The organism is Saccharibacillus sp. WB 17, from assembly GCF_008634075.2.
In the GTDB taxonomy this organism is placed as follows: Bacteria; Bacillota; Bacilli; order Paenibacillales; family Paenibacillaceae; genus Saccharibacillus; species Saccharibacillus brassicae.
Genome location: NZ_VPFK02000018.1, coordinates 1 through 57,671, shown reverse-complemented (window position 1 = coordinate 57,671; position 57,671 = coordinate 1). Strand labels below are relative to the sequence as shown.

Here is a 57,671-nt window from a genome sequence, read left to right as displayed (position 1 = left end):
GTACAAAACAAAAGCTCAATGAACTTGTCCAGCAGGAGAGTGAAGAATATAAATCGCCAATTGTATTTTATGGTGCTGGAAATGTTATGCAGACTCTTTTTGCCAAACAAGATCGTTTCGAAAGCGAAAGAGATATAGAAGAAGCCCTGACAAGGCTACGAGCAGAACTGTTAGCTAAATTATCGGAAGGGACCATTGTTAGAGAACGTTAATGGTATAGGAGACAGCTATATGGAGCGACAAATTCAGGCACTTCAAGAGCTGCTTTCCCTTGAAGTTGCTTCTAAAAAAAGGGCAATTATTACTTGGATTGAACCCGATGGGGAATGGGAAGTTGAAACTCTACAGCAACTGTTAGGAGATTCCGTCCAAGTACGAGAGCTGAACGAACAATCTATTTTGCAATTGAAACGGGAGGTTGAAAGAGAATCCAGACATGCTTCTTTTGTGCTGTATACTTCTCGGGCAGTAGATTCGTCTGTACTTGATGCTCTTCATTCCGTTATTGGATGTGGAACGATTTTTAAGAGTGATGATGTATCGGTTTTAGCTAGCAAGTGGAACACCGACGAAATGTCATTACGGCGTTTAAAAATGAGTTATCCGAAATTCTTTAATGCTGCTCGGCGCGTGTCGAATTTAGAAAAGATACTAAAGCAAACTCCCGGAATAATTTCAGAAATTCACTTATTGGCGGTATTAACAAATAGTACGCCTGATATAAAAGCAATATTACAAGCTCTACTTCAAAAATGGCATAATCATGATTATGCTGTGTTGATAGATATTGAAAAGATGGAATTTACCCATTCACTGATTACAGGAATAAAAGATTATTTAGCTGTCGAACACTTAACGGAAGACTTTATGGATAGCGTAACAGATATTATCATAACCAGTGCTTTTCTGCATGAGGGTGGTTTATTGACGCCGTCATTGGTGCCTCTCAAGTCACATAAGATTAACCAATTAGCGGACTTACATCATCAAATGCTGGAAGATAAATCAATGCAACTTGTATGGTTGTCGGCGACAAAAAAATGGGCTGAACGATATCAAATCCATGATGATTTGCGTGCATATGCTTTAAAAGAATTACTACGCTTTCAAACTTTCGTAGTAGTTGATGAGGTACTACTGGAGCGAATACGACAAGATATTCTACAAACTGAATTTCCAGAAAGCTTAGAACATTGGAGGGCTGCGCTCGAACAACGCGAGCTTGTGGAATCTGTATATTACACAAAGCAGATACGCAATCAGTACAGCTATCTTCTCGTGTATTTAGAACTGCGAAATTTGTTAAATGAGATACTGCATATACTTCCTATAGAGCCGAGTTCTTTACAGGACTTGTATGAGAATTATGTACAGGTCGAATATAAAATTGATCAGCTTTATCGACACTTATCTATCTCTGTAGAAGGATTGGATGATGAAGTTTTCCTTGAAAGTTATGAGTCCATTCAACATAGTTATGAGCAGAATTACTTGTTGACTCGTGCTGCACAAGCAGTACGTTTAGTTGATCAAGTTCGCGATTCATCCAATATACCGGTGCAAACTTCTTTTTACGAAAAGTATGTCCAGGTACCAAGGTTGATGACAAAAGCAAAGCAATACGTCATCATATCCGATGCACTACGTTATGAAGCAGGTGTAGAGCTTGCAGAGAGGCTGCAAAGTAATGTGAGGGCAAGTGTAACTTGCCAGGCTATGCAAGCATCAATTCCTACATTCACCAAGTTAGATATGGCGAGCCTGCTACCGCAAAGTGGCAAGATGACATTTCAGAACAACATCGTTTATATAGGAGGAAAGCCCACATCAGGACTTCAAGATCGTGAGAAAGTTTTGCAGCAAGAGAGTACAGCCATAGCCTACAACTTGGCAGATTTTATGAGACTTCGTGTAAGTGAACGAAATATTGTTGTTCGTGGCAAAGAGGTGGTGTATTTATATCACAATATCATTGATGCTTTAGGTGATAAGGCTGTCACAGAACATAAAGCATTCGCTGCAACAACAGACGCGATTTTTGAGATTGAAACAGCAGTAAGGGCTCTTATTGCAATGGAGGCTAAGCGAATCGTAGTAACAGCTGATCATGGTTATCTGTTCTTAAGTGAAAAAGCAACTACGTATACCCATGCAATAGCAGATCGAGTAGAAGCTGTAGAAGGAAATAATCGGTTTCTTCTATATACAGAAACAAGTAATCCTAGTATTGAATATGGTGCCACGCAAGTACCGCAGGAACATACTCCACTATCAAAGATGAAAGTAATCTTGGCTGATGGTTTAAATCGCTTTCGACGTGGAAATGGGACTAAATTTATGCACGGAGGAATTACAGCTCAGGAGCGTATTACTCCGGTTATTGTTGTTGAGGCTGCAGGGAGTGGAAATAAGCAAGTTGCTGTCAGCTTGCTCGATAGCAATCGATTGATTACTACTCGGAATCCTAAGTTTGTTTTCTATCAGACGGATGTAATCCAACCGGGAATTCAGGAGCGCTTAGTAAGGATTAGTCTACAGCAGAACAAGCAGCGTGTCTCAAATGTGGTTCGATGTATATTTGATGCCAAAAAGCGAAGTGAACTAGAATATCGAATTGAATTGAAGCTCTTTGAATTAGATTATCCTCTTCAGAGCGAGGTACAGCTTATCATTGAATCACCTGATGGTAATGGAAATTGGTTGCCTTATCAGTCTTATTCTTATTTCATTAACATTTTGCCACATCGATAACACAGGCCAAACTAAAATGAAGGAGCACATGGATGAATAAACGAGCGCTAGAAAGGTTTGCACCAAAAGAGCGAGTAAATCTGCGTAATGCCGTAGAAAAACGGCTACAACGCTTAGGTCTGGACGCTCTTACTCTTCCAGAGTTCTCAACTTGGTTTAACCAAGCAGGCAGTACTATTACCGTTAATGGACAAGTTTATCTCGATTACAATAAGCAAGCTTTTCAATCTTTGTATCAAGAACGTATAAAGGTTGGCTATGAACAGTTGATTGAAGAGTTAGCCTACACATGGTTTAACCGTCTTATTGCAATCCGTTATATGGAAGTCAAAAGATTGCTACCGGATTACGTTAAAATTATTGAGCATGATTCACTTACCCGTCGTCCAGAAATTATGGACAATTATGGTCACTTATCTGTAAATAGAATAGAAATCGAAGATTTGAAGCTACGGAATGAAGAAGAATCTGCTTATCGAAAGCTATTCTTAGCTTCTGCCAATAAACTTGGTGAAGTTATGCCGTTTCTTTTTGAGCCACTTCAGGATTGGACAGAATTGGTGCTTCCGGACAAGATGCTTGAACCTGGCGGTATTATCGAACGAATTTTGAATGCGGAAGGGTTGGCAGAGAGTTTTGAAGATGGGGTAGAAGCAATTGGGTGGTTGTATCAATTTTACATCTCAGAAGCTAAAGACGCTGCAATGAGATTGAAGAAAGTTCCTCATGAGCACTTACCAGCCAGAACTCAATTGTTTACGCCCAAATGGATTGTTCGTTATATGATCGAAAATTCACTCGGACAATTATTATTGGAATCCTATCCAGATATTAATCTGAACACTGAGTGGAAATATTATGTAGAGCCAGTAGAACAAAGCGTAGATGTGCAGTCAGCATTAGATCAGATTCGTTATAAAAATATTATGTTGGAAGACGTTAGTTTGCTAGATCCTGCTTGTGGATCAGGACATATTCTCACTTATGCGTTTGATTTGTTGTTCGCAACCTATATAAAACAAGGTTATTCGAAGCGAGAAAGTGCTCAGCTTATTCTTAAATACAATCTATTTGGCATGGACGTTGACCGTCGTGCCGCTCAACTCACAGCGTTCACATTAATGATGAAGGCAGTAGAGGCAAGTGGGTCTAGCTTCTGGCGGTCAAGAATTATTCCTAATGTTATTTCTATTGAATCATCAAACGAATTAGACATGGGATACTTAGAATTAACATTTCAGGGCAAAGATTTAGAAGCAATACAAGTACTTTTGAACAATTATGAAGATGCAAGGGAGTATGGATCACTGCTTCAACCACCATTTGTAGATGTTGCTCGACTGAATTCTTTATTTCGTCAATCTGATAAAGAAAATGAAAAGCAAGGGTCTTTGTTTGAGCCAACCACCGATGGGAATAGTCAGCTTCGTTTAATTTGGCAGCTTATGACTCAACAAGAATACTTGACTCGGCAATACGATGTAGTGGTAACAAACCCACCTTATATGAGTGGGTCAACGATGAGTACAAAGCTGTCAACATTTGCAAATAAAAACTATTCGTTATCAAAGGCAGACTTGTTTGCAATGTTTATGGAACGTAACAAGTTGTACACTAAGCAGTACGGGTTTAATGCGATGATTAATCAGCATTCATGGATGTTTCTTATGACTTATGAAAAATTAAGAATAAAGTTATTAAGAGAAACGACCATTACTTCAATGCTGCATTTAGGACCTCGTGCGTTTGAGGATATTGGAGGAGAAGTGGTACAGAGTACTGCTTATGTATTGCGTGAGTGGCAAGGACCTCACTATAGAGGAAAGTTCTATCGCTTGGTCGATGCTTCTACAGCAGTTGCAAAAGAAATGGTGATGTTAAAAGCTGATTCCAAGTTAATATATACACCGAAAATTCAAGATTTTTCGGATATTCCGGGTACTCCAATCGCTTATTGGGCTAGTGCAATTGAACGCGAGATATTCTTGAAAAATCCGTCATTAAATCAAGTAGCCGATGTTCGGCAAGGCTTAGCAACAGCGGACGATAATCGATTTCTCCGTTATTGGTGGGAGATCGACTATACGAAGATTGGCTTCAATATGAAAAATAGAGAAGAAGCACAAACAAGCGCATACAAATGGTTTCCTTTTAATAAAGGAGGAAGCTACTTGAAATGGTATGGGAATTTAGAGTACGTGATCAATTGGGAAAATGATGGAGAAGAACTTAAAAGGTTTACGAAGTCTGTACTCAGGAATCCTGGTTATCACTTTAAGGAAGGAATCACGTGGTCTTTAATTTCCTCAGGAAAACCTAGCTTCAGACACTTACCGGCTGGAATGATTGCCAGTCACAAGGGACCTGCCATTTATCTTAATACAGACAAGAGTAAAGATCTATGGAGATTGTTAGGAGTATTGAATTCTAATTCTGTACGAGAGTTTCTTAAGATTTTATCTCCAACTATCGGCTTTGAAATCGGACATATAAAAAGCATTCCTCTTCCTTTGGATTATCAAACTAGCAATATAGGTGAACTAACTAAACAAAATGTACAAATAGCTAAAGTGTTGTGGGATCGTTCTGAAACGTCGTGGGAATTTAAACAAATGGCTCTGGTACATGAAAATTATACTTTTTCTAAGCTTGCTGAGGCCGACGAAAAAGATAATAAGAACATGAACAGTCAATTGTTACAACTCCAAGATAATGAAGAAAAGCTTGATCAGATGGTAGAACGATTTTATGAAACGGGATTTTATAAAGAAGAAAATTTATCAAGTAATACAGATAGAAGTAATTCTAAGGAAAAAGCAAAAGGTTTACTCTCATACTTTATAGGGTGTTTAGTTGGGCGATATTCTATAGATCATAAAGGTCTGATTTTTGCAGGTGGCAATTGGGACATGTCATATTACGATTCTTTTCTACCAGCAGAAGATGGAATTGTTGGCTTAACGGATGAGCATGTATTTAGCGACTCTAAGGATATTTATTTACGCCTAAAAGAATTCTTAATAAATATCTACGGAGTACAAACTCTTGAGGTAAATCTTAAATGGATTGCTGAACAAATTGGTGAGAAATCGAAAGAGACTGTTGAACAAACCATTCGAAACTACTTTGTAAAAGATTTTATTAAAGATCATATTCAAATTTATAAAAAACGCCCTATTTATTGGTTGATTAGCAGTGGGAAGCACAAAGGTATGCAAGCTTTAATTTATATGCATCGCTACACACCTAGCACGTTAGGGTTGGCAATGCAAAATTATTTTGTCATTTTATTAAACCAATGGCGTTCTCTTTCAAAAGTAACGCAAGAGGAATTAGATTCTGGTACGCTGAGCCCTGTGGCGAAAAGAGAAAAAACTAAACAATTGAAGGTTTATCAACAGCGAGTGGCAGAGCTTGAAGCATTCCAAGATAAGTTAGATAGTTACGCTCGTCAACAAATTGCTATTGATTTAGATGATGGCGTGAAAGTGAACTATCAAAAGTTTAATGGAATCTTAACCAAGGTCGATTTCTAAGATGAGGTGCTTCTATGTATGAGAAAGGAACAATAATCCGCGGGCCGAAGTGGGCTGAACCAATCGAAGTCATCAGCTTTACGGAAGAAGCAGGCATTGGATATTTAGCGCAAGTAAAAGGACGCCGCACCAACCGATTCTATGAAGACTATATTCTTACGGAAGAATTGGATCAGTTAATAGTGTCTGATGTTATTCAAGATCAATTGGACAATGATACTATCGTTGATCTACTGCAGTATTATCTAATTAAACAAGACATGTCGTACGCTGATCACCAGTCGCGAGGCAATCAAAATGTGATGCCACTTCCTCACCAGATAGAAGCGGTTTACTCCAAAATGATGCGGACGCCAAGCGTCCGTTTTCTGCTGGCTGATGATCCGGGAGCTGGAAAAACGATTATGAGCGGTATGCTGGTCAGTGAACTATTGGCTCGAGCAACGGCAAAAAGAATTTTGGTTCTTGTGCCTCCGCTTGTATTGACCCAGTGGCAGGCAGAGCTGCAATCTAAATTTGGCGAGCCATTTACTATTGTAAATAAAGCATTATTATCCATCTCCAGCGGAAATCCTTTTGAAACACATGATAAAATCATTTGCTCGCTTTATTGGGCGATGCGAGATGAGATCAAGTCATCGATTCTTGCAACGGAATTCGATCTTGTTATTGTAGACGAAGCTCACAAGATGGCTGCCTATACGCAGTCTTCCAAGAAAAAGCGTTCGATTCGAAAAACAAAACTTTTTCGGTTAGGTGAGGAGGTAGCGCAAAAGACTGAGCATCTTTTATTACTAACCGCTACGCCTCATAAAGGCGATCGTGAGAATTACCGCCATCTTCTCAGTCTCTTAGACGAAGATTTGTTTAATCCTTATGTAGGAGCAAATGAACTTGAAGCAACGGCACGTCCATTTGTAATCCGACGATTGAAAGAATCCATGGTGCAGTTCGACGGAACCCCATTGTTTCCAAAACGCACGACTCATACGTTAGCATTTAATTTATCCGGAGCTGAAATTGAGCTGTATAACGCAGTTACAGATTATGTTCGTGAGCATTTTAATCGGGCGAAGCGTGAAGAAAATCGGTCTACGACCTTTGCGATGATGCTTTTACAGCGTCGCTTATCTTCCTCCATCGAAGCAATCTACTTATCGCTCTTACGTAGACGTGATCGTCTGCGTACCATAGCGGAAGCAGAAGCAAAACGGTTGGAGCAAAGTTTTGTTGATGAAGATGAGCTATCTTTGGAAGAAGCAGAGCGTATGGAAGAAGAAATGCTGGGAGCAAGTACTTCTTATGATCCTTATGAATTGCAGGTGGAGATCGATCAGCTCTCTCAATTGATCGAGCTTACCGAGCGAATTCGAGCAGATGATATTGAGTACAAATACGCAGAACTGGAACGAACTTTATTTGGGCCGAATGGACTGATCGCAGGTGGAGAAAAGCTGCTGATCTTTACAGAGTCGAAAGATACTCTGAATTATTTGCAGCGCCGACTTACAGAACGAATTGGTGTCATTGCTATTATTGAAGGTTCTATGAATATGGAAAAGCGTGCGCAAGCGGTAGAGTTGTTTCGCAATGAGGTACCAGTCATGATTGCTACTGATGCCGGTGGCGAATCAATCAACTTGCAGTTCTGTAATCAAATGATTAATTACGACATACCTTGGAATCCGAACCGGCTGGAACAACGCATGGGACGTATTCACCGGATTGGTCAGAAAAATGAAGTGTTCGTTTTCAACTTAGTGGCCGTTAATACCCGAGAAGGGGTTGTGCTGGACAAGCTTCTTGGGAAGCTAGAGGCTATGCGTACTGACTTAGGAAGTGATTTGGTATACAACTTTCTAGGAGATGTTCTGGAAGCCTATGATCTACGTTTGGAAGATTTGATGGCGGAATCTATCGAGAATCGGGAGCATTTGGACGAGGTCATTGCTAAGATGGACAAGGTATTATCTGAAGAACATGCTGAGCTTATTGAGCTTGCCAAGCAGGAGCGCGTAGCGGACAAAGTCGATTTACCTGGAGTCCGCAAATCATTCAATGATATGCAGCTGCGTGCGCTGCCTCAACGGGCGTACAGTCGATTTCTACGCCGCGAGTTGGAAAAGGAAGGCATGTCGCCTACTGAGAGAATTAAGCAAGTGTTTCGGATTAGCTATGTGCCAAGAAGCGTAACGCAGAAGGCAAAATCGCTGGGACTACATCTTCCTAAACAAGATGAATGGCTGTTAACGACAGATCGTAAGCGTGCAACTAGTGAAATAGCATTGATTACGGCTGGGCATCCGCTTGTTACATTGTTATTAACTAAGGCCGAAGAAGAGCGTTTAGCGAATAGGTTTACATCATATTCTGTTAACTTGCAGACGCCTGAACCGCTTGAGGTAATTGTATTTAGCTATGGATTGCGCGATGGAAATGACCGTGTTGTATCTAATCAACTAAAGGTGCTTGGATTACGACAGAGTGGAGAAACTGTAGAATTATCCGCTCATTGGTTATATAGCATAGACCTAGAATTCACAGAGAGCCCGCCGCTACCAGAACGCTTATTGCAGGAAGCTAAAAAATTTGCTATTAATGAACAGCGAGATCTGCGTCGTACCCGAGAGCTGCAGGCGATTGAGAAGGAAGAAAGACTGAACCAAGCATTCGAAGTGAGGCTTAAAGAGCTGAAAAGTCGATTACAAGAGTTTATTGATGAAGGGGATGCTGCTCGAAATAGCGCTAATATTAACCGATATGAGAGCAATATCCGGGAGCAAGAAGTACGGCGTGAACGTCGTTTGGAGCAAGTTCAGCGCGAAGGTGCGATTAGTTTGCAAAAAATTGAGACCGTGATCGAGTTTCGGGCAAAGCAAACTGATTCATGGCGGTGCTTTCCTAGCGATATTGCATCAGTCATTTCTTACTATGAAGAACAAGAAGGCCGTCTGGCTCGTGTGCAGCCTGCTTTCGGCTTAGTGGATTTTGTGAGTGAAGGAGAAGAGTACCAACGATTTATTTTGGTCGTAAGTAAGTTGCCGAAGTCTTTTACAAACCTAGAAGATTATATGGATATTATTGAAGAAACATATATTTATGTGGTTAACGGTTACTTAATTGAGCAGGTTGTAAAACTTAAAGAATATATGAAGTAGAATCTGGGTTCTTCAAGAAATACTGAAGACGCGCACTACAATTTCAAAAAAAGAACCAGTCAGTAGCGCTGGTTCTTTTTATTTACTATCTACTATCTTCGCGTTTATCATTTTTATCTACTTGATCTGAATGAAGTTCTAAAACCGATTCAAATTTGTCTGCAGCCGATTGATCCGCCGCTCGTAAAACATGACCATACACATTCATAGTAGTCCCTATATTGCCGTGTCCTAGCCTTTCAGAGATAACCTTAGCATGTATGCCTTGATTGATCAGTAGCGTAGCTGAAGTGTGTCGCAGATCGTGAAACCGAATATAACGAAGACCTTTTTTCTTTAGGAAATCACGAAACCAAAGGTAAGGTCTTTCCTGGTGAAAAGCACTGCCATCCGGATGACTGAAAACGAAGTAACGCCCATTCCCTTGCCAGCGATCCCCGATCTTTTCAAACTCGTCCATCTTATACGAACGGTACTCTTTAAGTTCTCTGAGCATAGCAAGGGGTATAGCTACCTTACGCCTTGAGCCTTTGGTTTTGAGTTCTTTGACATGCGCTTCACCACCAGGGGAGAGAGTTACACTTTGTTCTACAGAAATAACTCCTGTTTTCCAGTCGATGTGATGCCACTCTAAACCCAATAATTCGCCTCTACGCAAGCCGGTTATCAGTGCCAGAGTTATCATGATTCTCCAGTGAATAGGAGCCTGCTGAAGCGTGATTAAAAGAAGTTTTATTTCCTGTTCATCGTATGGGCGTACCTCTTTATGTTTGACTCGTGGTTTCTTTATCTTGGCTACAGGATTTTCCTTTAAGAGTTTCCACTCTACTGCGCGTGTAAATATATTTTTTAATACTCTATGAACGACTTCAATAGTTCCGGACGATATCTTACCTTTGCGAAAGCCCATTCGATTTCCGCTACGTGATAGGGTTTCTAAAAATTCTAAAATGTGAAGAGGCTTGATCTGATCCAGGCGCATATGACCAAACTGTGGAAGGATTCGATTTTTGAAATGTGACTCGTAGAGAATTAGGTTTTTTTCGGCTAAGTGTCGCTCCGCATATTTGGTCCTCCATTCTTGGACAAAAGCTGCAAAAGTCATTTTTTCAGGAGCAATATATTCACCGGCTTCTACTTCGATTTTGAATTTCAAAAGCTCATCGTTTAGGAATTCTTTAAGCCGCTTTGTCGTTCTCAAAAGGGCAGGATCATCACCTTTTTTTCACCGCGAAAAGATTCGAACCAAAAGCGTTTCGTCAAACGATCGATCCCTGTCGAAGTATCGTCTATCATGGAGATATCCGACAAATCGCACGCCGCACAGAAGGAGAGGGAACGAATGAACATTCAACTGATTCGCAACGCTACGCTGATCGTCCGGTATGCGGGCAAGAAATTCCTGATCGATCCGTTTCTGTCCGAGCAGGGCACGCTTCCTGCTTTTCCCAATGCCGCAAGAACCGATCAGAACAATCCGCTCGTTGGCCTGCCGGCTTTGAACAGGTCGAAGTGCTGGACGAGAACACGGTTTTTGAAGGCATTCGATTGATCAAAACGCTAGGCGAGCACGGACGCGGAGACATTCTGCAAATGGCGGGTCACGTGTGCGGCGTCGTATTCAAGCATGACAGCGAACAGACGCTGTACGTCGCCGGCGATACGGTCTGGTACGACGCCGTGCGGCGGACGATCGAGACGCATCAGCCGGAAGTGATCGTCGTTAACGGCGGAGATAACCAGTTCCTGCAGGGCGGTTCGCTCGTCATGAACGCGGAAGACATCCATAATGTCCACCAGGCCGCGCCGAACGCCCGCATCCTCTCGGTCCATATGGAAGCCGTCAACCACTGGAATCTGTCGCGGACGGAACTGAGGGATTTTGCGGCTCAAAAAGGGATCTCTGACCACATTCTCGTGCCGGACGACGGAGATTCTTATACTTTCTGAACAACTTTTTTGAAAAGCAACCGTAAAACAAGCCGAACCTCATATAGAACGTAAACGAAAAAAAAGAGGCGCTTTCGAGCGGCTCTTTTTTTCGTTTGGATTGAAATCTGTTAAAACCTATTATGAGATCCTTCTATATTTTTATTTAAATAGTAATTAATAGACTTAAGTACCTGTTTAAATCTCCATCTCCATTTAAGCTCATACTTTAGAACCTATTATATACAAAAAGTTATATTTTAGGATTTTTCGTGTTAAGTTTAAGAAGTAAATAAGTTCAAATTGATTTTGGGATTGTCAAAATTCTTTTTAAGAAGGAGACTTTTGGAGATGAAAAAAAGCTTGATTGCAATTAGTGCCGGTCTTTTGGTTTTAAGCGCTTCTGCTGCTCCGGTTTCTGCTAGAACGTTAGCGCAAGAGAATTCCAATATTAGTTCCATCCAGAACCGTCCAATGATTTCTTTTGGTGAGACGGATCAAGATCAGAAATTACTTGCAGGAGCCGTTGCGATCAACGAGTACATTGCAATAGGCTCCGACGGATTTTTACATATTGCGGAAGAAGGTAAAACCAAAGTAAGCAGCGAAGTCTATCGCGTAATTGAACGGGGAGTAAATACAATTAATGCTGAAATTCAATCAGGGGCACTTATTGTAAATGGGAATACTGCAACTCTCGGTAGAATAGCACCTATGATTGAAGCTCCTGGCCCTGGCGAATTCACGACAAATGCCTTTAGCAATGCGTATTGGTGGGGTGTGGCTATAACGTTTAACGACCAAGAAACCCAAAATCAGATTTATACGCTGACACAAACCGGAGTGATTTGGGGACTTGTTGCGACAGTAGCAGGAGTAAGCGGAGCTCATGCGGCTACAATTGCAGCGGCGCTAGTCTCGGCAGGCGCATTTATGATAGCCAATTCAATGTCTGCACACAATATGGGGAAAGGTGTTACACTTAATATACATTGGCTGCCTGCTCCGTACTTTGAGTCTACAACCAATAGATAAGGAAGCCGTACAGTTCGTTCAAATGTGAAGGAGGAGATTCACATCGTTGTGACTATCCTAATTTCAATCGTGGCATTTCTTTTGCTCTTTACGGCGGTAAAGTTCATGGCTACGAGGCTCAAGAGTCCGCATCAAAGAAAATGGCTTTATCTCGGGCTTATGTTCTTGGCCTTGATCTCTCAGACTATACCGCTTCTCAAAGGAAACATGTCGGCACTGCCTGTTTTTCTTTTGTTGATAGTAGCTGCTGTATGTTTGGGAAGGCATTTGAACGAAAGTTCCAAAAGAAAGCATTATTGAAGAGTTTTAAGCCGTTCGTACTGGCGCATACCGAAAGGATAGGAGTGCAACTGCATTCCTATCCTTTTTTTCGGCTGATTGACCCTAGCCTCACAAACGGTCTGCAAAAATGCACTTTTACGTCCCATTCCCGCCAACCTTCTTTTTTTTGCGCAAAAGTCCATTGAATGAAGTCCTTCCGCTCCTTATGATAAGTCAGTGAGAATAACTATCATTTGGGGATTGGAAAGATGAGACAAATCGGATATGCCGATAAAAAAGCTGGGCACGCCGGGGGACGAAGCTTGCGCTGATCCTGGCATTAACAGGGGGGCTTGCGGCAGCCGAAGCTCCGGCGAAGGACACGCGCACCGTAGAGCATGTGCTCGGCAAGATCGACATTCCCGTACATCCCCAGCGGGTGATCGGAAGGCGACGCTTATGGCGGCCCAAGAGGCAACGACGGCGATGATCCGGGTCCACGCCAGCGAAGAACTGCGGTTATACGGCGGGCCGGGAGGGCAGGTCGCGACGATCCCGTGGATGGGCTGCAGGCGGCGGATCAAGCCCCCTATCCATGCCGGTGAGACGGTAGACCTGATTCGGATCGAAGGCGGCGAACTGTTCGTGCTCGGCGACCGCAACGTGGGCGACGTGATGTACCGCTATCTTTTACGCGTACTGTCGCTGTCCGGCCAACTGGACGAAGGGGTAGAGCTCTATTTGTCCGCCCCGTACGCGAGCAGCTCCTTCAACCGTTCGTCGATAAACCGGTTATCCGGTTCATGAATTCCCCGCCCCGCAAAATGTCCCCAGACCGACGGGATCGGCTGTAATACGGCATTCGGCATGCGCCGCACTTCGTACGCATTGTCGTCCGCCGAGCAGAACAGGTCCGTGCTGCCCGGCATGACGCAGGCCCGGGCGGTAATGCTCGCAAGCGCCCGGTCGAAATCGCCGCCGTACGCCGGATTGTCGCTGATGTCGGCATGCTGCCCGGTGCGGAGCATGGACAGCACATTGTGCGGGTCCATCTGCATGAAGCTGTTCTCCCAGACGCCGGCCGTGAACTCTTCCAGCGAATCGAAGCCCATCTCCCGGTAAAGTTCGGCCCGGTAGAACGCTTGCGACAAGCCCCAGCCCGCATATACCCGCCCGACGGCCCGCATATCCGCGGACGTCAGCCGATCCAGCGAAGCCTCGTTGAAGCGCACAGCGGACAGCAGCGCGGCCCGGAGACTGTCCAGCACGACGAACGTGTGGGGCCAGGGCTTGGCGATACCGGCCACAGGCGCGATCCGTTCGACCATCTCCGGGTAACTTGTGCCCCATTGGAACGCCTGAATACCTCCGAGCGACCAGCCGACGACGAGCGCGATCCGGCGAATGCCGAATCGCTCGTGCAGCAGCCGACGTTGGAACACGACGTTGTCGTAGACGGTCACCTGCGGAAAACGGGCCCGGTCAAACGGAGGCGGTGTGTTGCTCGGCGACGAAGACAGTCCGTTGCCGAGCAGGTTCGGCACGACGATGAAATAGCGCTCCGGGTCGAGCGCCTGGCCCGGTCCGATCAGCCATTCGTTCTGCGTATGCGTGTCGCCGAACGCGGTCGGATAGACGATCACATTGTCCCGGCGTTCGTTCAGGGTGCCGTACGTCCGATAAGCCAGAAAAGCGTCCGGCAGCGTCGTTCCCGATTGCAGCAGGACGTCGCCCAAATCAAAAATTTCGTAATCCATGTTGGAATCTCTCTCCCTTCGGTATCGAACCGCGCGTGTTGGCGCCGGTTCTTGTGCTCAGTATAGGACCGTGCTACGCTCAATAAAAGTGAAGGGAATTCATCATGGTCTTCAAAAATATTGAAAGTTCGAAGGAGAGAGGAACATGGAACTGCGGCAGCTGAACACTTTTCACACGGTCGCGTCGACCCTGAATTTTACCCGGGCGGCGGAAGCGCTGAATTACGTGCCGTCCAACGTCACGATGCAGATCAAAGCGCTGGAACAGGAGCTGGGCGTGCCCCTGTTCGACCGATTGGGCAAGCAGCTCGTGCTCACGACAGCCGGCAAACGCTTTTTGATCCATGCCCGGGACGTGCTGGACAAGCTTGCCGAAGCCCGCAGCGACCTGCATGACGACGGACAGCTCAGCGGCACGCTGACGATCGGCGCGAACGAAGTCGTCTGCGCGTATCGGCTGCCGGCGGTATTCCGGAAGTTCCGCTCCCGGTATCCGGGCGTGCGTCTGATCTTTCGCTCGGTGCCGAATCAGGGGCTGAAGCCGGCGCTGCTGGAAGGAACGGCGGATCTCGTCTACGTGCTGGACGAACCGGTTCGCTCCGGCGTCTTCTGCGCGGAGCCGCTGGCGGACGAACATTTTCGCCTGTTCGCCGCTCCGGATTATCCGCTCGCCCGGCAGGAAGTGCTGCGTCCGGCAGATTTTAACGGGGAAGTGCTGCTGACGAATGAGAAAGGCTGCCCGTACCGCACGATGTTCGATCGTTCGTTCGAGCAGGCGGGCATCGACGGACTGACGCATCTGGAATTTCAGAGTGCTGAAGCGATCAAGCAGTGCGCCCTGTCGGGAATCGGCGCAGCCTTTCTGCCCGAGATCGTGGTCAGGGCCGAGCTGGAGCGGGGCGAACTGATCGCTCTGCCGTGGTCCATGCCGGATCTGCGCGTGCAGACGCAGATGCTGTGGCACAAAGACAAGTGGCTGTCGCCGATCCTGACGTCTTTTATGGATACGGCCCGGGAAGTGTTCGCCTAGATCCGGCGTGCGTCAGACTTCCTTTTGGATCAGACTCCATTTTCTATCAAAGCCCAGATCCGCTCGAACCGTTCTTCATAGTCCGGCAGCTTCCAGGTGTCTTTGAAGGACGGAAGACTGAATACCGCGAACGCGGACAGGATCGCTTCGGCGCGTTCGAAATGGGGATCGCCGTAGCCCATCATTTCGTCGACGATGCGGTACGCCTGCTGGAGAACCTCGCGCAGTACGAGCGGATGGTTGTCCACATACTGCGTGTTTAGCGCGAACATCTTCGGATTTTCGTGATAGGCGCGCTTTTTGGCATGGGCAAAAGCCCGCAGCCAATCGTGGAGCCGTTCTTTCGGATCGGCCGGATTAACGGGATCGATCGGGTCGAGCCTGATCTGCTCCGAGATCATGCGCTCGAACCAGCTTTTGGCTACGGCGGTCCAGAGCTGCTGCTTGTTTTTGAAATGTTTATAGAGAGCCGCGTGCGTGATGTCCAGTTCGTCCGCGATTTGCGACAGGGTCACTTCGGACTTCTCGGTGCGTTCCATCAGCGTCTCGGCGGTGGTGAGAATAAGTTCCTGCGTAATTTTGGCCATGCTCAACGCTTCCTTTTCGGGTCGATTGCCTGCCTGACACTCGGTCGGAGGCAGTTTTATTTTAACATACAAAAATAAAGTAACAAATGTTGACTTTTGTAACCGGAAAGATTATGCTTGCGATAAAGTTACAAAATCAAATAAATGTTACTTAGATATTTATTCATTCAGGAGGTTGTTCAGTATGAAAGCCGCACAGATTACCCAATATGCCCAAACATTTACGGTGGCCGTGAACGAAATTCCGGTACCTGACATAAACGATCGCGAAGTGCTGGTCAAAGTGAAAGCGGCGGCGGTCAACCCTCTGGAACTGCTGATCGCGACAGGCAGCGTCAAGCTGATCCAGGATTACAAATTTCCGCTGACGCTCGGCAACGAATTGACGGGCGTGATTGAAAAAGTCGGCAAAAACGTACGGGGCTTCCGGGTAGGCGATGCCGTCTACTCCCGTCTGCCGCTGAGCCAAATAGGCGCTTTCGCGGAATACGCCGCGATCGACGCCGAAGCGGTCGCGCCGCTGCCGGCCCATCTGGACTTCGTCACCGGAGCGGCGGCGGCGCTGACCGGCTTGACGGCTTACCAGGGGCTGCGCGAGCAGCTGGAAGCCCGGCCCGGCGAGAGTGTGTTTATTCCCGGCGGTTCCGGCTCGTTCGGTCAAATGGCGGTTCCGATTGCCAAAAGCATGGGGCTGCACGTCATCGTCAGCGGCAGCCCGAGTGCCCGGGAACGGACGCTCGCCGCGGGCGCAGATCGCTATATCGACTACAAGACCGAATCTTATTGGGAAACGCTCGAAAGCGTGGACCACGTGATCGATACGCTGGGACCGGACGAATTCGAACGCGAGCTGGCGGTACTCAAGCCGGGCGGCCGTCTGCTGTCTCTGCGCACGGGCCCCAACAAGCGTTTTGCGCAAGATCTGGGCCTGCCTTTCTGGAAAAAACAGCTGTTCGGCCTCGCCGGCGCCAAATACGACCGCCGGGCGGGCAAGAAGAACGTGCAGTACCGCTTCATCTTCGTCCGCAGCGACGGGCAGCAGCTGCGCGAAGTCTCGCGCATCCTCGAAGAGAGCGGCATCGTGCCGGCCGTCGAACCTGCCGAATTCCGGATCGAACAGATCAACGAAGCGTTGAGCCTCGTCGCGAACGGCCATCCCCGGGGCAAAGTTATGATCCGGTTCTAAGCGAGAAGATTCGCGCACCGTTGAAGCAAAGCGTTGAAGTTCGCGCCGGATTTCATCACGTATGCGTGGGCCAAAACGATGCTATAATCGCCCGACTCATGTTAAAATAAAGGATCGGATACACGCGGACCGAACTCGGCCGGGCGTGCGTATCCGATCCTCTTTTTCATATCGAAGCGTTATCCGAATTTTCCGTTCCTTATTCTCATACTCGAAACAAGCATAGGAGGACCTTTATGTCCTGGAGCAAATTGCAGCAGCAGCTGGAAAGTTTTCTCGCGCCCGCCTTAAAAGGCACGGTCGAATACCGTTCGACCAGCTACCGGTATGTCCCCGACAAAGCCGGCACCTGCCATATCACGGTGGACAAGAAGAATATTCTCAATATGGGCGACAAGTCCAATTTTATCGGCTGGTACCAGAGCGAGATCGAGATCAAAAACGATCCGAATCTTGAGATTCCGGTCACCGAAGCGGAGATCGAAGCGGTGCGCGCAAGCGCGAAAGGCCCGATCCCGGAAGACCGCCTGAAAGTGATGGCCGCAAGCCGCAAAGCGACGGAGCATGCCAAAGAGCTGCTGGCCGCGCAGGCGGCGCTGACCAAATCGAACTTCGTCGCGACGGCGAACAAGTTCTTGGCGTCTTCCATCGAAGAAAGTCTGGAGAGCCGCGATATCCTGCTCAACGTGCTCGCCGTGGTCGACAAGCGGGTCGGCAAAAAGCGTATCGTGAACATGTCGGAGACGGTCAAGCTGAAGCATCCGATCGTGCAGTATTTCTACGAGCTGCGGCGCCGGACGGTCTGAACCGGGATGAGCCGGTCGGCCGGATCCCGGATCGCTTGGAACCGGCGGCGCCGCGAAGACAACAGGCAGCGGCCAACAAAAAAGCCCGAACGGCGCGAGACTCGCGCGGTTCGGGCTTTTTGACATTGGCTTTTTTCGATACCGGCTATTGGAGCTTGGATGCCGGGTGACGGATACGGCAACATTCAGGCTCGGATTGCTCCGCTTAATTCGCCGCAAAATGCACGACCGCGCTGTACAGCATCTTATTGCGGATCGGGTCGAACGTGACTTGGTGCTGGACGTGCTTCACGCGCAGCAGCAGTCCCTTGTTGATCTCGACGCGTTCGTCGATCGCGCGTTCGAGCTCGCGGAAGTCGTAGGTTTGCAGACATTCGACTTTGTCTTTGATCATGTCCAGAATGATTCCCATGCTTGTGCAGATCTCCTTTTCGATACGGCCGTGATTGAGATTGAAGGAATTCGCCTGGATTGAAGGAATTCGCTTATTCGGCCGCGGGTTCGTCCATGTGCTCAAGTCCCCAGTCCTGCAGGTGCAGCAGAATCGAGGTCAGGCTTTTTCCTTTTGACGTCAACGAGTATTCGACTTTGGGCGGGACTTCCGGATACACGGTGCGGTTGATCAATCCGTCCTGTTCGAGTTCGCGCAGCTGCCGGGTCAGCGTGCGATGCGTGACCGAACCGAGCAGGCGCTGCAGTTCGTTGAAGCGGACCGTCTCGCGCGTCATCAGCTGATACAAGACCAGCAGTTTCCATTTGCCGCCGATCAGGTTGACCGTAAATTCGACCGGGCAGCTGCTGCACGAATCGAGAGTTCGAAGTTCCATCCCATCACCTCCATGGTATCCCGCGGGATACGTAATATCTACAAAGTGCGTACTTACATAAAGTTTACTTGTTTCTTATGATAAGTACAACGGCAGATTCGAAATCGGCCTAAACGATATTTGGAAAAGGGGTTATGAAATGACGGAAACCATTTTGGTCTATGGAGCTTCGGGCGTACAGGGCGGAGCGGTGGCACGATTGCTCGTGAAGCAGGGGAAGACAGTCCGGACGATTACACGTCAGGAGAAAAGCGCGGCGGAACTGCGGGAACAGGGCATCGAAGCTTCGATCGGCGATCTGGGCGACGCGGAATTCCTCGCTTCGGTTAATACGGGCGTGGATAAAGTGTTCATCAACATGCCGATCGAGTTCGATTCCGCCAAGCTGACGGCCTACTTCATGAATTCGATCGAAGCGGCCAAGACAGGCGGCGCGAAACTGATCGTGATCAACACGAACGGCTTCCTGCCGACGGAACCGGTCAGCGCGGAAAATCTGGATCTCAAGCGCCGGATGATTGAATCGGCCCAGGCCAGCGGCATTCCGTGCATCATCGTGAAGCCGACCCTGTACCTGGAAAACCTGCTTATTCCGGGTCTGGTCTCGAACGGCGTGTTCGCTTACCCGGTTCCGGCCGACAAGCCGATCGCGTGGGTCAGCTCGGAAGACGCGGCGCAGTATCATGCCCATGCGCTGAACCATCCGGAACTTGCGGGCCAGACGCTGATCGCGGCCGGAGCCGAAGGGCTGACAGGCAACCAGGTGGCCGAGCGGTTCAGCGAATTGATGGGCGAGACCGTCAACTTCCACTCGCTGGCGTTCGACGATTTCCAGGGAGCGCTGACGCCGGTACTGGGCGAAACGCAGGCTGCGGGCGTGGCCGATTTCTACCGCTGGATCGGCGCCAACATCGACACGCTGAGCCAGGCCCAACGGTCCGAAGTATCCGGCCTGCACTTGATGCCGGTGCTGGAATGGATGAAGCAGCCGAGCGTTGCGCCGGCGTTCCGTGCGTAAAGAAAAGTCATAAGCAGTAATAAGCAGTAAGCGTTAATCGGTAAGCATTCAAGCAGGATCGATTCATTCGACGTTCATTCGACGTTCGTTCGACGAATAAGGACATGTGTCGTTGACACTCCCTTCCAGGCCTTATACAATTCCTTCTATGATTATTCATAGTTTGTACGGCAAAGGAGAAGGAGTCAACCATGCTGCAAAACCCAACGGGCCGCGAACGTCTCGGTCTTGCCCTGCTGCTGTCCACGCTCGGCATTCTCGGTCCGCTCAACATCGATATGTACCTGCCGAGCTTTCCCGGCATCGCCCTGGATCTCGGCGCGCAGGCGTCGCTCGTCCAGCTTAGCCTGACCGCCTGCCTGATCGGCCTTGCAATCGGCCAGATCATCGTCGGTCCGATCAGCGACGCGCGGGGGCGGCGCGGACCGCTGCTGATCTCGCTGCTGCTGTTCGCCGCTTCGTCCGTCATGTGCGCGCTGTCGACCAGCATCGAGATGCTGATCGCGGCGCGCTTCCTGCAGGGCTTGACCGCTTCGGGCGGCATCGTCCTGTCCCGCGCGATCGTGCGCGACGTGTTCAGCGGCCGCGAACTGACGCAGTTCTTCTCGCTGCTGATGGTCATCAACGCCGTTGCGCCGCTGCTTGCGCCGATTGCCGGCGGGGTCGTGCTGCTGCTGCCGGGCTCAAGCTGGCACACTATTTTCTACTTCCTCGGCCTGCTCGGTTTTCTGATCCTGCTCACCGTCGGCTTCAAGCTCAAAGAGACGCTGCCGCCGGACAAAAGGGTGCCGAGTACGATCGGCCATTCGCTTCGCACGATGGGCAGCCTGATGAAAGACCGTTCGTTCATGGGCTACGCCCTGACGCTCGGCTTCATTCACGGAGGCAGCTTCGCCTACGTGTCGGGTACGCCTTTCGTGTACCAGGACATTTACGGCGTCTCGCCGCAAACGTTCAGTATCCTGTTCGGCATCAACGGCATCGCGATCATCGCGGGCAGCTTCATCATCGGACGCTTCAGCAGCGTCGTCTCCGAACGCAGCCTGCTGCGGATCGGCGTCATCACGGCCTCAAGCGCCACGCTGCTGCTGCTGATCGCGACGATCGTTCAGGGTCCGCTGTTCACGATCGTCGTGCCGCTCTTCATCTACATGATCACGATCGGCATCACGGCGACGAGCACGTTCACGCTCGCCATCGCGCGCCAGGGCCACCGGGCCGGCAGCGCAAGCGCCGTACTCGGCCTGTTCCCGCTGCTGATCGGCTCGCTCGTCTCGCCGCTGGTCGGACTGAACGAGACGACGCCCGTACCGATGGGCGCGATCCTGTTCGTGACGGCGCTGCTCGGAGCGGTCGCGTTTTTCGGACTCACCCGAGCCGAAAAAAATCCCTTATAATTCTGTTGGACCCTCGCGGGCTTTGCCTGCGGGGGTCTTTTTGTATATGAAGCTCCGACGAGGCACAAATGTTTTTGTGTTTTTTTGCGGGACATTCGCCGTGAACGTTTTTGGCCAAGGTCTGATCCGGCGGGAAAAGGGTTGACGGTTTGTCTTCGCTGGATAGACAATCGTCCTCTCTATACGAAATAAACGCATCTGAAGCGTGATATTTTCGGTTGTGTTTCCCAATCTCTTGTCATAGAATTTGCTGGTGCGATTCGGCGACGCTTTAGCGCGCGAGGCATCGGGCGGAAGCGCCGCCGAATCGGAAGCAGCGAAGACAGCGAGATGACATGGAGGCGTAAGGAAATGGAAGAAAAACAATTAAGCCGGGGGCTAAAAGCCCGGCATATCGAATTGATCGCGCTGGGCGGTACGATCGGCGTCGGGCTGTTCATGGGTTCGTCGAGCACGATCCAGTGGGCGGGACCGTCGGTTCTGCTCGCCTATATGCTGGCGGGCCTGGTCATGTTCCTCGTGATGCGGATCATGGGCGAGATGCTGATCGCCGAGCCGGTTACGGGCTCGTTCGCCACTTTCGCGCACAAATACATTCACCCGGTCGCGGGTTATTTGACGGCCTGGAGCTACTGGTTCCTGTGGGTAACGGTCGGCATGTCCGAAGTGACGGCGATCGGCATCTACTTCGGCTACTGGTACCCGGACATTCCGCAGTGGATTCCGGCGCTCGTCGGTGTCGGCATTATCGCGGCGGCGAATCTGGCGGCGGTCAAGTTCTACGGCGAATTCGAATTCTGGTTCGCGATGATCAAGGTAGTCGCGATCGTCGCCATGCTTGTTCTCGGCACGGGACTGATCTTCTTCGGCTGGGGCAACGGCGGCATTCCGATCGGGTTCGAGAACCTGTACGTGCACGGCGGATTTTTCGCGGGCGGGCTCAAAGGGTTTCTGTTCGCGCTCTGCATCGTCACCGCGGCGTATCAGGGTATCGAGATGATCGGCATCACGGCCGGCGAAGCGGAGAATCCCAAAGTCACGCTGAAGCGCGCGATCAAAAACATCGTCTGGCGCATTCTCGTCTTCTACGTCGGCGCGATCTTCGTAATCGTGACCATCTACCCGTGGAACGAAGTCGGCGTAACCGGAAGCCCGTTCGTCCTGACGTTTTCCAAAGTCGGCATTCTGGCCGCGGCGGGCATCATCAACTTCGTCGTGCTCACGGCGGCGATGTCCGGCTGCAACAGCGGCATCTACAGCGCGGGACGGATGCTGTTCACGCTGGCGGAGAACGGGCAGGCGCCAAGATTTTTCGGCAAAATATCCAAAAGCGGCGTTCCGCGCAACAGCATCATGACGACGATCGCGCTGCTGCTGATCGGCGTGCTGCTGAACTATCTCATGCCGGACTCCAAGCTGTTTCTGTACATCTACAGCGCGAGCATCCTGCCGGGCATGATCCCGTGGTTCGCGATGGCGATCGGACAGTTCCGCTTCCGGCGCGAACACGCGGGCGAGATGGCCGACCATCCGTTCAAGTCGCTTTTTTTCCCGGCCGCGAACTATTTCGTCATCGTGTTCCTGCTGCTCGTGCTTGTCGGCATGGTGATCAACACGGATACGCGTATTCCGCTTGCGGTAGGCGGAGGGTTCATCCTGATCATGTGGGCGGCGTATTACGTACTCGGTATCGGCAAAAAGTCGGCACACGCGCATCGTCAGCCGAAGTAACCGCCGGTCGCTCGAACGTGAATTGTGCGAAAATTGTCCAAAACAGGAAAAAGATCTTATTCATCCGTGTCGGAATTTGCCGATATGGAGAATAAGATCTTTTTATATTGGAAGGGTGAACCCGTATGCGCCAACGACTTCGTTTCAATAACATGCCGCTCAGCTTCAAAATGTTCCTGCCGCTCGCCCCGCCGCTGCTGGGGTTGATCCTGCTGGCCGCCTTGTCCGTCAGTCTGGTGTCCCAGCTCTCCGACCGGCTGATCGAGCGTTTGTATAACGAAGCCCATCAGAGCACCACCTGGCTGCTGAACGCGGACCGCGACTTTTATCAGGCGCTGACCGCCCAGCAGAATCTGGACGGCGCCGCCGGACAGGCGTTGACCGATCTGCAGGCCGATTACGACGAGAACGCGGCCCAGACGGAAGAACGCGTGCTCAAAGCGGAAGCGATTCTCAAAACAAATCCGGAACGCTTCGAAGGCTATGTCCATCCGGAGTCGGGACAGACCGCGTTCGCGCTGTTCGACGATTTCAAGACGCAGTTCGCGGCCTGGAAAGCGGGCGGGACGGAAGTTTCCATGGACAGTTTCGACGCCGCCCGCGAAGACATCAACCAGATCGAAGAGATTCTGGAGCTGTACAGCACGGACGTCATTGCCGAGAGCACGGCGTACCAGCAGCAGGTGCAGCACAATATCTGGATCGTGCTGGCCGCGGCGCTGGCCGTCTCGGCCGTCGTCGGCCTGCTGGTGATCCGCAACGTGAAGCAGCGTACGGCGATCGCCGTCAGCCTGATTCGCAAAACGGCCGAGCTGGATCTCAAATACGATACGAGCTATGAGCGCTTTCTGGACGAAGGCGACGAGTTTGCGGTGCTGATCCGGGCCGAAGCGGAAGCGCGCAAGCAGTTCCGCAGCATCATCGAAGACGTGCAGCGCGAAAGCCTCGGCATCGAGCGCGTGATGGACGACGTCTCCGGACGCATGGCGCAGCTGGACGACAGCGTGCAGGACATCTCGGCCACGACGCAGCAGCTGTCCGCCGGCATGGAGCAGACGTCGTTCTCCACGCGCAGCATCAGCGGCACGTCGTCCGAGATCGGCCGGGCGCTGGAGTCGATCGCGGTCAAGGCGCAGGAAGGCGCCCAGTCGTCCGAACGGCTGAGCAGCCGGGCTTCGGAGCTGAAATCGACGTTCCAGAAATCGTACGACGACGGGACCGCTTCCTACGAAGAGGTCAAAGCCAACCTGGAACAGGCGATGGAAGACTCCCGCGCGGTCGAACGGATCACGCTGCTGGCCGAGTCGATTCTCCAGATTACGGCGCAGACGAATCTGCTGTCGCTCAACGCGTCGATCGAAGCCGCGAGAGCGGGCGAGTCGGGCCGTGGCTTCGCCGTCGTGGCCGCGGAAATCCGCAAGCTCGCGGAAGATTCGAAGCGGGCGGCCGACGAGATCCAGGAAGTGACCGGAGCGGTCCTCCATTCGGTCGGCAGCCTCAAATCGAACTCGGAGAACCTGCTGACGTTTTTTGCCGACAGCGTGCAGACCGATTATGCCCTGATGCTGCGGGCGACGGAAGAATACGCGATCGGCGCCGGCGATACGGAGGCGCGTTCGACCGACCTCAGCGCGACGACCGAGGAGCTGCTCGCTTCGATGGAGAGCCTGGTCAAAGCGACGGACGAGATTGCCCAGTCGGCGAGCGAAGGAGCAAGCGGCACGGGAACGATCGCGGAAAAAGCGAGCGTGGCTGCCGGCAGCGCTTCCGACGTGCTGAGCGGCGTGCGGTCTTCCAAAGCGGGCATCGAGACGCTGGCCCGTTCGGTAGAGAAGTTCAAGCTGTAGGCGCAGAGGGTAGGCGCAGAGTTAAGATATGGGGAAAAAGAAGGACGCCGGAAAGCGTTTCTTCTTTTTTTGTTTTATACTGATCACAAGAACATGGATCGACAGGCGGGAGGAACGAGCATGAATCAAGAAGAACGCGTCATGACGGAATTTACGGAGTTGTTCAGCAAATGGGTCTGGTTGAACAAGTCCAAACTGGAAGCGAGCCTGAACGAGCACCAATCGTCCGAAGTGCATTGCATCGAATATATAGGCAAGCATACGGACCCCAACGTGACTCGACTGGCGTCGGCACTCTACATGACCAGCGGCGCGATCAGCAAAATCATGAAGAAGCTGATCCGCAAAGGGCTGGTCGAAAGTTACAAGAAACCGGATAACAAAAAAGAAATCTATTTTCGGCTGACGAAGCGGGGAGCGGACGTGTATCGGATCCACGAGGAGCTGCACGAGGAATTCCGCGAACGCGACAGAGTCGTATTCGAGCAGGTGACCGCGGAACAGTTCGACGGCATGCTTCGTTTCATGGAAAGCTACGGCCGGCATCTCGACGAAGAAATTCGCAAGCAGGGACTCGGGACCAAAGCGGAATAAGTCAGCCGGCCGCGTGAATCGAATAAGCAATCAGGGACAACCGACTCTACGGAGAAAGGTTGTTTTTTTATTTTTGTTGCCCAGGAAGGAAAAACATGATACATTCATTTTACTTCCTAGGAAACAAAATGAAAACGATAAGGGGATCTGTACATGTTCAAATCCAAAAACCGGAGTCGCGGCGAGTCCCGTTCCGAATCCGTAATACCGCGCGCCACCGACAAGACCGCAAATTTGTCCGTAGACCGCAAAGCGCTGCTGTTCGGGTTGGCGTCGGTCTTTCTGTGCGGGATGGGCTTCAGCATCATGATGCCCGTCATTCCGTTCCTCGTCCTGCCTTACACCGATCCGGGCAATCAGGCGATCATGGTGACGCTGCTGACTTCCGTATACGCGTTGTGCGTCTTCGCGGCGGCGCCCGGAATCGGAGCTTTGAGCGACCGATACGGACGCCGTCCGCTGCTGCTGATCTGCCTGGCGGTGTCCGCGATCGGCTATGCCCTTTTCGGTATGGGCGGGGCGTTATGGGTGCTGTTCGCCGGGCGGATCCTCGAAGGATTGGCGGGCGGAGTCATCGGTACCTTGTTCGCTTATTTTGCGGATACGATTCCCGGCGACCAGCGTACCCGGTATTTCGGCTGGATGGGCGCGATGGTCGGAGCCGGCACTCTGATCGGTCCTTCCCTCGGCGGGCTGCTGGCGAACTTCGGATATGCGGTTCCTATGTATGCGGCAGCGGTCGTGACGTTGTGCAATGCGGCGTTCGGATTTTTTTTCATGAAAGAAAGCCTGGACAAAAACCGCAGGTCGGAGCGGATCGCGGTCGCCGAACTGAATCCGCTGCGCCAGCTTGCGGCTCTGCTCTCCGCGCCGAAATTGAAAAGGCTGCTGATCGCGGCTTTCCTGCTCTGGGTGCCTAACGGTTCGCTGCAGGCCATCTTCTCGCAGTTCACGATCGACGCGTTCCATTGGGACCCTGTGCGGATCGGGCTGCTGTTCTCGATCATGGGCATTCAGGACATTCTGTCGCAGGGTCTGATCATGCCGCAGCTGCTCAAGAAACTCGGAGATCGCCAGATTGCCAGGCTGGGCATGGGAGCGGAGATCGTCGGTTACGGCCTGATCGCGGCTTCGTCCTGGTTCTCGATGTATCCGTTGCTGATCTGCGGCATGCTCGCTTTCGGCTTCGGCGATTCGATCTTCGGCCCTGCGTTCAACGGCATGCTCTCCAAAGCCGCGGACGCAAGCGAACAAGGCAGAATTCAAGGCGGCAGCCAATCCGTTCAGGCGTTGGCGAGAATGATCGGACCGATTGCGGGCGGACAAGCGTACGTTCTGCTCGGCCATGCCGCGCCGGCGGTAATGGGCATGCTGCTGATCGCTGCCGCATTTGTCGTATTGCGCCGCAAGCAGTTGGCAAAACGGATGGCGTTCTGAGCGGAAGTCCCCGAAAAACCGTCGTTATGAGCTTTTTTGGAAAAGAGTATGGATTATAAAGAACGTCATAATGCGATATTTCCGTCACATTTCACCGAAATTAACTTATAAATATTAATTTAGAGTCGCATAAGTAAAGATTATAGAGATATAATGCGTCATATATGTTTCATTTATCGCATTAATGTCGTATTATATGGATACGCAGAGGATGACTGTTTTCCGGCGCCGGCAGCGGCGGCCGTGCGGAACGTCATTCCTTGAAGCGAAAGAAGGCGAATGCGGGAAATCGGAGGGTAGCCGTGATCGAATTGACGGCAAGACAACTTAAGATCGTGGACATCGTGCTCAAGCACGCCCCGATCACCGGCGAGCAGATCGCCGAGAACCTGGGGCTGTCCCGGCCGACGATCCGTTCGGATCTGTCGCTGCTGGTCATGCTGGAGTACGTGGACGCCAAGCCCAAAGTCGGGTATTTCCCCGGCCGCAAATCGGCGGGCGCAAGCGGCGGCAGCGACCGGATGCGGGAAGCGAAAGTCCGGGATATCCAGACCGTCCCGATCCTGATCCGGGAGACGACGACCATTCAGGACGCGGTCGTGACGCTTTTCCTGCAGGACGTGGGCACGCTCATTATCTGCGACGCGGAAGGCCGCTTGACGGGCGTCGCTTCGCGCAAAGATTTTCTCAAAGTGACGCTCGGCAATCCGGGCTCGGCTTCGATGCCGGTGAGCATGGTCATGACGCGAATTCCCAAAGTCGTGACGACGTCGCCGGACGAGCCGGTGCTGGAAGCGGCGCACAAAATGATCATGCACGAGGTGGACAGTTTGCCGGTGATCGAGGCCGCTTCGGAAGAAACGGGCGGCAAAGCGGCGATCGTGGGACGACTGACGAAGACGGCTATCGTTCAGCTTCTCCTCGACATTGAAACGACAAGGTAACGGGAGGACACGCAGACGATGGGACAGGAAATGTCATGCATTACGATTTGTTCGGACTCGGTCGGCGACACGGCGGAAGCGGTCGTGCAGGCCGTTATTCACCAGTTCGAGCATCGGGAAGTTTCGATCAAGCGCTACGGCAACGTGCGGCATGAAGACGAGCTGCGCGCGCTGATGGAAGAAGCGGCCGAGCACAAAGGCTTTGTCGCCTATACGCTCGTCCAGCCGGAGCTGCGCGAGACGATCCGCGAGGAAGCGGTGCGGCTGGACGTGCGCATCGTCGATATTATGGGTCCCATGATGCAGGCGTTCATCGACACGTTCAGCGGAGCGCCGCCGACCCGTCGTCCGGGCGTGCTGCGCAAGATGGACGAGAATTATTTCCGCCGCATGGAGGCGATCGAATTCACGGTCGCAAGCGACGACGGACGCGATCTCGGCGCGATGCTGGAAGCCGACATCGTGCTGATGGGCATCTCGCGGACGTCGAAGACGCCGCTCGGCATTTTTCTCGCCCATCGGGGCAAAAAGGTCGTCAACTATCCCGTCGTACCGGAGATCGCGCCGCCGCAGCAGCTGCTCGGCCTGCCCAAAGACCGGCTGGTCGGCTTGACGATCGCGCCGGAGACGATGCTGCGCATCCGCTCCGAACGCCTCAAATCGCTCGGACTGCCGGTCGGCTCGCAGTATGACAGCCTGGAGCGGATTCGCGAAGAACTGGAGTACGCCGAAGCGCTGTATGCGCGTCTCGGCTGCCGGGTCGTCGATATTACCGACAAAGCGATCGAAGAAACGGCCAGCCTGATTCTCGGCAATTTTTGACCGAACGACCCGCCCTTATGATTGGATCAAATGACTGGATCAAAGGACTGGATCAAAGGATTGAACCTTATGAATGGAGGGAATGGAAATGGAACGTGAATTGACCCTGGAGATTGTGCGTGTGACGGAACTCGGTGCGCTGGCGGCGGCGAAGTGGATCGGCAGAGGGGACAAAAACGCGGCGGACGGCGCGGCGACGACCGCGATTCGTTCGATGTTCGATTCCGTCTCTATCGACGGAACGGTCGTGATCGGCGAAGGCGAGATGGACGACGCCCCGATGCTGTACATCGGCGAGAAAGTCGGCAGCAAAGACGGTCCCGAAGTGGACGTGGCGGTCGATCCGCTCGAAGGTACGGAAGTCGTGGCGGCCGGTCTGCCCAACGCGCAGGCCGTGATCGCTATCGCGGAGAAGGGAAGCCTGCTGCATGCGCCCGACATCTATATGGAAAAGCTGGCCTGCGGCCCGGAACTTGCCGGCAAGCTGAGCCTGAACGATCCGGTCGAGCTGACGCTGCAAAAAGCGGCGCAGTATACGGGCCGTGCGCTGTCGGACCTGACCGTCATGGTGCTCGACCGCGAGCGCCACGCCGATCTGATCGCCCGCCTGCGCGGCGCCGGCGTCCGCATCAAGCTGCTCGGCCACGGCGACGTGGCCGGCGCGATCGCGGCCGCGCTGCCCGATAGCGGCGTGGACCTGTACCTCGGTTCCGGCGGCGCGCCGGAAGGCGTCCTCGCCGCGGCGGCGATGCGCTGCCTCGGCGGCGACATGCAGGGCCGCCTGCTGCCGGGCGGCCCGGCCGAGCGGCAGCGCTGCGTCTCGATGGGCATCGCAGACCCTTCCCGCGTGCTGACGCTGACCGACATGGCCGGCACGGGCGACGTGCTGTTCGCCGCTACCGGCGTCACGAGCGGCGAGTTCCTCGACGGCGTCCGCCTGATCGGCGCGGACCGCGCCGAGACGCATTCCGTCATCATGCGGGCCAGCAGCCGCACGGTGCGCTATATCCGCAGCATGCACTACCTGCCGCTGAAGCGGTTCCCGGCCGGCTTGGCGGAACTGCCGCCGATCGGGCAGGCGGCTTCGCTGTAAGCCGGGAGGGTTTGGCGGCGGGTGGCCGCAGTGCAGGCCGCAAGTGCCAAGCGGCGGGCCACGGGCCGTAAGCTAAACGGCAGAGCGAGCGCCAAACTGGACGCCAAGAGGCAGGCCGCAAGGCGCAGGCCAAACGGCGGGCCACAGGCCGTAAGCCGCCACCGCCAAGCCGCAAACGGCATTTTGCGGTTCGCCGCCAACATCCGTCTCCGCCGCTTCCTGCTCCTGCTCCGCCTTCCGGGCGGGGCTTTTTTTGCTGCGGCCGTCGGCCCGGCCTGCTGCCGGCCCTCCGTCTTGCCTCCGGCCAACAAAGTTTAGCCGCCAACAGACTATTTCGCGGGGCTTACAACGTTCCCCTGCGGCTATAATGTTTCTCTAGACCCACTGCCGACTGGCTTGTTATGATGGACAGCGTTCCGGAAATACGGGTGTGGAGGCAGGACCATGGTCGATGTATACGAGAAAATCAAAGAGGGCGAACGGGGAGCCTGGGTCAGCATTTTTGCTTATCTGATCTTGTCCGCGCTCAAACTTTCGATCGGATATCTGTTTCTGTCCAGCGCGCTGCAGGCGGACGGATTGAATAACCTGACAGACATCGTGGCTTCGGTCGCGGTGCTGATCGGGCTCAAAATTTCGCGCAAACCGCCGGACGCGGACCATGCGTACGGCCATTTTCGCGCGGAGACGGTTGCGGCGCTGATCGCGTCCGTTATCATGGCGCTGGTCGGGTTCGAGGTGCTGGTCGGCGCGGCGCGAACGCTGACGACCGGCAGCGGCGAAGCGCCGCAAGCGTGGGTGGCCGCGGTAGCTCTGGCGTGCGCGATCGCAATGTACGGCGTGTACCGCTACAATCGCGACCTGTCGATCAAGACGGGCAGCCAGGCGCTGATGGCGGCGTCCAAAGACAATCTGTCCGATGCGCTCGTCAGTCTCGGCGCGGCAATCGGCATTCTCGGTTCGCAGCTCGGCCTGCCGTGGCTGGACGTCGTGACGGCATTCGTCGTCGGCCTGATCATCTGCAAAACGGCGTGGGAGATCTTGCGCGATTCGCTGCATCGGCTGACGGACGGCTTCGACGAACAGGAACTGGCGGAGATCCGCGGCACGATCGAAGGCATCAGCGGCGTCGAAGAAGTGCGGGAAGTCAAAGCGCGCGTCAACGGCAGCCAGACGGTGCTGGACGTCGTGGTCGAAGTGCCGCGCGACCTGAGCCTGGTGGAAGGGCATGATATCGCCGACCGGATCGAAGCGGTGATGAAAGACAAGCACCAGATCCATTTTGTCAGCGTGCACGTGGAACCCAAGAATTGAACGAGCGATACGGTCGAACAGTCGAACAGTCGAACAGTCTAAGGGGCGAACAGGCGTCGGCGGGACGCAAGGCGAAATAACGTCGAAAAAGCAGTTATTTGAGCCTGAAGTCTTCTTCTGAGCAAATAACTGCGTAACGACAACTAAATCGCCCCTTTTTCCGTCAAAGAGCTATATTTTGCGAAGATAAGTGTCGTGTCGCAGTTATTTCGATAAATCCGGCTGAAAAGCACGAATTAAGTGTTGTCTCGCAGTTATTTTGACAGAATCGCCGTGATCGCCGTGGTCGACTGCACGAACCGCATCAACTGTGTATTTTGTCCATGTAAAAAAAGGATTTCGATTCTCTCCGCGCGGGGAGAGCCGAAATCCTTTTTTTTATTCACAATGCGCGGTCTCTACGTTCTCGCACCCGGCCGAATCGATACGCATATCTGCTCACGTGTTCTCGACCGACTGCGGTCCCGCCAACCGTGCGGCGCGTCTGCGGTCGCTGCGTCCGACGTACAGGACGAGCAGGAAGCAGAGGAACAGCACGATCGCGGCGGATACGTACGGATAATTGATGTTGACGTCGAACAGGCTGCCGGCCACGATCGGTCCCGCGATGTTGCCGAGACTGCTGTAGGCGGAGTTCAGGCCGGCGGCAAAGCCCTGCTGATCGCCGGCGCGGCGGGAAATCTGGGTGCCGATCGCCGGACGCAGAATGTCGATCGCGAGGAACACGACGAACGTTACGGTCACGATCAGCCAGTATTGGTGCACGAACAGTGTCAGCAGCACGAACAGCGCGGCCGCGGCGAGGCAGACGGAGATGACCAACTGTTCGCCGAACCGGTTGAGCAGCCAGCCGAAGATCGTCGCCTGGACGACGGCTCCCGCGATCGAACCGAACGTGATGATGATCGCGATGTCGCGCGCGGTGAAGCCGAACTTGTGGTCGACGAACAAGCCGAACACGGTCTCGTAGTTGGCCAGTCCGAATGCGCTGACGAACACGATGATCAGGCTGAGGAAATACGGCGTCCGGTAAGACGTGAGCAGCTGCTTGAGCATGCTGTCGCGTTTGCCGACCGACGCTGCGGCGATCTCGGCCCGGCGCTCCACGCTGAGCGATTCGGGCAGGACGAGCAGCGTCACGATGCCGGAGATCAGGGCGGCGATACCGGCGGCGAAGAACGGTACGCGAATGCCGAACTCGACCAGGAATCCGCCGATGCCGGGACCGATAATGAAGCCGGTCGTGATGGCGGCGTTGATGAAGCCCATGCCTTTGGCGCGTTCTTCGTCGGACGTGATGTCGGCGGTATACGCCATGACTGCGGGCATGATCAGCGCGGCGCCGACGCCGCCGAGGATACGCGAGACGAACAGCAGCCACGGCGCATTCGCCATGCCGAACAGGAATTCCGACACGGCGAAGATCAGCATGCCGGCGATGATGACTTTTTTGCGGCCGAGCTTGTCGGACAGGCGGCCGGCGACGGGCGAGCAGATCAGCTGCGAGACGGAGAACGTGGCGACGAGCAGGCCGACGACGCTGCCGCCGATGTGCAGCGTGTTCATGTAGGTCGGCATGATCGGCACGACCAGCCCGATTCCGGTAAAGACGAGGAAAATATTGAACATGAGCAGCAGCAGGGCCGCCCGGTTGCGAAGCATCAAAGACATGGGAAAGGTTCCTCCGTATTCATCATATGGGTGAAAAGTGGCGATACTTGTGAAAATTTGAAAGACTGAACGTTCGGTCTGTAAAAAGACGGGCAGCTGCGGAAGGCGTGAGGCATGGGATACGGCTTGGCTCACCGCGCGGCCTTTACCCGTTCGAGCCTTGCCGCACTAAGCGTGCGGCGATTTGGCGAGGCCGTTCAGCAGGACGTCGATCGCGAGGCGGTACGTGGCCAGCGCTTCGTCGATGTTCGAGTTGTAGCGCCGCGAGAGGCGGCTGAGTCCGATGACGAGTCCTTCGAGCACGAGCGCGAGCTGTTGGGCGTCGCCGGCCCTGAATTCGCCGCTGTCCATGCCGGACTGGATCAGGTTCTGGTTGAACCGCAGATGGTCGGCCGTCATGGCGGACAATTTTTCCATAATATCGCTCTCGATCTCTCCGCCGAAAAACTCGTCCGCCGCCTGGGTCAACGGATGGTTGAGATCTTCGATCACGAGCAGCTCGGCGAAGCCGTGCATTTTCTCGGCGGCGCTGCCGTACAGATGCTGCTTGTCCTGCCATTTATCGAACCAATCCCGGTCCCACTCGTCGAGCAGGTACAGGAACAGACCTTCTTTGCTTTTGAAATGGTAATAAATATTGCCTTTGCTGCTTCCCGTCGCGGCGGTAATATCCTCGATCGAAGTCGCTTTGTAGCCTTTTTGCACGAAAAGATGCCGGGCCGCTTCGGCGATGCGTTTGCGCGTCTGCTCGCTCTGAAGCTGTTTTTTATTCAAAATGGCTAACCTCCGTTTACTGAACTTTCGTTCAGTATCGTATCATATTTCCTTCGGATTTGGCAATGGCGCAGCCGAGCGATCTTTTGCCGAACCGGCGCTTTTTTTCTATAATGGGAACAATGAGCACCCGATCGCGGCTTGGCCAAAAGCGAATCGGGCAGGGGGAGACGACATCCATGAAGCTGCTGCACCGCGAACGAGACGGGGGAAGCGTGATCAGCGTCCATGAGACGCAGGAATTATACGGGGAAAAAGGCCGCTTTCGCGTGCTGGAATTCGCCAACGGAGACGCGCAGGGCGCGCTCGATCTGGACAACCCGGAGCGAATCGTGCTCGAATATCCGCGGGCGATCGTGCATCTGATGGAGCAGAACGATCCGGCGTTCGAGCGCGCTTTCGTGATTGGGCACGGGATCGGCACGATCTCGCGGCATTTTGCGGACCGGACGATCCGGACGGCGGAGATCAGCGCGAAGATGATCGAGTTGAGCCGGCTGTATTTCGGATACGACGGACAGGCGGAAGTCGGCGACGGGCGGGAACTGCTATCGCTGGAAGCGGACGGTTCGCTGGATTATATCGTACTGGATGCTTTTACCGAAAAAGGCGTGCCGTGGCATCTGTTTACGCGGGAATGTTTCCAAGCGGCGGCGGACAAGCTTGACGAACGCGGCGCGATCCTTATCAACATGTTCGGCCGGGGCCGGCGCGACGTGCATACGGAAGCGGTCTGGGCGACGCTTGGCGACGTTTTTCCCCATGTCAAAGGGTTTGCGCTGCCGCAAGACGATCCGCGTGATCCGATGAACCGGATTCTGGTCGGATCGAACAGAATCGTCGATGCGAAGCTGCGGCAGATGGCGGGCTTTGTGCGGGACGACCCGGAACGCGGCACGGTGCTGACGGACGAGATGTTCGGTTGAACGGATTGAAGCGTGCCAAGCGGCATAGGAAGCGAGAGGAGGGCTGGGCATGTTGGCATTGGACGATTCCGCCTGGCAGCGGCTTATTACGGCTTACGGAGGCGGGCAAGAGGCGGCGGACCTAGTGCGGGAGCTGGAACCGGACGCGTCCGACAGCGAACGGCGCGAGGCTTTGATGGAGCTGCTGCTGCATCAAGGCACGATCTATACGGCGACGCTTGCGGCTGTGCCGCATCTGGCGCGCATGGCCGCGAACGCGGCGGACCCGCAGGTGCGGGCCGATCTGTACATCCTGTGCGGCTGGATGGAAGCGAGCCGGGAATCGGGAGCAGATCCGCGCGATATCGCGTCTTCCGGCGAGTTCCGCCGGAAGCGGCAGCCGAAGCTTGAGGCCGAAATCGTGGAGCGGATTGCGCGGGGATACCGCGAGGGATTGGAGCGGCTGGGACGGTTGCGGCAGGCGGAGGGTGGTGCGGGTAGAGCGGAAGCCGCGGATAGCGGGGCGGAGCGGGCTGGGGCCGCGGAAGCCGAGCGAGGCGTGGAAAGGGCCGGTAATGCGTGTTGGGCGGAGGCCGAGGATGGCGGTGAGGAAAGGGCCGGGGCCGCGGAAGCCGAGCGAGACTCGGAGGGTGATTCCGACGCCGTGTACCGGCTCGCGGCGCATGAAGCGTATGCCGGACGGACGAAGAATGCGCGTCTGCTGTTTCGTTTTCCGGAAGGCGAAGAATACACTGGCGCCTGCCCGTCCTGCCAAGTGCCGTGGTACATCTGGCCGGAAGATCCGGAGGCAGGCGAAGAGTCGGGAGCGGAGACGAGAAAAGAAAAGCGAAGTTCATGGATCGTCCATGCGGAAGATCCCGTGTTCGTTCCCGTGCAGGTCGGGGGTTCGTCGCGAATTCGGCCGGCCGACGAAACGGCAGGGCTGCCCGAATTGCGGGCGCTGGCGCGCGAAGCCGCCCGGTTCGGCGCTTATGCGACCGCCGCCGCCGCGTCGCTGGGCGGCCGGGTCGTCTGCCCGGCGTGCGGGACGGACGTTTCCGTATGGGAAGCATTGACGGAGGACGCGGGAGAATGAGAGTTTAGACGTCCAAATGGAATCTTAGAATTTTTAAGGTTAATAATATGAGGGAAAGCACTTGAGAATTTATTTCTACTTTTTGAATAGATTACAATTTGGGAAAACTCTTATTCGGACGATAAACCGTAGTAAGAGTTTTTTGTGTTGAAACGCGAGGCAAAGAGTATTGGCGCGCATCTGCTTTAGCCTGATAATTCTTTGATTAAGCAAATTTAAAGCTAGATAGCGATCATTTTTTATGATAAACTATGTTTACTAAATTAAAGAAAGAGAGTGATTTTTTTGAAAAAAATTTGCGGATTAATTCTTGCTTTTTTATTCATTTTCTTAATTTCAGCACAATCTACTTATGCTTATAATGGGGGTGTGCTCAATCAACACGAAGGATGGAAGTCCAGAAATACAAGCGATATAGCTGCACTTACTCCTTGCTCGAATTCTACGCTTGCCATAACAGATAACAATGAAGAAACTTTTCTTGGTTTGACTAACAGTCAGGATTGTGGATCGGTCGTTTTTTTCACACTTCAGGAAGTAAAAGAATTAAATAGCTTCATTTTGAATACATCTTCAATAGCAGATATGCGCATTGCATTCTGGACAACAGATAAAAAATTAATTAGTTATGTCGACTATAAAGGTTCAGTTGAATCTAATGAGAAACAGAATTTCGATAAGGCTTCTGGAGTCAAATATGTTACGGTAGGTTATCGTGGAGGCGGCAGTGGCCCTAACGTTTATGAGTTTAATGTATTTGCTACAAATTACGTGCCGGAACCAGAGCCTGCCGAGAATCGCGCAATTTTAGTAATCGAAATGGTAAATGGACTTGAAAAAGAATATGATCTACCGATCAATGACATAAATGCTTTTCTCAATTGGTACGACTCCCGTAGTGCTGGGACTGGATCATCAAGATTCGGCATAGACAAATACTTGAATAATAAAGGTCCTTTCACTTCCAGAAAAGATTATGTAATTTTTGATAAAATCCTAACTTTTAGCGTAGACGAATATTCAACGAACAAATAAAGCTTTAATCCTAAGTGAACGTACATCATTGCTTGATTATTCGATGTAAAGCAGCGAACGGATTGAATGGAATGATCTAAAACTGCATATAATTCAAAACCTTTCAATCGTCGATTTAGCGACCATCGAAAGGTTTTTTCATATTCGATTCTATGAGCGCTATGTCTAACGAATGAAGAATCGCATGAGGATAGACGGCTTGAAAAAAAGCTAATTCGGACAAAATTAAAAACGTTATAGAAATAAATGCGAGAAAGCAGTTAATTCGGGCGAAAACACTGGTTTTTCGGGAATAAGTGCAAGAATACATTTAATTCGTGGGAAAGGGGATTGATTTGCTGTTTTCGGGCGAAATAGGTGCATTTGGGCAGTTAATTGGGATGGGCGCGGGGGAGGAGGGCGAATAGAGGGGTTTTGGCAGTTAATTGGGGGGCGGGATCGGGAGATAGGTATAAAGAGATAGAGATAGAGATCGAGATAGGTATAAAAAGATAAAGAGATAAAGAGATAAAGAGATAAAGAGATAAAGAGATAAAGAGATAAAGAGATTAAAATCTTAAAAAATAAAAGATGAAGGGTCGCTAGGCGCGGGGCGTTGGGGGCACGGGCGGAGCCGGGGTGCGATTGGACGATTTCAGAGTGCGGGGATTGGGGGTGGACGATTGGACGATTGGAGACTGGGGGTTCGGGGAAGTTATTTTAATAAATAAAAGATTCGCTTGGCGCGGCCGCCCCTTTTTATCCGCACAGCTGTGATGCACCAAAAAGTGGGGGCTTGTTCAGAAAATGTTCAGAATCGGTTGGTATAGTGGGCAGCGTGGTTCAAAGTCAGCTGGCAATGAAAGATTTCACAAACAGAGGGGAAGAATGTGAATCATGAGAAAACGTTTGAAATCTTCGCAGCCGGGGCGCTTTAACGCGGCGAGCCTGTTGAAAAAAACGGCGCTCGGTACGTTGATCGGGGCTACAGTGTTGGGGACACTGCCCGCGACGATCGGAATTTCCCAAGCTGCGCCCGAAAAAGTGACCGCACCGCTTGTTACGCAGGGCGGATGGCAGCCGGGTTTGAAAAAGATCGAGATTTCGATTCGCGACGCCAACGGAAATTACCCGAATTTCGAGAGAACGCGCGGGCTGATCGCTCAGACGGCTCTGGTCGGATCGAGCGGCGAACCGGCGAACATTTTTGTTTTCAGCGATACAGATAAAAATCAGGTCGTATTGGGAGCCGTTCAGAACAATATGAGCCAGACGTTCACCGCTTTCCCTTCCCTGACGAATCAGGATCAGCATGCGGTTACGGTGAACGACCTGTTCATGGAGTCGTTCAAGTCGCCGGAGTCGCTTCCCAACCTGTACGGCACGGGCCAAGACACCGGATCGGGCACGTCGAACGTTTACCGTCTCGTAATGGAGAAAAACGAGATGTCCGCTTCGCCTCTGCTCGGACCTGAAGTTCTGGCCGATCCGAAAGGGATCGACCAGCAGCCGGGCAGCGAAACGTTGTACGTGGCCGGCGGCAAAGACGGCAAAGTGTGGAAGCTGATTCCGAATCCGGCCTATGTCGTCGACACGACGGACCACATCGAAGGCGGCCTCAGTGGCGGCAATCCTGTAGAGACCGTCGACAACGATGGCGATCCTGTAGAAACGGTTGACAACGACGGCGAACAAACGGTTCCCGGGATTGCTCCCAACGAAGGGAACGAAGTCAAAGAAGTCAACCCAACCGAAGGAACGACAGAAATCGAAGGCACCGAATCCGGTTCCCGCACCTTCGCTCCGTTAAGCGCTCCGAATTCGGACGCAACGACGCAGGGCGCACTGGCTACGCCGTACATGGCGACGGTCGTGGCGGATTTCGATGATGTCCATTCGAACCTGACCGACGTCGCTTACGACAACGGCGATCTGTACGTATCGGATGCCGGGTTGAACCAAATCGTCAGAATCGACCTCGATCAGGCGGGCAAGACGACAGTCGTCGACGCCGGCCTCAACGAGCCGCAGTCGATCGCGCTCGACAATGAGCATAACCTGTACATCGCGGACACCGAAAACCATCAGGTCAAAAAGCTGAATACCGCAACCGGCCAAGTCGAAGTGGTAGCGGGTACCGGCGAAGCTTCCCAAAGTTACGAAGGCGTTCCGGCTGTTCAGTCGTCTCTGACCGAACCAACGAGCGTAGCGGTGGACAAAACGACCGGAGCGCTGTATATCGCGGATCTCGGACGTATCCAGAAGCTTGAGAACCAATTTTTCTACAAACAGGTTCAAGAAGAAGGAAGAGTATGGAACCTGATTGAAAACGTCGCCGGACTGGATCATGTTCGCGATGATATGGAACGTATACAAAACAGGAAAAATTATCGGTTGGCGACCGACATCTCCAAATCGCAGCTCGAAGAATATTACGCGTCCCAGGATAGACCGAACACCTGGGTGCCGATCGGCGGCGGGGAAATCGGGTTCAGCGGTACGTTTGACGGAGCCGGCCACGTGATCGACGGCCTGGAAGTCAAAAATTTGGACGACGACAACAGATACGCAGGTCTCTTCGGTGCCACTTACAAAGCGACCATCCAAAATCTGCGTCTTACGAACGTCAAAATGAACGCGTACAGACAAAGCGGCGGCCTGACTGCCCTCGACTACAGCTCGAACATCAGAAAAGTCGCGGTTGAAGGTACCGTATCCGGTAACCGCTACGTCGGCGGCCTGATCGGGGAATCGAGAGGAACGACGATCGACCAGGCTTACTTTGACGGTAAAGTAAGCGGCACGGGATCGATCGGCGGATTGCTCGGCTACGCTGCGATGGACGGCTACAACATCGTTTCCAACAGCTATGCGTGGGCACAGATGATGCTTACGCCAGAGTATCTGCAGCGCAATCTGGATACGGGCGCGGCCGGCGGATTCGTGGGCACCGTTTCCTATGAAGCGTCGCCGGAAGAAGGAACGGGAGCTTTCCAACACAACTACAGTTCCGCTTCCATCATGACCGCGATCATCGAAGACAGAAACCTTCAAGCGAACGAGACGGTTGTTGAAAGTAAAATCGGACCGTTCGAAGGCTGGGTGTTCTCGGAAATCGAAGTACCGCACGCTTCCAACTATTGGGATAGCGGCGCTTACGGAGCAACGGGAACTTCGAAACTGGCTTCCGCCTTTACGGCGGAAGAAATGAAAGTTCAAGCCAACTTTGCGGAATGGGATTTTGCGAACGTCTGGTCGATGGACCCGATTCGCCAAAACTATCCGATTCTGAAAGTGTTCCTCAAAGAAACGACGCCGCCGCCGGTGACCGAGCCGACGCCGCCGGTAACGGAGCCGACCGTGCCGACGATTCCGTCGACCCCGTCGTTCGAACCGTCGACGCCGATCGTGACGGCACCGACGCCGACGCCATCGAACACGACGACGATCAACGTCAACGTCCAGAACGACAAGACGACCAACGGGTCCGTCGTGTCGACGCTTGCGATCACCCGTACCAAAGGTACGGACGGCACGACCAAGGACGCGCTGCAGCTGACGCCGGCCAAAGCGGCCGAGATCATCAACCTGCTCAAAACGTCCGGTTCCAAAACGGCGGCGATCGTGCTGCCGGACACGAATGACGAAGTGTCGCAGTGGGATCTGACGGTCCCGAACGCGGCTTCCAAAGTGTTGACAGCCGAAGGCGTCGAACTGGTCATTCTCAACCCGAACGTACGTATCACCGTGCCGGCTTCGTCGTTGACGAACCTGACCGACGATCTGTACTTCCGCCTTATTCCGGTGAAAAGCACGTCGACGAGCGCCGAGATTCAAGCGCGCGCGCTGGCGACTCCGGAAATCGTCGCGACAGCGAACGGCGGTAGTATTACGGTACTGGGTCGTCCGATGACGATCGAGACCAATCTGCAAAGCCGTCCGGTAACGCTGACGCTGCCGCTTCCTGCGGGCAGTACGTTCACCGCGGCGCAGCAAAGAAAGCTGGGCGTCTACATCGAGCACAGCGACGGCACGAAGCAGTTGGTGCCGGGCAAAGTCGTAACGGGCGAAGACGGCAAGCCGGGTCTTGAACTGACGGTCAACCACTTCAGCACGTTCACGATCGTGAACGTTAGCAGCTGGGGCGGCACGCTGAACGCGGCGCCGTACATCCTGGGCTACCAGAACGGCAGCTTCAAGCCGGAGCAGGATATTACCCGCGCCGAACTGGCCGCGATCGTCGGCCGCATCACGGGCATGACAACGGGCACGGCCGCATTCAGCGACGTGAAGAACGGAAGCTGGGCGTCGACCGTCGCGGGACCTGCCGCGGCTTCGGGCATCATGACGGGCTACAGCGACGGCACGTTCAAGCCGAACTCGTCGATCACCCGCGCCGAACTGGCCGCGGCACTGGCGAAGCTGCTGCCGCAAAGCGGACTGAACACGTCGGCTGCGGCGGCAGGCTTCCGCGATCTGGCGGCCGGCCACTGGGCGACCGAAGCGGCCGAGCAGCTGCAAGCGGCCGGCGTGATTACGGGCTATGCGGACGGCAGCTTCAAGCCGGAGCAGGCGATCACGCGCGCCGAGGCGGTGACGATGATCAACCGCCTGATCGGTCTGGACGCGTCGACGACGCAGCCGGGCGCCGGCGAGTGGACCGACGTGGCAAGCGCCTATTGGGCGCATGACGCGATCCTCGCGGCTTCGATGAAGCGGTAGAAGACGTCAAAAAAAAGATGCGAGAGATCGGGCTGCGGCCCGGTCTCTTTTTTTATCCGTCTCGCAGAGAAACCATCGAACACCCGGATCTGTCCAGAAAATGTTCAGAGCGCGATGATACGATAGCTCTTAGGAAGCGGGAGTGCAGGTTCCGTATTTCAGATAGAGGGGATGAATCAACAAATGGGAAATACGGCATCTACGGGTCATGAGAAAAGCGGTTGGTTGAAAAAGATTTTCGTTACCGTGCTTGCGGGCGTGCTGCTCGGGGGGACTGTTCCGGTATTCGGGGAGCGGACCGTGCATGCGGAACCTGTTCCGGTCAATCCGACAGAGCCGCAGACGGTGTTTGTCAGCGCAGCCGGCACCGGAGTCCAGGGATCGGCAGAAGGGCCGACGGCAGCGCTCTCGCAGATTGATACGCCGACGGATCTTGCCGTGATCGAGTTGGACGGAAACGGGCATTTGCTTGTCGCCAACGATCCGGGCAACAAAAAAATCTGGTTGATCAACTCGGCGGGCATGACGAACGGTGTCAACGGGCGCGATTATTTGACTTTCCAGCTCAAAGACAACGCCGGCCATATTTTGGCCGCCCGGGATATCGCGTACGACTCCCGAAAAAAAGTTATTTATTTTACGGGTTCGCCCGCGAATCCTTCTTCTTCTCCAAAAGTATTCGCGCTTGATTTCAGCAGCGGTATTACGGAGAATAGCGTGCCTTTGGAAGTCAAGACGCTGATTCCGGGCAACGATCCGGACTTCGCGGAACCGAAAGGTCTGGATGTGTCTTCCGTAACCGGAGATGTGTACACGGCAGACTACCAGAATATAGGCGGGTTCATTATTTCGACGGGAGAGCAGTTTAGCGACGTTCCGGTCAAAAGACCCGATGTCGAATACAATAGCTTGATGGCTATTCAGATCTCCAGCCAAATTCGTTGGAAATACGGGATCTTTGCGGCGCAAGAAGGCGGAGGCTCCTTTGCCAAAGCCTATAACGAGGCAGGCCAAGCTTCAGACTTTGGCGGAGGCGGCGGATTCGAAGGGCCAGCGCTCACCGGCTTTGAAGTGGCTTTGGACCCGCAATACAATCTGCATGCAGCGTACGAATTCGCCAATGTGGCTGCCCGGCTTACGACCTTAAACAATTCGTTGAAAGCGTGGAAAGCGGTAGCGGGTACGGGCGTTCGCGGAATGGGAGCTCTCGGGCAGGCTCCTTTGGCTACCGCGTTGAACTCGCCGAAGGGCATTGCGGTTGCAGTGGATGGCACGCTCTACGTTTCCGATAGCGGGAACCACCGCATTTTGAAAACGGGACTGCCGCAGGACGCCCCCGTCTCGGTGACGGCCCAAGCGGGAGATTCTTCGGCTGAAGTATCATGGAACGCGGCAGCCGACGCCGCATCGTACGACGTGTACAAGCATGCGGGCGAAGCGGCTCCGAGCAGCGAAGCGGACTGGCAGTATGCGGGACAAGCGATTTCGCCCCAGACGTCTGCCAAGATTACCGGGCTGGCCAACGGACAACCTTACGTTTTCGCGGTCAAAGCCAAAGGGGCACAGCTGTATTCCGTGTTCTCTTCTCCGTCGAACGCGGTAACGCCGCAAAGCGTACCGTACGTCTATGAGCAGGAGATCGTCAACGGACAGACGTGGAATCTCGTGCAAAGCGCAGCCGATCTGGACCATATGCGCGACAATCTCGGCCTTAATTACAAGCTTGTCAGAGACTTGTCCGATACCGATCTGGACGAGTACCTGATCGGGAAAAACGGCGATACGAATTGGAGGCCGATCGGCACCAGCAAAGAAATGTTCACGGGGCGGTTCGACGGCGGCAGCCATGCGATAGACGGATTGTCGATCACGAACCGGAGCGGCGGATTGTTCGGCGCGCTGGATCAAGCCCAAATCGGCTATTTGAACCTGACGAACCTGACCATCGAGTCGTTCCAAAGAACGGGCGGTCTCGCGGCAAGCGCGTATCGATCGGAAATCGCGAGGGTATCCGTGGAAGGCAGCATCAAAGGCAGTTCGAACGTTGGCGGCCTCATCGGCTTTCTGGGAGACAGCGACGTTCGCCAGAGTTTCTTCAAAGGTTCCGTTCGCGGCATTCGGCATATCGGGGGCTTGATCGGGACGGCCGAATTCAATGCGACCAACGGAGTCCACACGGTTCAGGACAATTACGCATGGGGTTCGATCGCACAAACGAATCTTTCCGTAACGTCTGCGAACGAAGTGTCGATCCAGACGACCGAATGGGAACACTTTGCCGGATTCGTGGGGAAAGTATCTTCCGACGTACCGAGCGGAGATGCGATGATTTTCAAAAACAACTACGCTTCGATCGAAGCCTCCACGCCTGAAGGACTGGGCGAAACTTCCGCGCTTTGGGGCTTCGGAGGAGCGGACATCGGCCAAGAGCCGCTGCCGTCCGAGTCGAACTATTGGAACACCAAAGCGAACGCCGGAGCCTTGTCACCGGTCATAAAAGCCGCGGCATTGAATGACGACGAGATGAAAGTAATGACCAACTTCGCGAATTGGGACTTCGACAAGATTTGGATCATGGACCCGGTTAGCGGATATCCGGTTTTGCGAGCTTTGACGAACGGCCAGCCGACCACGCCGACCGATCCGACGAACCCTACGAATCCGACCGATCCTACGAATCCGGTGGAACCAAATCCGACCAACCCGCCGGTCACGGAACCGACTACACCGACCGTACCGACGATTCCGTCGACAGGCGGCAGCGAACCGTCGACGCCGGTCGTGACGGCACCGACGCCGTCGAACACGACGACGATCAACGTCAACGTACAGAACGACAAGACGACCAACGGGTCCGTCGTGTCGACGCTTGCGATCACCCGCACCAAAGGCACGGATGGCACGACCAAAGATGCGCTGCAGCTGACGCCGGCCAAAGCGGCCGAGATCATCAACCTGCTCAAAACGTCCGGTTCCAAAACGGCGGCGATCGTGCTGCCGGACACGAATGACGAAGTATCGCAGTGGGATCTGACGGTACCGAACGCGGCTTCCAAAGTGTTGACAGCCGAAGGCGTCGAGCTGGTCATTCTCAACCCGAACGTACGCATCACCGTACCGGCTTCGTCGTTGACGAACCTGACGGACGATCTGTACTTCCGCCTCATTCCGGTGAAAAGCACGTCGACGAGCGCCGAGATTCAAGCGCGTGCGCTGGCCAATCCGGAAATCGTCGCGACAGCGAACGGCGGTAATATTACGGTGCTGGGTCGTCCGATGACGATCGAGACCAATCTGCAAAGCCGTCCGGTAACGCTGACGCTGCCGCTTCCGGCGGGCAGCACGTTCACCGCGGCGCAGCAAAGAAAGCTGGGCGTCTACATCGAGCACAGCGACGGCACGAAGCAGTTGGTGCCGGGCAAAGTCGTAACGGGCGAAGACGGCAAGCCGGGCCTTGAGCTGACGGTCAACCACTTCAGCACGTTCACGATCGTGAACGTCAGCAGCTGGGGCGGCACGCTGAACGCGGCGCCGTACATCTTGGGCTACCAGAACGGCAGCTTCAAGCCGGAGCAGGATATCACCCGCGCCGAACTGGCCGCGATCGTCGGCCGCATCACCGGCGTAACGACCGGCACGGCCGCGTTCAGCGACGTGAAGAACGGAAGCTGGGCGTCGACCGTTGCGGGACCTGCCGCGNNNNTTCGGGCATCATGACGGGCTACAGCGACGGCACGTTCAAGCCGAACGCGTCGATCACCCGCGCCGAACTGGCTGCGGCACTGGCGAAGCTGCTGCCGCAAAGCGGACTGAACACGTCGGCTTCGGCGACGGGCTTCCGCGATCTGGCGGCCGGTCACTGGGTGACCGAAGCAGCCGCGCAGCTGCAAGCGGCCGGCGTCATTACAGGCTATGCGGACGGCAGCTTCAAGCCGGAGCAAGCGATCACGCGCGCCGAGGCGGTGACGATGATCAACCGCCTGATCGGTCTGGACGCGTCGACGACGCAGCCGGGCGCCGGCGAGTGGACCGATGTGGCAAGCGCCTATTGGGCGCACGACGCGATCCTCGCGGCTTCGATGAAACGGTAATCGCGGAGTCGGACGTAAGCGGGATCGCTCAAGCGTGCGGACTGCATCACATGCAGACCGCCAAGCATACTCCTATGCGAAGAACGCGGAAAAACGGTTTATCGCCGTTCTTCACGCAAGGCAGAGACCTTTGCCGCCCTGAGGGAGCGACAAAGGTCTCTGCCTTTTTCTATTGGCGATCCGCAGCTGAGACTCAAGCGGGTGCAGGTCTGGAAGCCAAGCTTAACCGCTGCCGAGCATGAACTTTTTTTACACGTAGAGATTAAATGAGCTAAAAAATGGTTCTTGTTCAGAAAATGTTCAGAATCGGTTGTTATAGTGAGCGTGAAGTGTGTCCATGAGCTTCGGCTCTGCATTTGCCTATAGAGGGGACGAAACAGACAATGAGCAGAAAAAAGGTGACGGCTAGCAGGGGGAACGGTTGGCTGAAAAAAAGCGTGCTTGCGACGTTGGCAGGCGTATTGGTCGGCGGAGGGGCTCTTCCGGCTTTCGGCGTTCAAAAAGCGCATGCGGGCGCGGAAAAAGTCATTCAGGTCGTGGCGGGAACCGGTACGCCGGGTCATACGAGAGCGAGCAAAGCCGCTTTGTCGCAGTTGAACGCTCCCAAGGACATCGATCTGATCGAGATGCAGGGCGCGTCGGGACTTCATATGCTGTTGTTCAACAATACGGGAGATCAGGAAGCCTGGATGGCGATCGGTAACGGTCTTGCGATCTATCCGACTATGAGCGGCAAGGACTATACCCCGATCCGGCTCAAGAACGGCGATCAGAACGTGAGTCTTCAAAACATTGCCGTGTCCAAAGGATCGAACAGCAGCAGCAGCCTCGGCAACAACCTGATTTATTTCACGGGTTCTTCCACCGGTGACCCTTACCCTACCGTATTTGCAATTGCAAATGGCCAGCCGTCTTCGCCCGATGCTTCGGGAACGGTCGAATACCAGATCACGCAGGCATTGAGTTCCGATCAAGTGCGCAATCCGGCAGGGCTGGCAGCGGACGCCATCGGCAACGTCTACGCGTTGGACGAATGGGACAATATGGCTTCCGGCTATCGGATCACGCCTTCGAGCACGGGCAATACGCCTCCGACGGTTACCGAAGCGACTTATTTGAGCGCAAAAGGTCTGTCTGTCGATCTTCCGATCGAAGACATCGCCATGTGGAACAAAGACTATTATATCCTCGATGGCATTGGGAAAATCTACGCCGTAGATAGCACCGACGGCGAAGTGGAGACGCTGCCCGTAAACGGCCTGAAAGATCCGACGGCGCTCAGCGTGGCGCAGAACGGAGACATCTACGTAGCCGATACCGGCAACAATCGGGTGGTTCGCCTGGACGCGGACGAATCGTACCATCTGGATCGCGTAGCCGGCTTGGCCAGCGGCGAAGCGGGCATGGGAGCGGAAGGCGGCTATCCGCTGGAGACGGCTCTTAACGCTCCTGAAGGCGTAGCGGTCGCTAGCGATGGAACGGTATATATTTCCGATACCGGCAACCATCGCGTGCTGCAAATCGCGACTCCGCAGGCAGCTCCTGCGCTCGTAACCGGACAAGCCGCGAACGGAGCGGTCAACTTGTCCTGGAGCGAGGTACCCGACACGCTGTACTATGAAGTTTATCGGTATGCGGGACCGAACGCGCCTTCCGATCCGAGCCAATGGGAATTTGCCGGCCAAACTTCGTTCAGCGGTCAGCCGGGTGCCGCGAGCTTTACGGCGACAGGCCTGAACAACGATCAACCGTACGTGTTCGCGGTAAAAGCCAAAGGCATCCGAAGCACTTCCGCTTTTGCCGTATCCGAGATCGTGACTCCGGTCGGAGAAACGAAATATACGTACGAGCAGCAGCAAATCGAAGGAGTCGTCTGGAATCTGGTCAAAAGCGCGGCCGATCTTGATCATATGCGCGACGACAAGACGCTCAATTACAAGCTGACGACGGATATTTCCAAAGCCGCTCTGGACGCTTACCTGACCGAAACGAAAGAAAGCGTCTATTGGAGACCGATCGGCGGCAAGGAAGGCTTCACCGGTCAGTTCGACGGCGGCGGCCACTCGATCGAAGGCTTGACGGTCCGCGAAGAAGCGGGCGGCCTGTTCTCCTATCTGTATAAAGCGAAGGTCGAGAACTTGCGCCTGACTGCATTGGACATCGTAAACTACGAAAATACGGGCGGTTTGTCCGGAACAGCCTACTATTCGAACATTTCCAAAGTATCGGCCTCAGGCACGATCCAGGGCAGCGGCTCGGTCGGCGGACTGGTCGGAGACTTGCAAAACACGACAATCCGTCAAAGTTTCTTCGACGGATCGGTCAGCGGCAGCGGCAAAGTCGGCGGCCTGATCGGCAGAGCGGCATTCGATTCGGAATACGGAGCTTCGAAAGTTCAAAACAACTACGTCTGGGGAAAAGTGTCCCCGCTGATCTACACGCGAATGAACACGAATACGTTCACGGCGGCCAACACCGATAGAGATCGGTTCGGCGGTTTTGTCGGTACGGTAGAAGCTTTCGGATTCGAAGGAAGCACGAATGCGTTCTCCATTTTCGAAAACAACTATACGTCCGTCGAACTGGACGGAACGATCGGCGATACAAGCTGGATGGAAACTTTCGCTTTCGGCGGTTCGAACGAAGCGATTCCATCCGTGTCGAACTACTGGAACACCAAGTCCAACACGGGCAAAGCCAACGATTTGATTCAGGCCAAGCCTTTGGAAGATACGCAAATGAAAGAACGGGCTAACTTTATCGACTGGGATTTTGAAAAGATTTGGATGATGGACCCGGTTAGCGGGTATCCGATCCTGGGAACGGTCAAAGAAGAACCGACCACTCCGCCGGTCACGGAACCGACTACGCCGACCGTACCGACGATTCCGTCGACCCCGTCGACAGGCAGCGGCGAACCGTCGACGCCGGTCGTGACGGCACCGACGCCGACGCCGTCGAACACGACGACGATCAACGTCAACGTGCAGAACGACAAGACGACCAACGGGTCCGTCGTGTCGACGCTCGCGATCACCCGCACCAAAGGTGCGGACGGCACGACCAAGGACGCGCTGCAGCTGACGCCGGCCAAAGCGGGCGAGATCATCAACCTGCTCAAAACGTCCGGCTCCAAAACGGCGGCGATCGTGCTGCCGGACACGAATGACGAAGTGTCGCAGTGGGATCTGACGGTCCCGAACGCGGCTTCCAAAGTGTTGACAGCCGAAGGCGTCGAGCTGGTCATTCTCAATCCGAACGTACGCATCACCGTGCCGGCTTCGTCGTTGACGAACCTGACCGACGATCTGTACTTCCGCCTCATTCCGGTGAAAAGCACGTCGACGAGCGCCGAGATTCAAGCGCGCGCGCTGGCGACTCCGGAAATCGTCGCGACAGCGAACGGCGGTAATATTACGGTCCTGGGTCGTCCGATGACGATCGAGACCAATCTGCAAAGCCGTCCGGTAACGCTGACGCTGCCGCTTCCGGCGGGCAGCGCGTTCACTGCGGCGCAGCAAAGAAAGCTGGGCGTCTACATCGAGCACAGCGACGGCACGAAGCAGTTGGTGCCGGGCAAAGTCGTAACGGGCGAAGACGGCAAGCCGGGTCTTGAACTGACGGTCAACCGCTTCAGCACGTTCACGATCGTGAACGTCAGCAGCTGGGGCGGCACGCTGAACGCGGCGCCGTACATCCTGGGTTACCAAGACGGCAGCTTCAAGCCGGAGCAGGACATTACCCGCGCCGAACTGGCCGCGATCGTCGGCCGCATCACGGGCATGACGACCGGCACGGCCGCGTTCAGCGACGTGAAGAACGGAAGCTGGGCGTCGACCGTTGCGGGACCTGCCGCANTTCGGGCATCATGACGGGCTACAGCGACGGCACGTTCAAGCCGAACGCGTCGATCACCCGCGCCGAACTGGCTGCGGCACTGGCGAAGCTGCTGCCGCAAAGCGGACTGAACACGTCGGCTTCGGCGGCGGGCTTCCGCGATCTGGCGGCCGGCCACTGGGCGACCGAAGCGGCCGCGCAGCTGCAAGCGGCAGGCGTGATTACGGGCTATGCGGACGGCAGCTTCAAGCCGGAGCAGGCGATCACGCGCGCCGAAGCGGTGACGATGATCAACCGCCTGATCGGTCTGGACGCGTCGACGACGCAGCCGGGCGCCGGCGAATGGACCGACGTGGCAAGCGCCCACTGGGCACATGACGCGATCCTCGCGGCTTCGATGAAGCGGTAGAAAAGCGTTAGAAAGCAGTAGAAGGCGGTAAATGCTTTGAGAAGCGTGAGAAGCGTGAGAAGCGTGAGAAGCGTGAGAAGCGTGGAAAACGCCGAAAGAGAAAGGGTTTAAGAGATCGGGCTGCGGCCCGGTCTCTTTTTTGTTCGTTTGCCGGTTTTGCGGTGAGGCGAGAGGAGGCAGGGCGGGGGAGACTGCGCGGAGCGGGTGTAGAGCCGGCGTAGAGCGTATGTGAAATCGAAGTAAAGCGGATTTATAGCGGACGCAGGGTCGTAGAGTCGTTGTAGAGCAGACGATGAGCCGAATTAGAAGCGGATTTGGAGTGGAATCAGGGCCGAAGTGGAGTGCATTTGGAGCATATAAAGTGGGGCTTGGCGGAAATAGATGCGAAAATACAGCTAATTCGGGCGAAAAGACCTGTTTTTCGGGAATAAGTGCAGGAATACATCTAATTCGTGGGAAAGGGGATTGATTTGTTGTTTTCGGGCGAAATAGGTGCGTTTGGGCAGTTAATTGGAAGGGGTGCGGGTGAGGCGGGGGAATAGATGGGTTTAGGCATTTAATTGGGGGCGAGATCGGGGATAAGTATGAAGAGATAAAGATAAAGATAAAGATAAAGATAAAGATAAAGATAGAGATAAAGATAAAGATAGAGATAAACAGATTAGAATCTTAAAAAATAAAAGATGAAGGGTCGCTGGGCGCGGGGCGTTGGGGGCACGGGCTGGGCCGTGCTTTTGAACGGTTTGGGGGCACGTTGTGGGAGAGATTCAAAGATCATGGTGCATTTGAGAGATTCAGAACCGCGGACGAAGCCGCGAATTAAATAGATCAAAGATTCGCTTGGCGCGGCCGCCACTTTTGATCCGCACAGCTGTGATGCACCCAAAAGTGGGGGCTTGTACAGAAAATGTTCAGATCGTGGTGTTATAGTAATCGTGTTGCAACCTCGCGGCGTCTATTTGAGCGGCGTCGCTGTTCCCTCATCGAAACCTCCCCCCGATTCACGGTTTCGTGCACGACGAGAAGCACCCGCGCCTCCCTCCTCTGCGCGGGTGCTTTTCTGATGCCGCCTGCCGGATTTTTCCGCGGGCCTGCCATCTTTTTACACATTCTTGCTTGCCAAGGTGAGCGGATACGGGTAATGATGAGTAGAACCGCCGCCCAAAAGAACCTTTTTCCGCAAAACGAATTTTTTTCCGAATAAACGATCCTGCTCTCCCGAACGAATGACCGTGCGCCCATTTCCTATAGAAAGGTGTGACCGCCATGACCACCGTGTCCCGAGTGCTGCTGCTCGTCGTCTGGCTGGCCTTCATCACTTACGCGCTGTTCTTCGCGCCCGGAGCGGGCGGCGGGGAAGATCCGTGGCTGCGTACGCTGCTCACGCTGCGGCCCGACGAACCTTCGCTGCTGGCCATGTTTACGCTGCTCGGCCTGTACCCGTTGACGTTCGCCTGCATGCTGCTGCGCCATGACGATCGCAAAGTACCGGCCTGGCCGTTCGTGCTGGTGTCGTTTGCGCTCGGCGCGTTCGCGCTGCTGCCGTATTACATCCTCACTTCGGCGACGCACGCCGGTTCGCACGATCTGCGCTTGTCCGAAAAGCTGCGCCGCACCGCGGAATCGCAGACCACGCACGCCGTCTTGTTCGTGCTTACGCTTGGCGTCATGGTATGGGGCCTGCTCGCGGGCGACTTCGGCGTCTATGCGGAAGCGTTCCGCACGTCGCATTTCGTGAACGTGATGACGCTCGATTTCGGTCTGCTCACGCTGCTGTCCGTCTACGCGATCTATACCGGTTCTCGCCGCCGTTCGCTGCCGCAGGCGATGGCGCTGCTCGGGCTGATCCCGATTCTGGGCCTGCTCGTATACGTCTGGATGACGCGCATGGACGAGACCGCATCGCCGTACGTGCCGTCCGAGACAAGAATGAAGAGCCGGCGCCGGCAAAAAAGCAGCTAGAAGCGGTTAACGTAACGGTAATCGGGTGTAGGGAAGCTTGGCGAGTCCCGTCACGCCCATGTCCAAACGCTTTTTCCGGCCGCGCGCCAAAACCCCCGTACTTCCGGTCTGCCGGAACGTCCGCGGGTTTTTTGCCGTATGCGCACTAGTTGTATCCCGCTTGATTCGCTCCACAAACCTACCCCATCAACAAGCCCTACCCGTCCTCGCCGCCGCTTTTCAGCCCGCCGGTCCGGTACACGACCTCGGCCGGCCGGCTGCGGATGTACTCCAGCAGCTGCCCGGCCATATAGTCCGGTGAGTGGGCGTAGCTGCCTTTGATCCATTCGAGAATCATGCCCCAGATCGCGTAGGCCTGATAGCCGGCGTACAGCTCGCGGTCGATCCGGGGGTTGTCGTCGCTCGCTTCCAGATCGTGCAGGCTGAGTTCCTTGATGACGCCGCAGATGCGGTCCGCCAAGCCGGGCAGCGCCTGCGACTCGACGATCAGCGTATAGAAGGCGGCATGCCGATGCACGTGTTCGAAAATTTTGATGCCCGGCGCGGTCAGTTCTTTGAGCACGAAAGGATCGGCTCGCAGATACGGTTCCCGGAACGAAGCGATCAGGTCGATCATGGCGTCTTCGACCGTTTCGGCGAGGAGCTGTTCTGTATCGCGGTAATGTTTGTAAAAAGTGCCCCGGTTGAGGTCGGCGCCGCGCACCAGGTCGGTGATCGAGATTTCTTTGAACGCGCGTTCGCGCATCAAGGCGATCAGCGTCTCTTTGAGCGCCTGCTTGGACTTGCGGACCCGGCGGTCGGTCTGCGAGACAGGCTCGCGGTGCGCGGAATCCGTGAAACGGTTTGTCATCGTCGTTCCTCCTTGGCTGCGCCGCCGATGTTTGCCCAAGCGCCTAATGAACATTTGCTTGCCGGAGTGTCCACTAATGCACAAAAGCGCTTTCTTTTACCGATTGTGGGCGCTGTCTATGATTGATTATACTAAAGTCGAAGACAGTTAATGAACATTTGTTTACGAACGACACTCGAACGGCAAAACAGGAGGCGACACGATGAAACTTCAGGGCAAAACGGCAATCGTAACGGGCGCGGCATCGGGCATGGGACGCAGCATCGCGATCCTGTATGCGGCGGAAGGCGCCAACGTGACGGTCTCGGATATCAATCTCGAAGCGGCGGAGACGGTCGCGCAGGAGATCAGGGATGCGGGCGGCGAAGCGTTTGCGATCCGGACGAACGTCACTTCCGAAGACGATATCGGCCAGCTGGTCGACCTTACGGTGGAAAAATACGGCACGCTCGACATTCTCGTCAACAACGCGGGCATCATGGACGGCTTCACACCGGCGGGCGACCTGACCGACGAGCTGTGGGAGCGCGTCTTCGCGATCAATACGACAGGGCCGATGCGGGCGATCCGCAAAGCGCTGCCGATCTTCCTGGAAAAAGGACAGGGCGTGATCGTCAACGTCGCTTCGGCGGGCGGATTGAACGGTTCGCGCGCGGGCGCGGCCTATACGGCGTCCAAGCACGCGGTCGTCGGCCTGACCAAAAACGTCGGCTTCCAATACGCGGTCAAAGGCATCCGCTGCAACGCGATCGCCCCGGGCGGCGTGGCGACGAACATCTCGGCCACGATGGGCCAGCCGAACGAATTCGGCATGGAACGCGCCATGATCGGCATGGGTCTCAATCCGCGGATCGGCGAAGCGGACGAAATCGCCAAAGTGGCGCTGTTCCTCGGCTCCGACGATTCGAGCTTCGTCAACGGCGTTACGCTGACGGCGGACGCGGGCTGGACCGCCTACTGAGTCCCGGCAGCACGATCGAACGCTGCGGCGGCGCGAAAAAAACCTCTTCGAACGGCAGCGGAGCCCGCACAGGCTTCGCCGCCGATTCGAAGAGGTTTTTCGGCATGGGTTACTGCCGGCCGGGCACGCCTCGCGGTTCGGGCGGGTCAGACCCTTCATACCGCTTATGCCGCTTTGCCTGCCCGATGCCGCATCGCGGCCAGAATCAGCGAAGTCAGCAGCAGCAGGCCGGCGCCGACAGCCAGCACGGCCGAGAACGACTGATCGAACGCCTGCATCGCCAGCGTTCTGAGCAGCGCCGAAGCTTCGGCCGGCAGGCTCTCCGCGGCGGCCAGCGCTCCGTCGAGGCTGTCGGAAGCGCCGGCCAGGCCGCGCAGGCTGTCCGGCAGCGCAAGCGTGCCGGTGTACACGCTGGACGCCAGGCTGCCCAGCACCGCGATGCCGACCGCTCCGCCCAGCTCGAACGAGACTTCCTCGACGGAAGCGGCCATGCCGGCCTGTTCCGCCGGCGCCTGGTTCATGATCGCGCTGGACGCCGACGACATGGCCGCGCCGAGGCCCGCTCCGATCACGATCATGCACGCGATCTGCACGATCGGCGACGACTCGTAGCCGAACAGGAAAGCGCCGGTGCCGATGCCCGCCGTCAGCAGCGAGAGCAGCAGAACTTTGACGATGTTCAGCCGGTGCAGCACGCCGCCGAGCAGCGTGCCGGCGAAAAAGGCGGCGATCGGCAGCGGCAGAATGAACAGCCCCGCCTGCAGCGGCGACAGCCCGAGCACGAGCTGCAGACGCTGCGTCAGCAGGTATTCGAGGCCGATCAGCGAGAACGAGGCCATCAGGGCGGTCACCGCCCCGGCGGTAAAGCGGATATTGCGGAACAGTGCGAAGTCGATCAGCGGATCGGGGCTGCGCCGCTGCCGGCGGACGAATCCGATCAGGGACAAGGCGCCGACGATCGCGGCGAGTGCCGCGATCGTCGCCGAACCGTCCGCCCGGGCGAATTCCTTGACTCCGTACAGGACACCGACCAAGCCGGCCATGACGAGCAGCGACGACGCGAAGTCCCACTTTTTGCCCGCCGAAGAGGCGCCGCGCGGCACGATCCGGATCGAAGCGACCAGCGCCAGTGCCACGATCGGGACGTTGATCAGAAAGACCGAGCCCCAATAGAAATGTTCCAGCAGGAAGCCGCCGACGAGCGGGCCGAGACCCGCGCCGCCCGACGAGACGGACGCCCAGATGCCGATCGCGAGCGAGCGCTCTTTGGCGTCGGTGAACGTCAAGCGGATAATGGACAAGGTGGCGGGCATCATCATCGCGGCGCCGACGGCCAGCAGCACGCGGGCCGCGATCAGCATCGCCACGCTCGGCGAGAACGCCGCCGCCAGCGACGCCAGGCCGAATACGACCAGGCCGAAGTTGAACAGCCGCTTGTGGCCGAGGCGGTCGCCGAGCACGCCCATGGAAGGCAGCAGGCCGGCCATGACGAGCGGATAGGCGTTCACGATCCACAGCTTGCCGGAAGCGTCGGCGGACAGCTCGCGGGTCAGCGTGGGCAGTGCCGTGTACAGCACCGTCATATCGATCACGATCAAAAATAGGGCGCTGGAGACGATCGCGAGCACGATCCAGCGTTTGGCTTGGGTGAACATGGGGAAATCCTCCTTGATTTTCATGGCGTTTGTAAGGTATACCAAAAGGATAAAGGTTGGAGCGACTCCAAGGTCAAGCCGAATTTTCGGCCGGCCCGATCCTTTTGCATCCGCAGTCCCCAAGGAGGTGAGCATGATCGACGCAGGCAAACTGACCGTCAGCGAAATGGCCAAGCTGTGCGGCATTTCGGCCGATACGCTGCGTTATTACGACAAGATCGGCTTGTTCCGTCCCGCCCGGATCGATCCCGACAACGGCTATCGCTACTATTCTGTCATGCAGAGCGAAGTGATCGGGACGGTGGTGGAACTGCGCCACGTCGGCTTTTCCATCGAAGAAATCCGGCAGTTCATGGAAGGGCGCAACGTGGAGAAGTCGGTGGAGCTGCTCCAGCGCGCCGTAAGCCGGATCGACGCCCGGGCCGCGGAGCTGCGCCGCATCTCGCGCACGCTGAACAGCCGGTTGTCGCAGCTGCAGGCGTTTCGGACCGATTATGCGGACGCCGACGTGATCGTGCGCGAGCTGCCGCGGCGCCGCTACACGGTGCTGCCCGGCCGGGTGAACCTGCTCGACCCCGAAGACATTCTGCACGGATTCATCCGGATGGAGAAGCAGCTGAACGAGAGCCTGCCTTTTCTGGCGAGCAATCGGAGCGGCGTGTTTCTGGAGCGGCAGCACGTCTCCGATCCGCCGGACCGGAATGTTGTGGCGCGGGAGAACGTGATTTTCACCCTGGTCGAACACGGCCGCGCAAGAGGCAAGCTGCCCGAGTTTGCCGCCGGCCGATACGCCTGCACCCGTTATTCGGGCGATCCTTTTGACGGATACATGGACGGAATGCGGCGCCTGCTCGCTTATATACGGGAGCACGGGCTGGAGATCCGGGGCGGCGTCTGCTGCCTGATCCAGATCGATATTTCGCTGACGGACCTGACGGAAGAATCGGTATACGAGATGCAGATAAGGGTATAATTCGATAATTATTTATTGCAAAACGATAAATAATACGTTAAACTCAAAGCAAATCCAATCCAACTGATAAGCGAGGGAAAGGTTATGCAGCGAGGAATCACTCTTTTTCTGAAGGCGTCCGTTATCCTGATCGGCCTGCCGATTCTGGCTATTTACGTATTCGTGGTGCCGGGGATCGGGCATTTTGCGGCGGAATTGTACCCGGAGAGTCCTTCGATCCGGATCTGGGTCTGGATCGACCTGTACGCGACGGCGATTCCGTTCTATTGGGCGCTGGTCGAGTCGTTCCGGCTGCTCGGCCATATCGAGCACAAGCGCGCGTTCTCCGACCTGGCCGTGCAGGCGCTCAAACGGATCAAGTACAGCGGCATGGGCGTCGGCGGGCTGTTTGCGCTCGGCATGCCGCTGTTCTACCTGATGGCCGAGCGCGACGACGCGCCGGGCATCATCGTCATCGGCATGGTGATCGTCTTCGCGTCGCTCGTAATCGCGGTGTTCGCGGCGGTGCTGCAGCAGCTGCTTCAGGAAGCGATCGCTATCCAGCTAGAAAATGAATGGACGGTCTGAGGTGAAACCTATGGCGATTATTATCAATATCGATGTCATGCTGGCCAAGCGCAAGATGAGCGTGACCGAGCTGTCCGAACGGATCGGCATCACGATGGCCAATCTGTCGATACTCAAAAACGGCAAAGCCAAAGCGGTCCGGCTGTCGACGCTCGAAGCGATCTGCAGCGCGCTCGACTGCCAGCCCGGCGACCTGCTGGAGTATCGGCCGGACGTCGACGAAGCTCCGTGACGATCGCTCCGTTGAAGGTGCGAAAGGTTGGCGCTTTGCGGCAGATTCGGCAGGCCCCCCGCCCGATGGCGGAGGGGCTTTTTGGTGCGTTCTGCCTGTTTCCGGGGCTGCCGTATTTTTGTCAAAACCTTTTTTGATCCGCCCTATACCCCGACGGCGGCCGATAAGGTACAGTAGGGAAAGTGGAATGGACAGGGAGGATCGGAAATGAACATTTACGAAGAATTGGCAGCCGTGAAAGGGCGGGACGGGTTTATCGAATTCGTGCATCGCCTGACGAAAGATCTGGAAAAGAACGGCGAGGAATGGGCCAACGTCACGCTAAAAGATTATTTGCTCGGCATCGCTTCCTGGGTGGAAGACGGCGTGCACGAGCAGGACGAGCAAAGCGGACGGATGCCGGGAGCTTCGGTTCCGCGCCGGGCGGACGTGGAATGGGAACGGCTGGCGTTTCTGCTGTTTGCGGCGGGCCGATACGAATAAGAGCGTCAGCGGGCGCGAGGACGGCGGAAACAGGTTCTTTTTCTGCTGTAAAATGGTATAGTGAACACGGAAACAATGCGGACGGACGTTGGACAGGCGAGACGAGCGGTATCCAATTTTAATATAATGGAGAGTTAAATATAATGAGCGAACACAAAGACAAGTCGACGACACCGAGCCGCAAAGAGCGCAAGCTGCTGACGGCCAAAGAAGAAAAGAAAAAGAACAGGGGCTCCGGCAAAAAGCCGGCGGCGCCCAAACGCAGCGCCAAACCGGCAGCCGGCGCAAGCGATTCCGCTTCCGCGGGCAGCCGTCCGGCGCAGGCGCCGGGCGATCGCCCGGCCGCGTCCGGCGCGCAGCGGCGGTTGTCCGCTGCGGCAGGCGGCGCTCGCGGCGCGCGCGGCTCTTC

Annotated in this window: 43 protein-coding genes and 1 pseudogene (1 of these 44 running past the window's edge); 35 read left to right on the top strand and 9 right to left on the bottom strand. The window is 54.6% G+C overall.

All coding sequences use genetic code 11. The annotated features are described in order from the left end of the window. The 4 genes in view from brxC to FTE24_RS09165 are tightly spaced (at most 32 nt apart) and all read left to right on the top strand, a layout consistent with a single transcriptional unit that may run on beyond the window. A protein-coding gene (brxC, locus tag FTE24_RS09180; protein WP_150232438.1) for a BREX system P-loop protein BrxC crosses the window boundary here: on the top strand, positions 1-212 show its 3' end. The gene continues 3,316 nt to the left of window position 1, outside the view; the window shows 212 of its 3,528 coding nt (coding positions 3,317-3,528); its start codon lies off the left edge, out of view; it ends in the stop codon at positions 210-212. A gap of 19 nt (positions 213-231) precedes the next feature. Beyond that, a complete protein-coding gene (gene pglZ / locus FTE24_RS09175) occupies positions 232-2,751 on the top strand; it encodes a BREX-1 system phosphatase PglZ type A (protein ID WP_150232436.1) in 2,520 nt (839 codons plus the stop codon). Positions 2,752-2,783: 32 nt separating this feature from the next. Beyond that, a complete protein-coding gene (gene pglX / locus FTE24_RS09170; protein ID WP_150232434.1) occupies positions 2,784-6,287 on the top strand; it encodes a BREX-1 system adenine-specific DNA-methyltransferase PglX in 3,504 nt (1,167 codons plus the stop codon). 14 nt (positions 6,288-6,301) lie between these two features. Further along, positions 6,302-9,445, top strand: coding sequence for a DEAD/DEAH box helicase (locus tag FTE24_RS09165; RefSeq protein ID WP_150232432.1), 3,144 nt, complete (start codon positions 6,302-6,304; stop codon positions 9,443-9,445). An 85-nt stretch (positions 9,446-9,530) separates the two neighbouring features. Here FTE24_RS09165 and FTE24_RS09160 read toward each other — a convergent pair whose 3' ends face one another. After that, a complete protein-coding gene (locus FTE24_RS09160; protein ID WP_150232430.1) occupies positions 9,531-10,646 on the bottom strand; it encodes a site-specific integrase in 1,116 nt (371 codons plus the stop codon). 141 nt (positions 10,647-10,787) lie between these two features. On the opposite strand from FTE24_RS09160, the pseudogene FTE24_RS09155 reads away from it, so the two are divergent. The 3 genes and pseudogenes from FTE24_RS09155 (at position 10,788) to FTE24_RS09145 (ending at position 13,477) form a co-directional block, all read left to right on the top strand. Continuing rightward, positions 10,788-11,395: pseudogene (locus tag FTE24_RS09155) on the top strand (MBL fold metallo-hydrolase). Between the two features lie 330 nt (positions 11,396-11,725). Further along, on the top strand, positions 11,726-12,409 hold the full coding sequence (locus tag FTE24_RS09150) for a hypothetical protein (protein WP_150232428.1): 684 nt from the start codon (positions 11,726-11,728) through the stop codon (positions 12,407-12,409). A gap of 720 nt (positions 12,410-13,129) precedes the next feature. Beyond that, a complete protein-coding gene (locus tag FTE24_RS09145) occupies positions 13,130-13,477 on the top strand; it encodes a hypothetical protein (protein WP_150232426.1) in 348 nt (115 codons plus the stop codon). Here FTE24_RS09145 and FTE24_RS09140 read toward each other — a convergent pair. Continuing rightward, positions 13,408-14,427, bottom strand: coding sequence for an alpha/beta fold hydrolase (locus FTE24_RS09140; protein ID WP_150232425.1), 1,020 nt, complete (start codon positions 14,425-14,427; stop codon positions 13,408-13,410). The two genes, FTE24_RS09145 and FTE24_RS09140, sit on opposite strands and share 70 nt — an antisense overlap. A gap of 145 nt (positions 14,428-14,572) precedes the next feature. Between FTE24_RS09140 and FTE24_RS09135 the strand changes: the two genes are divergently transcribed. After that, positions 14,573-15,457 (top strand): LysR family transcriptional regulator, encoded by an 885-nt coding sequence (locus tag FTE24_RS09135; protein ID WP_150232423.1) that lies wholly within the window; start codon positions 14,573-14,575, stop codon positions 15,455-15,457. A 29-nt stretch (positions 15,458-15,486) separates the two neighbouring features. Here FTE24_RS09135 and FTE24_RS09130 read toward each other — a convergent pair whose 3' ends face one another. Further along, positions 15,487-16,044 carry a TetR/AcrR family transcriptional regulator gene (locus FTE24_RS09130; protein WP_150232421.1) on the bottom strand — a complete coding sequence of 186 codons (558 nt, stop codon included), beginning with the start codon at positions 16,042-16,044 and terminating at the stop codon, positions 15,487-15,489. Positions 16,045-16,228: 184 nt separating this feature from the next. On the opposite strand from FTE24_RS09130, the gene FTE24_RS09125 reads away from it, so the two are divergent. Then, on the top strand, positions 16,229-17,230 hold the full coding sequence (locus FTE24_RS09125; RefSeq protein WP_150232419.1) for an NADP-dependent oxidoreductase: 1,002 nt from the start codon (positions 16,229-16,231) through the stop codon (positions 17,228-17,230). Between the two features lie 236 nt (positions 17,231-17,466). Continuing rightward, positions 17,467-18,036, top strand: coding sequence for an SF0329 family protein (locus FTE24_RS09120; RefSeq protein WP_150232417.1), 570 nt, complete (start codon positions 17,467-17,469; stop codon positions 18,034-18,036). 205 nt (positions 18,037-18,241) lie between these two features. Here the strand turns inward: FTE24_RS09120 and FTE24_RS09115 are convergent, their stop codons facing one another. Continuing rightward, the gene (locus FTE24_RS09115) at positions 18,242-18,448 is read right to left on the bottom strand and encodes a DUF2536 family protein (protein ID WP_141448484.1); all 207 of its coding nucleotides are present in this window, start codon (positions 18,446-18,448) and stop codon (positions 18,242-18,244) included. 73 nt (positions 18,449-18,521) lie between these two features. Then, positions 18,522-18,863, bottom strand: coding sequence for a winged helix-turn-helix transcriptional regulator (locus FTE24_RS09110; RefSeq protein ID WP_150232415.1), 342 nt, complete (start codon positions 18,861-18,863; stop codon positions 18,522-18,524). Positions 18,864-19,002: 139 nt separating this feature from the next. Between FTE24_RS09110 and FTE24_RS09105 the strand changes: the two genes are divergently transcribed. From FTE24_RS09105 to FTE24_RS09060, 10 genes are all read left to right on the top strand, one after another. Beyond that, positions 19,003-19,881, top strand: coding sequence for an SDR family oxidoreductase (locus FTE24_RS09105; protein ID WP_150232413.1), 879 nt, complete (start codon positions 19,003-19,005; stop codon positions 19,879-19,881). Between the two features lie 191 nt (positions 19,882-20,072). Further along, entirely contained in the window at positions 20,073-21,278 is a 1,206-nt protein-coding gene (locus FTE24_RS09100) for a Bcr/CflA family efflux MFS transporter (protein ID WP_150232411.1), read from the top strand. A gap of 351 nt (positions 21,279-21,629) precedes the next feature. After that, a complete protein-coding gene (locus FTE24_RS09095; RefSeq protein ID WP_141448488.1) occupies positions 21,630-23,009 on the top strand; it encodes an amino acid permease in 1,380 nt (459 codons plus the stop codon). A 125-nt stretch (positions 23,010-23,134) separates the two neighbouring features. Continuing rightward, a complete protein-coding gene (locus FTE24_RS09090; protein WP_150232409.1) occupies positions 23,135-24,856 on the top strand; it encodes a methyl-accepting chemotaxis protein in 1,722 nt (573 codons plus the stop codon). A 120-nt stretch (positions 24,857-24,976) separates the two neighbouring features. Then, complete coding sequence (locus FTE24_RS09085) at positions 24,977-25,450, top strand: MarR family transcriptional regulator (RefSeq protein ID WP_150232408.1); 474 nt, start codon at positions 24,977-24,979, stop codon at positions 25,448-25,450. 153 nt (positions 25,451-25,603) lie between these two features. Beyond that, on the top strand, positions 25,604-26,887 hold the full coding sequence (locus FTE24_RS09080; protein ID WP_150232406.1) for an MFS transporter: 1,284 nt from the start codon (positions 25,604-25,606) through the stop codon (positions 26,885-26,887). Between the two features lie 302 nt (positions 26,888-27,189). Further along, a complete protein-coding gene (locus FTE24_RS09075) occupies positions 27,190-27,831 on the top strand; it encodes a CBS domain-containing protein (protein WP_150232404.1) in 642 nt (213 codons plus the stop codon). 18 nt (positions 27,832-27,849) lie between these two features. Then, on the top strand, positions 27,850-28,653 hold the full coding sequence (locus tag FTE24_RS09070; RefSeq protein ID WP_150232402.1) for a pyruvate, water dikinase regulatory protein: 804 nt from the start codon (positions 27,850-27,852) through the stop codon (positions 28,651-28,653). An 88-nt stretch (positions 28,654-28,741) separates the two neighbouring features. Then, a complete protein-coding gene (glpX, locus tag FTE24_RS09065; protein WP_150232400.1) occupies positions 28,742-29,746 on the top strand; it encodes a class II fructose-bisphosphatase in 1,005 nt (334 codons plus the stop codon). 444 nt (positions 29,747-30,190) lie between these two features. Beyond that, entirely contained in the window at positions 30,191-31,060 is an 870-nt protein-coding gene (locus FTE24_RS09060; RefSeq protein ID WP_141448495.1) for a cation diffusion facilitator family transporter, read from the top strand. A 438-nt stretch (positions 31,061-31,498) separates the two neighbouring features. Here the strand turns inward: FTE24_RS09060 and FTE24_RS09055 are convergent, their stop codons facing one another. Together FTE24_RS09055 and FTE24_RS09050 are read right to left on the bottom strand one after the other, a co-directional pair. Beyond that, positions 31,499-32,731: an MFS transporter gene (locus FTE24_RS09055; RefSeq protein ID WP_141448496.1), complete on the bottom strand. Its 1,233-nt coding sequence runs from the start codon at positions 32,729-32,731 to the stop codon at positions 31,499-31,501. A gap of 168 nt (positions 32,732-32,899) precedes the next feature. Continuing rightward, on the bottom strand, positions 32,900-33,505 hold the full coding sequence (locus FTE24_RS09050; protein ID WP_150232398.1) for a TetR/AcrR family transcriptional regulator: 606 nt from the start codon (positions 33,503-33,505) through the stop codon (positions 32,900-32,902). 179 nt (positions 33,506-33,684) lie between these two features. Between FTE24_RS09050 and FTE24_RS09045 the strand changes: the two genes are divergently transcribed. The 9 genes from FTE24_RS09045 (at position 33,685) to FTE24_RS09005 (ending at position 51,541) form a co-directional block, all read left to right on the top strand. Next, positions 33,685-34,431 carry a spermidine synthase gene (locus FTE24_RS09045; RefSeq protein ID WP_150232396.1) on the top strand — a complete coding sequence of 249 codons (747 nt, stop codon included), beginning with the start codon at positions 33,685-33,687 and terminating at the stop codon, positions 34,429-34,431. Positions 34,432-34,480: 49 nt separating this feature from the next. Beyond that, positions 34,481-35,506: a hypothetical protein gene (locus FTE24_RS09040; protein ID WP_150232394.1), complete on the top strand. Its 1,026-nt coding sequence runs from the start codon at positions 34,481-34,483 to the stop codon at positions 35,504-35,506. Between the two features lie 285 nt (positions 35,507-35,791). Further along, on the top strand, positions 35,792-36,541 hold the full coding sequence (locus FTE24_RS09035; RefSeq protein WP_150232392.1) for a hypothetical protein: 750 nt from the start codon (positions 35,792-35,794) through the stop codon (positions 36,539-36,541). Positions 36,542-37,417: 876 nt separating this feature from the next. Further along, positions 37,418-41,242: an S-layer homology domain-containing protein gene (locus FTE24_RS09030; protein WP_150232390.1), complete on the top strand. Its 3,825-nt coding sequence runs from the start codon at positions 37,418-37,420 to the stop codon at positions 41,240-41,242. 171 nt (positions 41,243-41,413) lie between these two features. Next, on the top strand, positions 41,414-44,959 hold the full coding sequence (locus tag FTE24_RS09025; protein ID WP_442978166.1) for a fibronectin type III domain-containing protein: 3,546 nt from the start codon (positions 41,414-41,416) through the stop codon (positions 44,957-44,959). Continuing rightward, positions 44,956-45,333: an S-layer homology domain-containing protein gene (locus FTE24_RS09020; RefSeq protein WP_160441710.1), complete on the top strand. Its 378-nt coding sequence runs from the start codon at positions 44,956-44,958 to the stop codon at positions 45,331-45,333. Before FTE24_RS09025 ends, FTE24_RS09020 begins: the two co-directional genes overlap by 4 nt. Positions 45,334-45,716: 383 nt before the next feature. Continuing rightward, on the top strand, positions 45,717-49,205 hold the full coding sequence (locus tag FTE24_RS23470; RefSeq protein WP_160441706.1) for an NHL domain-containing protein: 3,489 nt from the start codon (positions 45,717-45,719) through the stop codon (positions 49,203-49,205). Beyond that, positions 49,202-49,579 carry an S-layer homology domain-containing protein gene (locus tag FTE24_RS09010; RefSeq protein ID WP_160441709.1) on the top strand — a complete coding sequence of 126 codons (378 nt, stop codon included), beginning with the start codon at positions 49,202-49,204 and terminating at the stop codon, positions 49,577-49,579. Before FTE24_RS23470 ends, FTE24_RS09010 begins: the two co-directional genes overlap by 4 nt. Positions 49,580-50,845: 1,266 nt before the next feature. After that, entirely contained in the window at positions 50,846-51,541 is a 696-nt protein-coding gene (locus FTE24_RS09005) for a hypothetical protein (RefSeq protein WP_150232384.1), read from the top strand. 196 nt (positions 51,542-51,737) lie between these two features. Here FTE24_RS09005 and FTE24_RS09000 read toward each other — a convergent pair whose 3' ends face one another. Further along, positions 51,738-52,391 (bottom strand): TetR/AcrR family transcriptional regulator, encoded by a 654-nt coding sequence (locus tag FTE24_RS09000; protein ID WP_150232381.1) that lies wholly within the window; start codon positions 52,389-52,391, stop codon positions 51,738-51,740. A 202-nt stretch (positions 52,392-52,593) separates the two neighbouring features. Here FTE24_RS09000 and FTE24_RS08995 point away from each other — a divergent pair, with 202 nt between their 5' ends. Then, entirely contained in the window at positions 52,594-53,352 is a 759-nt protein-coding gene (locus FTE24_RS08995; RefSeq protein WP_150232379.1) for an SDR family oxidoreductase, read from the top strand. 164 nt (positions 53,353-53,516) lie between these two features. On the opposite strand, the gene FTE24_RS08990 is transcribed toward FTE24_RS08995, so the two are convergent. Beyond that, positions 53,517-55,007 carry an MFS transporter gene (locus FTE24_RS08990; protein ID WP_150232376.1) on the bottom strand — a complete coding sequence of 497 codons (1,491 nt, stop codon included), beginning with the start codon at positions 55,005-55,007 and terminating at the stop codon, positions 53,517-53,519. A 133-nt stretch (positions 55,008-55,140) separates the two neighbouring features. Between FTE24_RS08990 and FTE24_RS08985 the strand changes: the two genes are divergently transcribed. The 5 genes from FTE24_RS08985 to FTE24_RS08965 form a co-directional block, all read left to right on the top strand. Beyond that, the gene (locus FTE24_RS08985; RefSeq protein ID WP_160441705.1) at positions 55,141-55,980 is read left to right on the top strand and encodes a MerR family transcriptional regulator; all 840 of its coding nucleotides are present in this window, start codon (positions 55,141-55,143) and stop codon (positions 55,978-55,980) included. A gap of 84 nt (positions 55,981-56,064) precedes the next feature. Next, positions 56,065-56,547 carry a DUF2975 domain-containing protein gene (locus tag FTE24_RS08980; RefSeq protein ID WP_150232372.1) on the top strand — a complete coding sequence of 161 codons (483 nt, stop codon included), beginning with the start codon at positions 56,065-56,067 and terminating at the stop codon, positions 56,545-56,547. A 10-nt stretch (positions 56,548-56,557) separates the two neighbouring features. Beyond that, positions 56,558-56,779 carry a helix-turn-helix domain-containing protein gene (locus FTE24_RS08975; RefSeq protein WP_141448509.1) on the top strand — a complete coding sequence of 74 codons (222 nt, stop codon included), beginning with the start codon at positions 56,558-56,560 and terminating at the stop codon, positions 56,777-56,779. 207 nt (positions 56,780-56,986) lie between these two features. Then, the gene (locus FTE24_RS08970; protein WP_150232370.1) at positions 56,987-57,262 is read left to right on the top strand and encodes a DUF7660 family protein; all 276 of its coding nucleotides are present in this window, start codon (positions 56,987-56,989) and stop codon (positions 57,260-57,262) included. Positions 57,263-57,405: 143 nt separating this feature from the next. Beyond that, on the top strand, positions 57,406-57,671 hold a 266-nt coding region (locus FTE24_RS08965), incomplete at its 3' end, for a hypothetical protein (protein WP_202111813.1).

Bases quoted from the DNA above. Each gene is read 5' to 3' on its own strand.
- FTE24_RS09020 (WP_160441710.1), top strand. From the start codon at position 44,956: ATGACGGGCTACAGCGACGGCACGTTCAAGCCGAACGCGTCGATCACC.
- FTE24_RS09145 (WP_150232426.1), top strand. From the start codon at position 13,130: ATGGCGGCCCAAGAGGCAACGACGGCGATGATCCGGGTCCACGCCAGC.
- FTE24_RS09140 (WP_150232425.1), bottom strand. From the start codon at position 14,427: ATGGATTACGAAATTTTTGATTTGGGCGACGTCCTGCTGCAATCGGGA.
- FTE24_RS08975 (WP_141448509.1), top strand. From the start codon at position 56,558: ATGGCGATTATTATCAATATCGATGTCATGCTGGCCAAGCGCAAGATG.
- FTE24_RS09130 (WP_150232421.1), bottom strand. From the start codon at position 16,044: ATGGCCAAAATTACGCAGGAACTTATTCTCACCACCGCCGAGACGCTG.
- FTE24_RS09150 (WP_150232428.1), top strand. From the start codon at position 11,726: ATGAAAAAAAGCTTGATTGCAATTAGTGCCGGTCTTTTGGTTTTAAGC.
- FTE24_RS09000 (WP_150232381.1), bottom strand. From the start codon at position 52,391: ATGACAAACCGTTTCACGGATTCCGCGCACCGCGAGCCTGTCTCGCAG.
- pglX (WP_150232434.1), top strand. From the start codon at position 2,784: ATGAATAAACGAGCGCTAGAAAGGTTTGCACCAAAAGAGCGAGTAAAT.
- FTE24_RS08985 (WP_160441705.1), top strand. From the start codon at position 55,141: ATGATCGACGCAGGCAAACTGACCGTCAGCGAAATGGCCAAGCTGTGC.
- FTE24_RS08995 (WP_150232379.1), top strand. From the start codon at position 52,594: ATGAAACTTCAGGGCAAAACGGCAATCGTAACGGGCGCGGCATCGGGC.
- FTE24_RS09110 (WP_150232415.1), bottom strand. From the start codon at position 18,863: ATGGAACTTCGAACTCTCGATTCGTGCAGCAGCTGCCCGGTCGAATTT.
- FTE24_RS09030 (WP_150232390.1), top strand. From the start codon at position 37,418: ATGAGAAAACGTTTGAAATCTTCGCAGCCGGGGCGCTTTAACGCGGCG.
- FTE24_RS08980 (WP_150232372.1), top strand. From the start codon at position 56,065: ATGCAGCGAGGAATCACTCTTTTTCTGAAGGCGTCCGTTATCCTGATC.
- FTE24_RS09045 (WP_150232396.1), top strand. From the start codon at position 33,685: ATGAAGCTGCTGCACCGCGAACGAGACGGGGGAAGCGTGATCAGCGTC.
- FTE24_RS09090 (WP_150232409.1), top strand. From the start codon at position 23,135: ATGCGCCAACGACTTCGTTTCAATAACATGCCGCTCAGCTTCAAAATG.
- FTE24_RS09120 (WP_150232417.1), top strand. From the start codon at position 17,467: ATGTCCTGGAGCAAATTGCAGCAGCAGCTGGAAAGTTTTCTCGCGCCC.
- FTE24_RS09080 (WP_150232406.1), top strand. From the start codon at position 25,604: ATGTTCAAATCCAAAAACCGGAGTCGCGGCGAGTCCCGTTCCGAATCC.
- FTE24_RS09125 (WP_150232419.1), top strand. From the start codon at position 16,229: ATGAAAGCCGCACAGATTACCCAATATGCCCAAACATTTACGGTGGCC.
- FTE24_RS09010 (WP_160441709.1), top strand. From the start codon at position 49,202: ATGACGGGCTACAGCGACGGCACGTTCAAGCCGAACGCGTCGATCACC.
- FTE24_RS08990 (WP_150232376.1), bottom strand. From the start codon at position 55,007: ATGTTCACCCAAGCCAAACGCTGGATCGTGCTCGCGATCGTCTCCAGC.
- FTE24_RS08970 (WP_150232370.1), top strand. From the start codon at position 56,987: ATGAACATTTACGAAGAATTGGCAGCCGTGAAAGGGCGGGACGGGTTT.
- FTE24_RS09005 (WP_150232384.1), top strand. From the start codon at position 50,846: ATGACCACCGTGTCCCGAGTGCTGCTGCTCGTCGTCTGGCTGGCCTTC.
- FTE24_RS09105 (WP_150232413.1), top strand. From the start codon at position 19,003: ATGACGGAAACCATTTTGGTCTATGGAGCTTCGGGCGTACAGGGCGGA.
- FTE24_RS09165 (WP_150232432.1), top strand. From the start codon at position 6,302: ATGTATGAGAAAGGAACAATAATCCGCGGGCCGAAGTGGGCTGAACCA.
- FTE24_RS09070 (WP_150232402.1), top strand. From the start codon at position 27,850: ATGGGACAGGAAATGTCATGCATTACGATTTGTTCGGACTCGGTCGGC.
- FTE24_RS09040 (WP_150232394.1), top strand. From the start codon at position 34,481: ATGTTGGCATTGGACGATTCCGCCTGGCAGCGGCTTATTACGGCTTAC.
- FTE24_RS09135 (WP_150232423.1), top strand. From the start codon at position 14,573: ATGGAACTGCGGCAGCTGAACACTTTTCACACGGTCGCGTCGACCCTG.
- FTE24_RS09060 (WP_141448495.1), top strand. From the start codon at position 30,191: ATGGTCGATGTATACGAGAAAATCAAAGAGGGCGAACGGGGAGCCTGG.
- FTE24_RS09115 (WP_141448484.1), bottom strand. From the start codon at position 18,448: ATGGGAATCATTCTGGACATGATCAAAGACAAAGTCGAATGTCTGCAA.
- pglZ (WP_150232436.1), top strand. From the start codon at position 232: ATGGAGCGACAAATTCAGGCACTTCAAGAGCTGCTTTCCCTTGAAGTT.
- FTE24_RS09085 (WP_150232408.1), top strand. From the start codon at position 24,977: ATGAATCAAGAAGAACGCGTCATGACGGAATTTACGGAGTTGTTCAGC.
- glpX (WP_150232400.1), top strand. From the start codon at position 28,742: ATGGAACGTGAATTGACCCTGGAGATTGTGCGTGTGACGGAACTCGGT.
- FTE24_RS09055 (WP_141448496.1), bottom strand. From the start codon at position 32,731: ATGTCTTTGATGCTTCGCAACCGGGCGGCCCTGCTGCTGCTCATGTTC.
- FTE24_RS09095 (WP_141448488.1), top strand. From the start codon at position 21,630: ATGGAAGAAAAACAATTAAGCCGGGGGCTAAAAGCCCGGCATATCGAA.
- FTE24_RS09100 (WP_150232411.1), top strand. From the start codon at position 20,073: ATGCTGCAAAACCCAACGGGCCGCGAACGTCTCGGTCTTGCCCTGCTG.